General features: G+C 41.1%; 40 protein-coding genes and 1 pseudogene (1 of these 41 running past the window's edge). 23 read left to right on the top strand and 18 right to left on the bottom strand.

Annotated features, from left to right (window positions below):
• The 4 genes from ABJF11_RS06050 to ABJF11_RS06035 all read left to right on the top strand — a co-directional run.
• On the top strand, nt 1-202 hold the final stretch of the coding sequence (locus ABJF11_RS06050) for a PAS domain S-box protein (RefSeq protein ID WP_348118782.1). It extends 2,132 nt beyond the left edge of the window; only the last 202 of its 2,334 coding nucleotides appear in the window; the start codon falls outside the window, past its left edge; its stop codon occupies nt 200-202.
• A 57-nt stretch (nt 203-259) separates the two neighbouring features.
• Nucleotides 260-658, top strand: coding sequence for a response regulator (locus ABJF11_RS06045; protein ID WP_348118780.1), 399 nt, complete (start codon nt 260-262; stop codon nt 656-658).
• A gap of 135 nt (nt 659-793) precedes the next feature.
• Nucleotides 794-1,705, top strand: coding sequence for an ABC transporter ATP-binding protein (locus ABJF11_RS06040; protein ID WP_348118779.1), 912 nt, complete (start codon nt 794-796; stop codon nt 1,703-1,705).
• A 26-nt stretch (nt 1,706-1,731) separates the two neighbouring features.
• Nucleotides 1,732-5,358: a M1 family aminopeptidase gene (locus tag ABJF11_RS06035; protein ID WP_348118777.1), complete on the top strand. Its 3,627-nt coding sequence runs from the start codon at nt 1,732-1,734 to the stop codon at nt 5,356-5,358.
• Nucleotides 5,359-5,405: 47 nt separating this feature from the next.
• Here ABJF11_RS06035 and ABJF11_RS06030 read toward each other — a convergent pair whose 3' ends face one another.
• The 4 genes from ABJF11_RS06030 to ABJF11_RS06015 form a co-directional block, all read right to left on the bottom strand.
• Entirely contained in the window at nt 5,406-6,434 is a 1,029-nt protein-coding gene (locus ABJF11_RS06030) for a nucleoid-associated protein (protein WP_348118776.1), read from the bottom strand.
• 63 nt (nt 6,435-6,497) lie between these two features.
• Nucleotides 6,498-7,544, bottom strand: coding sequence for a dTDP-glucose 4,6-dehydratase (gene rfbB / locus ABJF11_RS06025; protein ID WP_348118775.1), 1,047 nt, complete (start codon nt 7,542-7,544; stop codon nt 6,498-6,500).
• A gap of 4 nt (nt 7,545-7,548) precedes the next feature.
• Nucleotides 7,549-8,562, bottom strand: a complete 1,014-nt coding sequence (gene galE, locus ABJF11_RS06020) for a UDP-glucose 4-epimerase GalE (RefSeq protein WP_348118774.1) — start codon at nt 8,560-8,562, stop codon at nt 7,549-7,551.
• A gap of 100 nt (nt 8,563-8,662) precedes the next feature.
• On the bottom strand, nt 8,663-9,979 hold the full coding sequence (locus ABJF11_RS06015; RefSeq protein WP_348118773.1) for a UDP-glucose/GDP-mannose dehydrogenase family protein: 1,317 nt from the start codon (nt 9,977-9,979) through the stop codon (nt 8,663-8,665).
• Nucleotides 9,980-10,203: 224 nt separating this feature from the next.
• On the opposite strand from ABJF11_RS06015, the gene ABJF11_RS06010 reads away from it, so the two are divergent.
• From ABJF11_RS06010 to ABJF11_RS05990, 5 genes and pseudogenes are all read left to right on the top strand, one after another.
• On the top strand, nt 10,204-11,367 hold the full coding sequence (locus ABJF11_RS06010; protein WP_348118772.1) for an acyl-CoA dehydrogenase: 1,164 nt from the start codon (nt 10,204-10,206) through the stop codon (nt 11,365-11,367).
• Nucleotides 11,368-11,454: 87 nt separating this feature from the next.
• Nucleotides 11,455-11,649 carry a 30S ribosomal protein S21 gene (gene rpsU, locus ABJF11_RS06005; protein ID WP_348118771.1) on the top strand — a complete coding sequence of 65 codons (195 nt, stop codon included), beginning with the start codon at nt 11,455-11,457 and terminating at the stop codon, nt 11,647-11,649.
• A 62-nt stretch (nt 11,650-11,711) separates the two neighbouring features.
• Nucleotides 11,712-12,587 (top strand): tyrosine-type recombinase/integrase, encoded by an 876-nt coding sequence (locus ABJF11_RS06000; protein WP_348118770.1) that lies wholly within the window; start codon nt 11,712-11,714, stop codon nt 12,585-12,587.
• Nucleotides 12,588-12,616: 29 nt separating this feature from the next.
• Complete coding sequence (gene raiA, locus ABJF11_RS05995; RefSeq protein WP_348118769.1) at nt 12,617-12,916, top strand: ribosome-associated translation inhibitor RaiA; 300 nt, start codon at nt 12,617-12,619, stop codon at nt 12,914-12,916.
• A gap of 303 nt (nt 12,917-13,219) precedes the next feature.
• A pseudogene (locus tag ABJF11_RS05990) lies at nt 13,220-13,390 on the top strand (DnaJ domain-containing protein); the annotation flags it as partial.
• 820 nt (nt 13,391-14,210) lie between these two features.
• On the opposite strand, the gene ABJF11_RS05985 reads toward ABJF11_RS05990, so the two are convergent.
• The 3 genes from ABJF11_RS05985 to ABJF11_RS05975 all read right to left on the bottom strand — a co-directional run bounded on the left by ABJF11_RS05985 (nt 14,211) and on the right by ABJF11_RS05975 (nt 16,188).
• Nucleotides 14,211-14,660: a hypothetical protein gene (locus ABJF11_RS05985; RefSeq protein WP_348118768.1), complete on the bottom strand. Its 450-nt coding sequence runs from the start codon at nt 14,658-14,660 to the stop codon at nt 14,211-14,213.
• A 3-nt stretch (nt 14,661-14,663) separates the two neighbouring features.
• Complete coding sequence (locus ABJF11_RS05980) at nt 14,664-15,272, bottom strand: DinB family protein (protein ID WP_348118766.1); 609 nt, start codon at nt 15,270-15,272, stop codon at nt 14,664-14,666.
• Nucleotides 15,273-15,378: 106 nt separating this feature from the next.
• Entirely contained in the window at nt 15,379-16,188 is an 810-nt protein-coding gene (locus ABJF11_RS05975; protein ID WP_348118765.1) for a LytTR family transcriptional regulator DNA-binding domain-containing protein, read from the bottom strand.
• Nucleotides 16,189-16,303: 115 nt separating this feature from the next.
• Here ABJF11_RS05975 and ABJF11_RS05970 point away from each other — a divergent pair, with 115 nt between their 5' ends.
• On the top strand, nt 16,304-16,645 hold the full coding sequence (locus tag ABJF11_RS05970; RefSeq protein WP_348118764.1) for a helix-turn-helix transcriptional regulator: 342 nt from the start codon (nt 16,304-16,306) through the stop codon (nt 16,643-16,645).
• Nucleotides 16,635-19,241: an ABC transporter permease gene (locus ABJF11_RS05965; RefSeq protein WP_348118763.1), complete on the top strand. Its 2,607-nt coding sequence runs from the start codon at nt 16,635-16,637 to the stop codon at nt 19,239-19,241. Before ABJF11_RS05970 ends, ABJF11_RS05965 begins: the two co-directional genes overlap by 11 nt.
• A 54-nt stretch (nt 19,242-19,295) precedes the next feature.
• Here ABJF11_RS05965 and ABJF11_RS05960 read toward each other — a convergent pair whose 3' ends face one another.
• Nucleotides 19,296-20,048, bottom strand: coding sequence for an MBL fold metallo-hydrolase (locus ABJF11_RS05960; protein WP_348118761.1), 753 nt, complete (start codon nt 20,046-20,048; stop codon nt 19,296-19,298).
• Between the two features lie 79 nt (nt 20,049-20,127).
• Between ABJF11_RS05960 and ABJF11_RS05955 the strand changes: the two genes are divergently transcribed.
• Nucleotides 20,128-20,610: a DinB family protein gene (locus ABJF11_RS05955; protein WP_348118759.1), complete on the top strand. Its 483-nt coding sequence runs from the start codon at nt 20,128-20,130 to the stop codon at nt 20,608-20,610.
• Here ABJF11_RS05955 and ABJF11_RS05950 read toward each other — a convergent pair.
• Nucleotides 20,592-21,659 (bottom strand): PA0069 family radical SAM protein, encoded by a 1,068-nt coding sequence (locus tag ABJF11_RS05950; RefSeq protein ID WP_348118758.1) that lies wholly within the window; start codon nt 21,657-21,659, stop codon nt 20,592-20,594. The genes ABJF11_RS05955 and ABJF11_RS05950 overlap by 19 nt on opposite strands.
• A gap of 88 nt (nt 21,660-21,747) precedes the next feature.
• Complete coding sequence (rmuC, locus tag ABJF11_RS05945) at nt 21,748-23,085, bottom strand: DNA recombination protein RmuC (protein WP_348118757.1); 1,338 nt, start codon at nt 23,083-23,085, stop codon at nt 21,748-21,750.
• Nucleotides 23,086-23,185: 100 nt separating this feature from the next.
• Between rmuC and ABJF11_RS05940 the strand changes: the two genes are divergently transcribed.
• A complete protein-coding gene (locus tag ABJF11_RS05940; RefSeq protein WP_348118756.1) occupies nt 23,186-24,127 on the top strand; it encodes a glycosyltransferase family 61 protein in 942 nt (313 codons plus the stop codon).
• Complete coding sequence (locus ABJF11_RS05935; RefSeq protein ID WP_348118754.1) at nt 24,117-24,971, top strand: capsular polysaccharide synthesis protein; 855 nt, start codon at nt 24,117-24,119, stop codon at nt 24,969-24,971. Before ABJF11_RS05940 ends, ABJF11_RS05935 begins: the two co-directional genes overlap by 11 nt.
• On the opposite strand, the gene ABJF11_RS05930 is transcribed toward ABJF11_RS05935, so the two are convergent.
• Nucleotides 24,972-25,709 carry a glycosyltransferase family A protein gene (locus ABJF11_RS05930; protein ID WP_348118752.1) on the bottom strand — a complete coding sequence of 246 codons (738 nt, stop codon included), beginning with the start codon at nt 25,707-25,709 and terminating at the stop codon, nt 24,972-24,974. It abuts the gene before it with no gap.
• 70 nt (nt 25,710-25,779) lie between these two features.
• Between ABJF11_RS05930 and ABJF11_RS05925 the strand changes: the two genes are divergently transcribed.
• From ABJF11_RS05925 to ABJF11_RS05915, 3 genes are read left to right on the top strand one after another with little or no spacing between them, the layout of a single operon-like run.
• On the top strand, nt 25,780-26,667 hold the full coding sequence (locus ABJF11_RS05925; protein WP_348118751.1) for a sulfotransferase: 888 nt from the start codon (nt 25,780-25,782) through the stop codon (nt 26,665-26,667).
• Between the two features lie 2 nt (nt 26,668-26,669).
• The gene (locus ABJF11_RS05920) at nt 26,670-27,581 is read left to right on the top strand and encodes a sterol desaturase family protein (RefSeq protein WP_348118749.1); all 912 of its coding nucleotides are present in this window, start codon (nt 26,670-26,672) and stop codon (nt 27,579-27,581) included.
• 4 nt (nt 27,582-27,585) lie between these two features.
• Entirely contained in the window at nt 27,586-28,476 is an 891-nt protein-coding gene (locus tag ABJF11_RS05915) for a sterol desaturase family protein (protein WP_348118748.1), read from the top strand.
• Here ABJF11_RS05915 and ABJF11_RS05910 read toward each other — a convergent pair.
• The 7 genes from ABJF11_RS05910 to ABJF11_RS05880 all read right to left on the bottom strand — a co-directional run bounded on the left by ABJF11_RS05910 (nt 28,465) and on the right by ABJF11_RS05880 (nt 35,198).
• Complete coding sequence (locus tag ABJF11_RS05910; protein ID WP_348118747.1) at nt 28,465-29,148, bottom strand: glycosyltransferase; 684 nt, start codon at nt 29,146-29,148, stop codon at nt 28,465-28,467. The genes ABJF11_RS05915 and ABJF11_RS05910 overlap by 12 nt on opposite strands.
• The gene (locus ABJF11_RS05905; protein ID WP_348118746.1) at nt 29,145-30,176 is read right to left on the bottom strand and encodes a hypothetical protein; all 1,032 of its coding nucleotides are present in this window, start codon (nt 30,174-30,176) and stop codon (nt 29,145-29,147) included. Before ABJF11_RS05905 ends, ABJF11_RS05910 begins: the two co-directional genes overlap by 4 nt.
• Nucleotides 30,177-31,349 (bottom strand): nucleotidyltransferase family protein, encoded by a 1,173-nt coding sequence (locus tag ABJF11_RS05900; RefSeq protein ID WP_348118745.1) that lies wholly within the window; start codon nt 31,347-31,349, stop codon nt 30,177-30,179. It abuts the gene before it with no gap.
• Nucleotides 31,342-33,030: an ABC transporter ATP-binding protein gene (locus tag ABJF11_RS05895; RefSeq protein WP_348118744.1), complete on the bottom strand. Its 1,689-nt coding sequence runs from the start codon at nt 33,028-33,030 to the stop codon at nt 31,342-31,344. Before ABJF11_RS05895 ends, ABJF11_RS05900 begins: the two co-directional genes overlap by 8 nt.
• Nucleotides 33,014-33,697 carry a glycosyltransferase family A protein gene (locus ABJF11_RS05890; protein ID WP_348118743.1) on the bottom strand — a complete coding sequence of 228 codons (684 nt, stop codon included), beginning with the start codon at nt 33,695-33,697 and terminating at the stop codon, nt 33,014-33,016. The genes ABJF11_RS05895 and ABJF11_RS05890 overlap by 17 nt, the downstream gene beginning before the upstream one ends.
• On the bottom strand, nt 33,687-34,136 hold the full coding sequence (locus ABJF11_RS05885; RefSeq protein ID WP_348118742.1) for a PqqD family protein: 450 nt from the start codon (nt 34,134-34,136) through the stop codon (nt 33,687-33,689). The genes ABJF11_RS05890 and ABJF11_RS05885 overlap by 11 nt, the downstream gene beginning before the upstream one ends.
• 111 nt (nt 34,137-34,247) lie before the next feature.
• The gene (locus tag ABJF11_RS05880) at nt 34,248-35,198 is read right to left on the bottom strand and encodes a hypothetical protein (RefSeq protein ID WP_348118740.1); all 951 of its coding nucleotides are present in this window, start codon (nt 35,196-35,198) and stop codon (nt 34,248-34,250) included.
• A gap of 373 nt (nt 35,199-35,571) precedes the next feature.
• On the opposite strand from ABJF11_RS05880, the gene ABJF11_RS05875 reads away from it, so the two are divergent.
• The 6 genes from ABJF11_RS05875 to ABJF11_RS05850 all read left to right on the top strand — a co-directional run bounded on the left by ABJF11_RS05875 (nt 35,572) and on the right by ABJF11_RS05850 (nt 57,465).
• Nucleotides 35,572-38,055: a response regulator gene (locus tag ABJF11_RS05875; RefSeq protein WP_348118739.1), complete on the top strand. Its 2,484-nt coding sequence runs from the start codon at nt 35,572-35,574 to the stop codon at nt 38,053-38,055.
• 68 nt (nt 38,056-38,123) lie between these two features.
• Complete coding sequence (locus tag ABJF11_RS05870) at nt 38,124-39,677, top strand: LuxR C-terminal-related transcriptional regulator (protein WP_348118737.1); 1,554 nt, start codon at nt 38,124-38,126, stop codon at nt 39,675-39,677.
• Nucleotides 39,643-41,292 carry a tetratricopeptide repeat protein gene (locus tag ABJF11_RS05865; RefSeq protein WP_348118736.1) on the top strand — a complete coding sequence of 550 codons (1,650 nt, stop codon included), beginning with the start codon at nt 39,643-39,645 and terminating at the stop codon, nt 41,290-41,292. The genes ABJF11_RS05870 and ABJF11_RS05865 overlap by 35 nt, the downstream gene beginning before the upstream one ends.
• 81 nt (nt 41,293-41,373) lie before the next feature.
• Nucleotides 41,374-42,927, top strand: coding sequence for a tetratricopeptide repeat protein (locus tag ABJF11_RS05860; RefSeq protein WP_348118735.1), 1,554 nt, complete (start codon nt 41,374-41,376; stop codon nt 42,925-42,927).
• 119 nt (nt 42,928-43,046) lie between these two features.
• On the top strand, nt 43,047-48,242 hold the full coding sequence (locus tag ABJF11_RS05855) for a T9SS type A sorting domain-containing protein (RefSeq protein WP_348118733.1): 5,196 nt from the start codon (nt 43,047-43,049) through the stop codon (nt 48,240-48,242).
• A 274-nt stretch (nt 48,243-48,516) separates the two neighbouring features.
• The gene (locus ABJF11_RS05850) at nt 48,517-57,465 is read left to right on the top strand and encodes an Ig-like domain-containing protein (RefSeq protein ID WP_348118732.1); all 8,949 of its coding nucleotides are present in this window, start codon (nt 48,517-48,519) and stop codon (nt 57,463-57,465) included.
• The last annotated feature ends 206 nt before the right edge of the window (nt 57,466-57,671 follow it).

The following is a 57,671-nucleotide window of genomic DNA, read 5'->3' as shown; positions in this document are numbered from 1 at the left end:
GGATAATGGAATGGGTATAGACCTGGATAAGTTTGGTGATAAAATATTCGGTTTGAGAAAAACCTTTCATAATCATCCCGATTCTCGTGGAGTGGGCTTGTTTATTACCAAATCACAAGTGGAATCCATGGGAGGAACGATTAGAGTTGAGAGTGAAATAGGGAAAGGATCAAATTTTATTATTAATTTTGGTGAAGTATAGCCCATCAGCTATTCAACCAGCTAACAAGTAGCGCTTGATTTTTAGGAATTATTGTAAATGAGCGAGAAAAAGAAAATTGCGGTAATTGACGATGATGAAGTTTTCCAACTTATCATTAAGAAGCAAATCGAGATGAAGAATATCGAATGTGATATTCTGAATTTTTATAATGGACAGGAAGCGATCGATTTTTTTAGAAGTCTTGAGGAAGGCAAAGGAAATGGTAGCGTGCCTGATTTGGTTATGCTGGATGTCAATATGCCTGTAAAGGACGGCTGGGGTTTTCTCGAAGACTATGCACACATTTCTAAAGAGGTCAAAGGAAAAGTAAGCCTATATATGGTGACTTCCTCTGTCATCCAATCTGACATAGACCGCGCAGACAGCAACGAAGATATCGTTGGTTTTGTAAGTAAGCCACTCACAAACGAAAAGCTCGAAGAAATCTTCTCTTAAAGTAAATTCTTAAATTCATTTTGTAAGGAATTACCCCTTTTGGATACTTATCAGTGTTCGGTTAAATTTCTGTGCCCAGCCCAGAAGAGCTACCGTTAATCAATCATACATTTATTGAAAACCAATTGTTGACTTATGAAACTTGAAATTAAAAACCTGTCCAAAACCTATGCAAATGGTGTCCAGGCACTCAAAAATGTTAATCTTGAAATTGAAACCGGAATGTTTGGACTTCTCGGTCCGAACGGGGCTGGTAAATCAAGTTTGATGAGAACGTTGGCCACTTTGCAAGAACCAGATACAGGATCAATCATGTTTGGTGATATAGATGTGCTTACACAAAAAGATGAAGTACGAAAAATCCTCGGCTATTTGCCACAGGAATTTGGGGTTTACCCAAAAATATCTGCTGAAGTGCTACTGGACCATCTGGCTGTTCTCAAAGGAGTGACCAACCGATCTGAACGTAAGGAATTAGTATCTTCTTTGCTCCACAAAACGAATCTATATGATGCCAGGAAAAAGAACTTAGGTGGCTTCTCAGGTGGTATGAAGCAACGTTTTGGAATTGCACAAGCCTTACTATGTGATCCAAAGCTGATCATCGTAGATGAGCCCACTGCTGGACTTGATCCTGCCGAACGAAACAGGTTTCATAATTTACTAAGCGAATTAGGAGAAAACACAGTCGTGATTTTGTCAACTCATATAGTCGATGATGTCAAGGAGCTATGTACCGATATGGCGATAATAAATAAAGGTGAGGTGCTTTTAAAAGGAAACCCAATGGAATCCATTGAGACCCTAAAAGGAAAGATTTGGAAGAAGGTCGTTGAGAAAGCTGAGCTTGATGATTACAAGGCAAACTATAAAGTGGTGTCAGAAAAACTGATTTCGGGAAAACCTATAATTCATGTTTTTGCCGATGATCTACCTGACAGCTCTTTTGAATCAGTATCCGCAGATCTCGAAGACGTTTACTTTGCTCAAATATTTAGTTCTGAGCAAACTGAGAACTCCGTTGAGCAAGAAGTTGAAGCAGTTTAATTATTCGAATTATAAAATATTAAGATATGTTTTTTGAAATATTCAAATTCGAAATTAAGTATAGGTCGAAGCGACCAGCCACTTATATCTATTTTGGAATACTTTTTTTGATGGGCTTCCTCGCCATGACGACAGATATTGTCAGGGTGGGTGGTGCGAATGCCATGGTTAAAGAGAATGCTCCAGCGGTACTGGCTGCTATGACGATGAATATGTTTTTAATCGTCATGTTCATTGCTTCAGCTGTAATGGGCGTAGCCGTGCTGAGAGATTTTGAGCACAGCACTGAGTCGCTGATTTTTAGCAATCCAATTAAAAAACGAGATTATCTTTTCGGCCGATTTGCCGGGTCATTAGTTGTTTTGATACTTATAGCCAGCGGGGTCAGTATTGGCTTTATGGTAGGTGAATTTTGGCCTGGCCTGGGAGGTACTTGGTGGCCAGGCAGAGACGCTGAAAAACTATTGCCATTTAATGCCTGGAATTATTGGCAGCCATTTTTCACGGTTGTTGTTCCCAACCTATTTTTCACAGGAGTATTATTCTTTGCTAGTGGTGCGTTGAGTAGAAATATGCTGGCCGTATACACCCAGGGAATTGGTTTTTTTGTCATTTATAGAATCGCAAACAATTTCACAGGAGACCTTGATAATAAATTTATGGCCGCCATTGTAGATCCGATGGCATCAAGTACGGTGAGATACATGACTCAGTACTGGACAGTTGCCGAACAAAATACATTGTTGCTCCCTATGGAAGGCGCATTCTTGTGGAATCGGATACTGTGGATATCCTTAGGTATAATTGGTTTAGCGGCTACCTATTATGGGTTTAGTTTTAATGTGGTTCGTACGCCTTGGTTTACAAGAAGGAAGAAGGAGTTGGTAGAGAAGAAAACAAAAAATGTCACGGTTGATATACCAAAAGTTTCTCGTTCATTCTCATTTGGAGCGGTATTGATGCAGCTATTTAAGCAAACCATTTTCTATTTTAAAATAGTTACTAAAGAAGTAACTTTTTTAGGCATCGTGCTTAGCGGCCTCGCATTAATATTCATCAGTTCTACTAATATGAACAGATTGTATGGCGCCAATACTTATGCAAGCACTTACGCTGTTTTAGAATTGATTGGTGGTTCATTCGGTATATTTCTAGTCATTATTGTGGTGTTTTTCTCTGGAGAATTGATATGGAAAGAGAGAGCAGTCAAAATGGATTTAATATACGATTCTATGCCTGTCACCGACGCCATGAATTTATTGAGTAAGTTTTTTGGGATGTTACTGGTCTACAGTGCTCTGATCGTGATATTGATTTTTTCGGGTGTGATTGTTCAGACCGCCAAAGGCTACTACAATTATGAAATAGGGCTTTATTTCTCTTTTTTATTTTCTAACACATTCTCTTTTCTGGCCTTATTTACCATGCTGTCCTTTTTTATTCATGTAATGGTGAACAATAAATTTCTCGGTCATGCTATGATCATTTTGTTTTTTATTACGACAGGTATTTTATCCTCCCTTGGGTTGGAGCATAGCATGTTTCAATTTGGCTCGGCAGATCTCGGTACTTATTCAGACATGAATGGATACGGCCATTATATCACCTCCTTTTCTTGGTTGGATTTGTATTGGTTCGGATTTGCTTGTTTGCTAATGGCGGCAGCCATCTTTTTTGCTGTGCGAGGATCAGAGTCCTTGCTAAGCACAAGATTTAAAATTGGAAGACTCAGATTGACTAAACCCGTGGTAACGTTTATTCTTGGGTCGTTTATGATTTTTGGTTTGTCAGGCTGTTATATTTATTATAATACTAACATCTTGAATGAATATAGTACGAGCGATGAGCAAGATGAGCAGCAGGCTGCCTATGAAAAACAGCTAAAAAAATATGTAACGCTCGTTCAGCCAAAAATTGTAGATATCAGTTTGAAGGTGGATGTTTATCCTGAAACAAGAGACTTTCTTGCCGAAGGAAAATATCTAATAACCAATAAGTCAGATGAAACTATTTCTGATATTCATATACAAGCTGGAGCTGATCAAAGCCTGAAGATTAAAGCGTTGGAATTTGAAGGCGGTGCCGAAGTGAAGGAATCCTTTGATAAATTTAAGTACACTATCTACAGCCTAAATAGTCCGATGAATCCGGGAGACTCTATTTGGATGAATTGGACTGTTGAATTCAAAACGGTAGGATTTGTAGAGAGTGGATCCAATACCAGTGTGGTATACAACGGTACATTTTTCAATAATTTCATGTTTCCATCCTTTGGATACAATGAACGCTATGAGCTAACAGAAATTGACAAGCGAAAAGAGCAGGATTTACCCGAAAAGGAGAAAATGCTTGAAAGAGATGATCCACGAGGGAGGTCGATGTCATTGCTCACAGATGATGCTGATCGAGTCAATTTCGAAATTGTAATGAGTACCTCTCCGGATCAAATAGCTATAGCTCCAGGCTATCTTCAGGATCAATGGTTAGAGGGCGGGCGAAAATATTTCCACTATAAAATGGATAAGCCCATATTGCCATTCTTTTCAATGATCTCGGCACGCTATGATGTAAAAAAGGATGTCTGGGTGAGTGCAGAAGGGGATTCTGTAGATTTGGAAATCTACTATCATCAAGGGCATGAGTACAATTTGGATCGTATGATGAATGCCATGAAGAAGTCTTTTGACTATTTCAGTCGTCACTATAGCCCTTATCAGTACTCTCAAATGAGAATTATGGAGTTTCCCAGGTATTCTAATTTTGCACAGTCATTTGCCAATACCGTCCCGTTTTCTGAAGGCATAGGGTTTAATCTAAAGATAGAAGAAGATGATGTGGATATGGCCTATTATGTTACTTCTCATGAATTGGCTCACCAGTGGTGGGCACATCAAGTGACAGAGGCCAGAGTACAAGGCAATGCCATGCTTTCAGAAACTATGTCGCAGTATTCCGCACTCATGGTTATGAAACAGGAATATCCACCGGAGATGATGCAGAAGTTTTTGAAACATGAGCTTGACCGATATCTACGTGGACGAAAATCAGAGACCTTGCAAGAACGGCCTCTGGAATTGGTAGAGGGTCAAGGTTATATTCACTACAGAAAAGGCTCATTAGTGATGTACGCTTTCCAGGATTATATTTCAGAGGATAGTGTTAATTCTGCGCTCAAAAGATTCATAAATGATTATGCATATCAAGAGAATCCTTATGTCACATCTGATATGCTCATCAGTTATTTTCGCGAGGTGACTCCCGACAGTCTTCAATATATAATCGACGACATGTTTGAAAACATAACCTTGTTCGAAAATAAAGCTAAAAATGTGACCTTCAAAAAATTGGCGGATGATCGATTCGAATTGAATTTAACTTATGAAGCTAAAAAAATCAGAGCAGACAGCTTAGGCAATACTTCCGAAATCGATATGCAAGACTGGGTAGATATAGGTGTATTTGGAAAACCCACCGAAGGAGAAAAGGATAGACTAATCTATCTTAAAAAGCATAAAATACAAGCTGGCGAAAACACGATAAAACTCCTATTGGATGAAGAGCCTATCAAGGCTGGAATAGATCCGATCAACAAATTGATAGATCGGAATCCAAACGATAATGTGAAGTCGGCAAATGAACAGGCTGAGAGCTAGAACTATATTAAGAAAGAATAAAAAAGGGAGCAGAAATGTTCCTTTTTTTATTCTTCACTTTCAAAATATAGTGTATAAAAGTTTTGTCGCCTGTTTTCATCGAATCCCCTTTCAATATTTTGGCGATTGCCATGTACATATACATGGAAGTTTTTGTCCAGTTTTATTACGGACCGAATGAATCGCTTCGTGTTTTTGACTGCGGGTTTTGAAATATTGAAGGTGTCCAGGTCCATTTCTGGCTGCTCTTCCTGCTTCTTCTCTCTGAAGTTCTCGAAATGCTCGATCAATTCAGGAGCCTGGAGCACCGCCTCCTGATAATCAGAGCTATCGAAGTGATCCTTGGATTTCATATAGTCGATCGATTCATTGACAAAAGCAATTTTGTCTGTTTTTGTTTGCCCAGCAAAAGCTTCTTGGGCAAACTCCTGTAGGTTGTTAATTACATTTTGAGTTTTGAAATACTCATCGTTGAATGGTTCGACGTTGAGAAAGTCATTTTGCCAGTATTGGGCATTGCCAGATTTGTTGGTTTTATCTACCAATAGGCATTGATAGCCTGTTTCTTGATCTGTATTAAAAACAATTAGTCCCTTATCCAGTTTGTTGATACTGATGCCTTCTTCACTGGTAATGTCAAAGACGCCAGCGTGACCCATGATCTTGATGTAGGTATCCTTATTTTCTACTTTGAAGATGCCAACAGCGTCGGTAATTTCATCGCCTACTACACAGTCTTCAAAGTAGGTGACCATTACATCTCCATCCTTAATATTTTGATTTCTGGAGTTGGCATACAAATGTTTGGAGATTTCGACAGACTTTTCGTGCAATTTTCCGGGAGCATCAAATATCTCACTAACAAAGCTGAAAATCTCATTGTATTCGAGTGAGGTCTCGTGTCCAAATCGGTAACGCTCCTCTGCTCTGAAGGCTTTGAAGAAAAATTTTACCAACAATTGATTGAGATCCTCGTCCTCTACGGTTATGGCCTGATTTGAAGACACCAGGCCATCATCTTCAGTAATTTTATGAATAGCTAGTGACTTGAGTACAACTTCCGATGAAATCTCCATAGGTAACAAATTGATTCAAATAAACACCAAATTAGAAACTATTGTAAGCCAATACCAAACGAGCTATTTAAAATTGCTATTATTTATTCTGTAGGCACCTGATTTAATGTGGTCAAGCCATTCTTGATTCTCAAGGTACCAGTCAACAGTCTTTTCGAGACCTTCTTCAAATTGAAGTGACGGTTGCCAATCGAGTGTTTCAGAAATCTTGGTTGAGTCGATCGCATATCGAATGTCGTGCCCCGCACGATCTTTCACATAAGTGATTAATGCCTCATTTGTGCCGGGTTGCCGGTCAAGTTTTCTGTCCATGATTTTGCAAAGCAAAACGACCAAATCAAGATTTTTCCATTCATTAAATCCACCTATATTGTAAGTTTCACCTTTTTTACCTCTATGAAATATGGCGTCAATGGCTGTAATATGATCATGCACAAAGAGCCAATCTCTTACGTTCTCTCCCTTGCCGTAAATAGGTAGCGGCTTATGGTCAATGATATTTTGAATACAAAGAGGGATCAGCTTCTCTGGAAATTGATTAGGGCCATAGTTGTTAGAGCAATTAGAGACTACAACTGGCAGCTTGTAGGTATTGCTATAGGCTCTCACAAAATGATCTGAGCTAGCTTTAGAGGCTGAGTAAGGTGATTTCGGATCGTAGGCAGTCGTCTCGTAAAAAAAATCTCCTTCTGCCAATGAGCCATAAACTTCATCGGTAGAGATATGATAAAAAAGCTTGTCATCAAGGTAATCACCCCAAAATTCTTTGCATATGTTAAGCAGGTTCACCGTCCCGATTATATTTGTATGCACAAAAGCTAGTGGATCCTCAATCGACCTGTCCACATGCGATTCTGCTGCCAGGTGAATAACACTATCAAAATGATAGGTTTCAAATAAGGATCGAACCATTGCCTCATCACAGATATCGCCTTTTACAAAAGTGTAATTACTAGCTCCCTCAACTGATTCGAGGTTTTCCAAATTTCCGGCATAGGTCAGATTGTCAAGATTGACTATTTGATAATCAGGAAATTTATCTACAAAATACTTCACGGCATGTGAGCCAATAAACCCTGCACCACCAGTAAAAAGTATTTTTTTGTCCATAATACTATTTAGCTAAAGTCTTTTGCCAGTTCCAGGCATCTAAAAGAGATTTCTCCAAGCTGATTTCAGCTTCCCAGCCTAGAAGGCTCCGAGATTTTTTGGAATCAGCATATACAGCTTCCACATCGCCTGAGCGTCTTGCTCCAATTTCGTAATTCAGTTTTTGTTCACTGACCTCTTCAAAGGTACTGATGAGTTCCAATACAGTGTTTCCATGACCAGTTCCAATATTAACGGCCTCACAGGTGCCTTCGTTTTTCTGAAGCAGGAAGTCCAAAGCTTTGATATGAGCTTTAGCCAGATCAGTCACGTGAATAAAGTCTCTGACGCAGCTTCCGTCTTTTGTTTGGTAGTCACTGCCGAACACAGTCAAACTTTCTCTCAATCCAGCTGCCGTCTGAGTGATGTATGGGACAAGATTGCTAGGCACTCCAAGTGGTAGCTCTCCAATCAATGAAGATTCATGCGCCCCAATCGGATTGAAATATCTAAGTAAAATAGACTTATAGTCTTTGTTAGCGCGGACTAGGTCCTGAATAATTTTTTCGCAAATGATTTTGGTAGTTCCGTATGGAGATTCTGCTGTTTTGATTTGAGCTGATTCATCTACCGGCAGTTGATCTGGAGTTCCATATACAGTGCAAGACGATGAAAAGACCAGATTGGAACAGTTATTCTCTTGCGCTACCTTTAGGACTGTGACTAACCCTCCAATATTATTGTCGTAGTATTTCAAAGGTTGTTGAACCGACTCACCTACCGCCTTGTGCGCGGCAAAGTGAATTATTCCACTGATACTATTCTCCTTAAAAATAGTTCTGAGCAAATTCTCATCACGACAATCTCCTTGATAGAATACTATAGAACGATCAACGATTTTTTCAATTCGATCTTTAATCCAAATCTCAGAGTTGTCAAGATTGTCAATTACAATTGGATTGAATCCAGAGTGGATTAGTTCTACACAAGTATGGGAGCCAATAAAGCCAAGTCCACCGGTAACGAGTATGTTTTTCATCTGTTTATCTTAGAATGTTAGTGGTCAGATGAAACTCTGTAAGAATTTCAATCATTCCATGTTAAATTTTGAAATGACTGAAATTCCCTGTTTGTTTCATTTATTTGTCGCCTACAGTAGCACGACCTATACTGTGATAAGTATACCCCAGCTCAGCCATTGTGTCGGTATTGTAAAGATTTCGTCCATCAAAAATCAACTTGTTTTTGAGAGTCGAACCTAGCTTGTTAAAGTCAGGCGTTCTAAATACCGGCCATTCAGTCATTATCAATAGGGCGTCAGCTCCCTCGGCGGCATCATATTCGTCATTACAAAATTGAATTTGATCTCCAAATATTTCTTTTACGTTCTCCATGGCTTCCGGATCATAGGTTTTTATGGTGGCACCGGCAGCCAATAATTCTTTGATGTTGAGCAAAGATGGCGCTTCCCTGATATCATCTGTATACGGTTTGAACGCTAATCCCCACACAGCAAAAGTTTTGCCCGTGAGATCCCCATGATAAAATGATTTGATCCTTTCGATCAATTTCATTTTTTGAGACTCATTTTTGTTCATTACGGCATCAAGAATCTCAAAATCATAATTAACCTCTTTTGCTGATTTTGCCAGTGCTTGTACGTCTTTAGGAAAGCAGCTTCCACCGTACCCTATCCCTGCGAACAAAAACCTCTTGCCAATTCTTGAGTCGGTACCGACACCTTTTCGCACCATGTCTACATCTGCACCCACGAGCTCACACATATTGGCGATCTCGTTCATAAATGTAATTTTGGTAGCCAGAAATGAGTTGGCAGCATATTTTGTGAGCTCAGCTGATTTTTCATCCATTACTATGATTGGATTACCCTGTCTTACCAATGGAGAGTATAGGTCATCCATAATCTTCTTAGCGCGCTCAGAAGATGTGCCAATTACCACTCGATCAGGCTTCATAAAATCGTCTAGCGCTACTCCCTCTCTCAAAAACTCTGGATTAGAAACTACGTCGAAATCTACTTTGGCTCCTTTGCTAATATTGGCTGTTACCTTTTCTGCTGTGCCCACGGGTACAGTACTTTTGTCTACGATCACAGTATATTCTTCTAGAAGTGGACCGAGGTCATTGGCCACACCCAGGATATACTTCAAATCTGCCGAACCATCCTCTCCGGGAGGTGTGGGAAGTGCCAGGAAAATAATTTTTGCACCCTTGATTCCTTCAGCCAGATCAGTGGTGAAGTGCAATCTGCCTTGTTTGATATTACGGTCGAAGAGGAGATCCAAGCCAGGCTCATAAATGGGCATGATCTTGTTCTTCAACATTTCTACTTTCTTTTCATCAATGTCAATACAGGTGACCTGATTTCCTGTTTCTGCGAAACAAGTACCTGTTACTAATCCTACATATCCGGTTCCTACTACAGCAATTTTCATATTCTAGGTAAAAATTTAAGCCGCAAATCTAAGCTGATTGCTATTAATATCCATCGGCAAGAGCATAAAATAAGCGGAACTAAATAGACAGATTGACAAAGAAGAATTTGAATGCTTATTCTAACATTTTTAATTAATGCCAAAACATTATTTAAATCTAAGAGTATAATTAGCGAAAAAATATTTTAATATTGCTATTAACTATTGATAACCAACAAGATAAGATGAATAATATTAGCGAAAATACGCCAGAATTGATTGCAGAAAACTGCCAAATGATCAAAGAAATGCTTCGAGATTTCTGTGAAAAGGAGGTAAGACCTAATATAATGAAGTGGGATGAAAGCCAGGAGTTTCCTATTTCGTTATTCAAAAAACTAGGCGAATTAGGATTAATGGGTGTTTTGGTACCACATGAGTACGGAGGCGCAGGATTTGGTTATCATGAATATGTCACTGTAGTCTCGGAAATAGCTAAAGTGGATGGGTCAATCGGACTTTCAGTTGCTGCCCACAACTCACTATGTACTGGTCACATTATGCAATTTGGAAATGAAGAGCAGAAACAAAGATGGCTGCCCAAATTGGCAAGTGGTGAGTGGATCGGGGCCTGGGGTCTTACCGAGCCGAATACTGGTTCTGATGCAGGCAATATGAAAACTACTGCGGTAAAGGATGGAGATCACTGGGTAATCAATGGTACAAAAAACTTCATCACTCATGGAATCTCCGGTGACGTGGCTGTGGTGATGACCAGAACTGGAGAAGTAGGCGACTCGCATGGGATGTCAGCTTTTGTTGTGGAAAGAGGAACTCCTGGATTCACCGGTGGCAAGAAAGAAAATAAACTTGGAATGAGGGCTTCGGAAACCGCAGAAATGATTTTTGATGATTGCCGTGTCCCTGCAGAAAATTTGCTAGGAGAGGTAGGTGAAGGGTTTGTCCAGGCACTCAAAATTCTGGATGGCGGTAGAATTTCTATCGCGGCACTTGGACTTGGGATTGCGCAAGGGGCATTGGATGCAGCAGTGGCATATGCTCAGGAAAGGCAACAGTTTAATCAGTCAATTTCTAAATTTCAGGGGATCTCATTCAAAATCGCTGATATGGCCACACAGGTAATGGCATCTCGATTGCTGATCAAGGAAGCTGCAGAACTTAAAAACCAAGGAAAAAAGATAAACAGAGAGTCTGCCATGGCTAAACTACATTCGTCAGAAACTGCAGTAAGCGTAGCGAATGATGCTGTACAAATATTTGGTGGATACGGTTATGTAAAAGACTTCCCTGTAGAGAAATTCTATAGAGATTCAAAGCTTTGTACCATAGGCGAGGGCACTTCTGAAATACAAAAACTGGTGATCTCCCGAACCCTATTCGAAAAATAGAAGAAATTAATTAAGATAATTATGAAAACAGGTTGTGAATTAATGACAAGTGTCATAAATTTGCAGCCCGTTTAAAAATAGAAGATAATGTTGATTATTAACGTAAAAGAAAACGAATCGATTGATAGAGCTCTTAAGAGATTCAAAAAGAAGTTTGAAAAAACTGGTGTTTTGAAGCAATTGAGATCAAGAACTGCGTTCGAAAAGCCATCTGTGTCTAGAAGAACTCAATTGATAAAAGCGGCTTACAAGCAAAAAATGTACGCCAAAGAAAACTACTAGTTTAAGTAGTTTTTGTGCTTGGTTTTTTATAAGTTAGTATAGCCTTATCCAAGGTTGTACTAATGATAAAACCATTCCTCAAATACCTCCTGCAAGAAAAAAGATACAGCACTCATACCGTGAGTGCTTATGAAACTGATCTCCTTCAGTTTCAGGATTATCTGGAATGTATTGATTTGGATTTAACCCTCGAAGAGGCAAACCACAAAATGCTTCGCGCCTGGATGATATCCTTGATAGAGGCTAAAATTAATCCTAGATCCGTTAACAGAAAAATAGCTTCTTTACGGTCCTTTTATAAGTTTTTACTGAAAAGGGAAATAATCTCAGAGAGCCCCGCTACTAAATTACGCCCGCTAAAGACGGCAAAATCGCTTCCCGAATTTGTACTGAAAGATGAAATGGATAATCTTCTCGACCGAGTCGAATTTCCAGATACATTGGAGGGTATGAGAGATAAATTAATCATCGAACTTCTCTATGGTACCGGCATTCGGCTATCAGAATTGATAAATCTAAAATCATCGGACGTCGACTATTTTAATCAGAGCATTAAGGTTCTGGGCAAAAGGAATAAAGAGCGGATAATACCATTGACTATGGGCAACATACGGCTAATAGAAGCGTATGAAAAGTTAAAGGGACAGGATATAGCTGGAGCGGACTGGCTCCTGGTCACCGACAAGGGTAATAAATGCTATCCAATGATGATATACAGGATCGTACAAAAATATTTGGGATACATTTCTAAAGTGTACAAGAAGAGCCCTCACGTGCTGCGACACACTTACGCAACACATTTATTAAACAACGGTGCAGACCTCAATGCAGTTAAAGATCTTCTGGGTCATTCCAGTCTGGCTGCCACACAGGTATACACGCACAATTCTTTGGACAAACTGAAATCAGTTTTTGATCAGGCACATCCAAAGGCATAAATTATTTTTTAACATTTAAATTAAATCTTATGAAGTTACAGTTTCATTCCCTTCATTTTGACGTAGATCAAAAATTAGTTGATTTCATTCAAAAGAAAGTTGACAAGCTAGAAACATTCTATGATAGAGTCATAGACGGAGAGGTAATATTGAAAGTCGAGAAAGACGGCGCAAGGGATAATAAGATCGTAGAGATAAAATTGAATATTCCTGGTGCCCAGGTATTTTCGAAGGAGCAGGCGAAGTCATTTGAAGCTGGCGTAGATGAGGCTGTAGAAGGCCTAAGAAGGCAACTTAAAAAACGTAAGGAAAAAACACTGGCGCATTAGTCCGGTAGCGATATACAATTATTTCAAAAACCTGATTCATCGAACCAGGTTTTTTTTTTTAGCAAAGCTGAAGGGCAAAGGAATTATGATCCGTCCGGACAGAGAGATGAAAATTTATTATGTGCAGGATCAATTTGATTTGGCCAAAAAAGCAGGTCTATCTATCCATATTTCTAAAAACGTAGGGCATGGACATTCAATGCTCAACAGTGATCGAGTATAGGGAAGTACAGTGAATATCTGGCGGGCAGTGCTTAAATTCTTAGAGACTGTTTAGATGCTAATATTGTCTAATTTTGGTTAATGAATAATCAATATCTGGAAGTGCTAAACCTAGCACCTGGAGCTACTGAAATAGAGATTAAGAAAGCCTATCGAAGACTTTCCAAGCAATATCACCCGGATGTAAGTCGGAATGAAAACGCTCGTGAAAAATTTATTGAGATCAATGAAGCCTATCGATTTCTAACTGATGTAGGACCAAGGCCTGAACCAATGGTAGCTTCAGCTCCTGCTTATGATTATAACGCTCAGGATCACGCCTATGATGATTGGAGAAGGAAAGCTAAGCTCTTTGCAAAGCGTCGTGCTCAGGAGGCGGTCAGAAGACAAAACATAATGATCAAGTCCATCTTGAAAGCGTTCGACCTGGTTTTGATCCTAATAGTTTCCTTTAATATAGTTCTGGTCATAGATAGTCACATGACCCTCGTGGCCTATAACGATCTCTCCAGCAATCAACCGATCATGAAGAGATCCAGCTCATACTATGATATTTTGCGGGTCAACAATCATACGCTCTATCTAAGAGCAGGGGATTTGGAAGACGTTGAGAAAATTGGTACTTACGAACATGCGACCGTATATGCAACACCACTTTTTGACAAACCAATGTATCTGGATTTGGTAATCAGAGGAAAGAACTATCGATTTAAACAATATGCAGGGGTGTATGGCTTCTTCTCTTTTTTTATTAAAGCGATATTACTGCTTGCGGTATTGTACAAAGCATTTTTCCGCTCACTCGATGTACAACTTACCCTGACGATTTTATTCGCCTTTCTTTCCATTTTTCAATTGTACATTTTCCTAAAATATTGACACCAGTCAATTTGCAAATCAAACCAAGAGAGATCAAGTGTTTTAGATTGGTCTATATGTCCTTGTTTATGAGCTAGTTACATGCATAAACAAACAATGTTTTTTGGGTTAATCCTATAGGCTTTAATAAAATAAAAACTGGCCGCATAAGCTGCGACCAGTAAACTCAAAAACCAACGGCGTCCATTTATAACTAAGGATCAATTTTGACCTGCCAGCCGTCATACAGATCGTCTTTTTTACCATCTTCGTCCCAGTCAAGCAAGGATACAAATCTTAATTGATGGTCTATATAGTATATTTTATAGCTGTTGTTGTAGTTGGCTGAGCGCAAAATCAACGAATCATTGGTTAACTGCCATTGACCTTTTTCTGTACCCAGGAGTTGGCCATCAAGCCCGTTGTATTTCGACTCAAAGGTCCCGTCAGGGAAGTATGTGGTCTCTATTGGCTTCATTTTCAAAACCTTTTCCCACTCTCCGGCTTTTGCAATCAACCATTTGATAGAATCCTCATTTTTAAATGAGTTCATTTTTACCCTTAGTTCTGTGTTTTTCCAGGTACCAAGAAGGAGCTTTTGATCTATCTGATGACTGCTGCAGCTTAATAGGCCACAGGTCATCAGCATTAATACCAATCTCATTTTTTATTTTGGATAGTTGGCGGAGGACTGTACCTCTACGATCTGTCCGGTATGCCTTTCCGCATGAGCGCTCATAATTAATGTCCACTGATAAGCCGAAACCAACCCTAATGGACTCTTGCCATAGTAGGCGGTTAAATCCACATCGGTTGTTTTCAAATACTCTTGAGTAGCCTTTCGTGCTGCTGAATACTGCTTAATGAAGTCTTGAGGAGTTTTCAAGATGCCAGAGGGTTCGAACTGCTCACCAGTTTTAACCCTTTTGTCGGGACTCCTGTCTTTTATGCGTAGGATCAGTTCTTCGTTGGTGATACCTTCTCCGTCTGCCAATTGTCTATTGGCCTCATCAGTCACGATTTGATTTTGAATCCTTCCCAAAATTCCTTTTTCGGCGATGAGCATGTGTTCACAGATTTCAGCAATCGTCCATGCCTCATCATTTGGTCGGTAGTTCCATTGCTTTGGAGATAGATTTTCCACAGCGCTTATGGCTAGCGACATTGACGTGTCAATATACTTGGTAGAGAATTTGATTTCTTTCTTTGATAAAGAGGTGTCAGTGCCAGCACTCGCAAGTATGAGTGCAAGCATCAATAGTGAAATTGTTTTCATAATATTATTTTTTTGTTTCTGCGGATAGTTACGACCTGATACAATCTGGGAAGGAGTAGATCGGTAAAATCAAAACCAGTGGTGGGAGTTTTATGGATGAATGGTCTTATTGTGCCATCCATTTTTTGAAGTCTACACTTCGATATCTGCTGATCATGGCAGCTTCTGGGATCTCAGGAGCAGTTGGTGAGAGCTTTACCCGCAATTTTTGGTTTACCTCTTTCATGACCGTATCTACAGCGCTAAGCTTGATCAGATATTGGCGATTAATTTGAAAAAAGGAATCCATAGGATAGCGCTCTTTTACCTCATTGAGAGAATTGAATTGGGTAAGTAGCTTTCTCCCGCTTTGGCACACAAGGTAGACCATGCCAGATTGAGAGTAGAGGTAGGCGATGTCATTTTCGTCGATCATTTGTGTTGTTCTACCGCTAGTGATTTTCCAAACCGGTGGGGCCTTTGTCGCAGTCGTTTGCACTTGATGGTGTAGGTAGAGATCGCGAGTGATGAAATAGAGAGTCTCCAGTAGGATGATGAGCTCGGCCATCAGCAGGGCGCTGAGAAATCGAGTGATGGGTGTGATACTGTCAAAAACAAAGTAGTTGATGCTATAGACCAAAAACCCGAAGACCACACCCGTCAGTATGCCGGATACAATCAGCTGACGAAAAATATCTTTCCGACTAAATGAGTGGATTGTAAAACGTTTTTTAAGTTGACTGTAGCAGATAAAATTTGCCTCACAGCAAACAGCACAGATCAGAAGGACCGCAGAAAAAATCATCCAGGGAAATTGATAACCTGCCTCAAAAGGTAGCTTTCGGTAAGAGACCAAGTGCGTGAGGGTCAAAGCCAATACTGGAAGAATCAAGTAGCGTAGGGTTCTGGTATTGGTTCTGAATAGTTTTGGGAGCATCGTGCTAAGCTTACGAATAAATGCCGCTGAGGGTTAATTTATGATTTACTTTCATTTTGCAGAACTAATAAATTTGATCTTCGTATATTACCTCTGCAAAGTAAAAGTATATAGAATGAAACGTACCTCTATTGGAGAATTTGAAGAAACAGTTTTGTTGATGGTGCTTATCCTGCAAGAGGATGCTTATATGATCAGCTTGCAAAGAGAACTCAAGGACAAAGCTAATCGAAGCATTAGTATGGGGGCATTGCACACCACACTTTCCAGATTGGAAAAAAAATCTCTTTTGACCTCGGAAATGGGCGAGCCTACGAATGAAAGAGGAGGGCGAAGAAAGCGAATATATCAGGTGACTGCTGCTGGCAAGATTGAATTGAGCACTATCAAGGAGATGCGTCAGTCACTCTGGGATAGGGTACCAGAATTTTCATTAAAGATGGGCAATGCCTACTGAAAGCGACAAAATACCAAAGTGGATCTTATTCCTGATTCATAGCTTATGCCGTGAGGAACTTCATGAAGAGATTGAGGGCAACCTGATTGAGTACAAAGAGGGATTGAAGAAGAACTCCATGAGTTCTAACATGAAATTTATCTATCAGGCTTTAACCTATTTAAGGCTGTCTACTATCAAAGCAAAAAGTCATAACTCAAAATATTTTATTATGTTCAATTTTAATCTTACTCAAACCATCCGCAGCTTGTGGATGCATAAATCAACTACGTTTTTAAACGTCGGGGGATATGCACTTGGAATGCTGTGTGTATTGCTGCTATACTTTTATGTAAAGGGCGAAACTTCTTATGATAAATTTCACACCAATGGGGACTCTATCTATAGAGTGATCCGAGTCAGTGAAATGAACGGCGAGAAATATAAAATTGGGGTAACCTCTGGTCCGTTTGCCCCTCATCTGAGTATGGAATTTCCATCTGAGATTAAGCGCACGATGAGAGTGCTTAACGAGGAAGGCTTGATGGAATATGAAAACAAAACTTTTCAAGAAGATCGAATTTTCTTTGCGGATAAAGACTTTTTCAATTTCTTCTCTTTTCCTCTTTTGGTAGGTGATCCAAATACTGTTCTTGAGCAGCCCAATTCGATTGTCCTAACCAAGAAGTCGGCCCTGAAATATTTTGGGGCGGAAGACCCAATTGGAAAAACTTTGATCGCCGACAGGACTTACAAGTTTATTGTTACAGGTATTGTAGACGATTACCCTATGCAATCGCATTTGGAATTTGACTTTGTAGCTGCTTTAGAGTTGTATGAAACTGCAGGACTACTGGACAGGTGGTGGGGCAACATGCTGGCCACCTATCTTGAGATAGAAAGTCCGGTGCTGGCCGAATCTGTGCAGGAAAAATTTCCCTGGTTCATCGATAAGTATTTTGGAAAGGATTTTGAGAAGTCAGGCAAGAGAGTGGACATTACATTGGAGTCCTTCAATGACATTTATTTCAATAGTGACATCCGATATGATTGGGTCAAGCACGGAAACAAGCAAGCCGTGATTCTGCTGGCTGTTGTTGCGATAGCGATCTTATTTATAGCTTGCTTCAACTATCTCAATCTGTCGATTGCGCTGACCTTTAAACGGGCCAGAGAATTTGGTATGCGCAAAGTATTGGGTGGTAATCGCAGCCGGTTGATTTTTCAATTTTTGGGTGAGTCTACATTGGTCGCCGCTGTTTCCATTGGCATAGCAATAGGGCTTACAGAATTATTGCTACCATCATTTAATGCCTACTTTGAGCTGACTGTGGTGACTTCCTGGCTTGATAAGGAAGTGATCATGTTTTTCGCCAGCTTGCTGCTACTCACTGTTGTATTGTCAGGATTGTATCCGGCCTTAATATTGTCCTCTTTCAAGCCTCTGGCAGTGCTCAAAGGACAAACTACCATTAAACGAAACAATCTACTGATCAGAAAGGGACTTGTCATTGCTCAATTTGTAATTTCCATATTTATGATCATTGCTACGTTGATGATTGGCGAACAACTTGACTATCTCAACAACAAAAGCCTGGGTTTTGACAGAGAAGCGATTTTGATGGTGGATTTAGAGAATAAAGAAATTAGACAGAATAGAGACAACTTTAAAGAAAGGCTATTGCAAGACCCGAGAATCTTAAGTATGACAACGGCTTCGGGGCAGCCGGGTGGATTTCATGACGCTACTACTGTAAATTTTGTGGGCGATTTAGAATCGAGCCGAATGCGAACTGCGTTCGTAGATTTGGATTATCTGAAGACCTTTGGAATCAAGTTGTTGGCCGGTCGCGACTTCTCCGATCAGTATAGACTAAACGACGCTGAAGCCTGTCTCATCAACAAAAAAGCGGTTAAGGAGCTAGGCCTTTCGCTAGACGAAGCTATAGGCACCAAATTTACTATTCCCATGTGGGATACACTGGTCCACGAGATTGTAGGCGTGACCGATGACTATCATTTTCTGACCTTAAAGGAGAACATAGAGCCTTTGATGATTGTGCCAGGTCAGTATCATCGCTTGGCAGCCATCAGACTTGAATCATCAAAAATGATTGAAGCATTGAGAGTTATAGAAGAAGTTTATGCTGAGCTTGCTCCAAATTATCCAATCAGTTATGAATTTTTGGACGAATCACTGGCGCGACTATACGAAGAAGAACAGAAGCAAGGCAAGATTTTTCAAGCATTTTCCGGCATTTCCATTTTTCTTGCTTGCCTTGGTATTTTTGGTCTGGTGTCATTTGTGGTGGAGCGCCGTAGAAAAGAATTTGGGATTAGAAAAGCACTCGGTGCTGACATTGGATCCCTGCTCCGCATCATTTCCAAAGAATTTATACTCATGATCGGTGTAGCCAGTATGATTGCTGTACCCTTGTCCTGGTATGCCATCCAACATTGGCTGGAGAACTTTGCCTATCGTATAGAGCTGGTAGATTTTTGGATAATTTTCCTAATTGGAGCTCTGCTGGCTTTATTCTTAGCGCTGCTCACAATACTTGTCCGGTCGCTAAATACTGCACGTGCAAATCCTACCGAAAGCCTGAGATATGAATGACTAGCACCTGTAAAACGTCAAAGAAATGACGTTTCATAATTGATAGCCTGGTGTTTACTGTTCGGGATACCAATCTCTCAGTATGACCTCAATCTGATCGGAGCTTACATTAATCAGCCGCTTGAAGTTTTGTACATCACTGAATCCGTTCTTGCCGCGGTAGTGAAAAGGGTAGACCACCTTTGGCTTGAATTCCAATACGGCATCGGCTGCTGATTCTACCGTCATCGTGTAGGGCATATTCATGCATACAAATGCAATGTCGATTTTTTGTAATGCTAGCATTTCTGGGATGTCTTCGGTGTCGCCAGAAATATAGATCCGTTTACCGGAAATGGTTAGAACATATCCGTTTCCTCTGCCTTTGGGGTGTCTGGAGTCTGCGGTCTCTGGAAGATTATACATAGGAATGGCCTCAACCTTAATCTGACCTATGGTCATGTTCGCGCCATTAGCAAGCGTGGCCACTTGCGTGAATTCTGATGATAGCTTTTCTTTTACAGCCTCTGGGGCCACGATTTGAGTGGTTTGAAGTTGGAGGGCTTGCAGCGTCTCCAGATTCATATGATCGCCATGAATATCTGTGATGAGCACCAGAGATGGTTTAGCTATACCTTTGAAGGCTTCTGCACCCCCGTAAGGATCTACATAGACCATTTGATCCTGATATTCTATCGCCATTGTGGCATGCTTTATTGGATAGATTTTGATAACTCCAGCGCTGGTTTGGATCACTTCAGGAGAGATTTGAGCTGTTGCGCTCCAGACGGTTAGTAAAAAGACAAGAAAAAATGAGTACGATTTCATAGACGATTGAATTTATCATTCTAAGTTAGCTTTTTTAGCGACCCAATACAATCTGGTATTGAGCATAAATACGATGATCATGACTATAGATCAATTGATTGGCAAGTTTGAGGAATTGTATAAAGGAAACCCATGGCATGGTGCCTCCATGCTAGACTTGTTGGGCAGCGTCCCGTCCGAGCATTTCAATAAAGCAGTAGAACCTACGAGCAAATCTGTTGCTCATCTCATCGAGCATCTGCTGGCCTGGAGGCAATTTGCCGTGAAAAAAATGAAAGGGGATCGAGATTTTGATATTGAGCTTAGTAGTGTGATGGATTGGCCTTTGCCTAATCCGGTTGGAGACGTGAAAGCATATTATTTGGCTGAACTGGAAAAATCGCAAGCTGATATATTGATGCTGCTAAGGTCGAAAAGCGATGAATGGCTTATGGAACCTACGCCGAACAAGAAATATAACAATGCTTTTCTTATGCAAGGCATTCTGGAGCACGACCTTTATCATTCCGGTCAGATAGGAATTTTTAATGCTTTACTGAAGGCTCAGAATAATTCCAACTGATTTTCGTCGATTGACCTTCTGAAGAGTTTCATGTCAAATGGGTGCTTCTCGAGACCCAGGTTAAACTTCCTTTTGGCTACGGCAAACATTTGATGTATTTGATTGGAAAGTTCACCTTCACCTCGCATCCTGAGTTTAAAACGGCTGTCGTTTAGCGTGCCTCCATGCAAGTCTTTGATTTGATTGAGTACTTTGTCCACGCGATCTGGAAAATTCTTTTCTAACCAATCTGTAAAAATCTCTGGAATGATTCCATTGAGGCGAATGATGGTATAGGCCAGATCTGTAGCCCCGTTTTCCGCTACTTTTTCAGCCAATTTCATGATTTCCATGTTGTTGATCGAGGGTATGATCGGTGCCATCATCACCATGGTCGGAACCCCTGCCTCTGTCAGTGTTCGAATGGCATTGAGCCTGATGCCTACGGCGCTGGTTCGAGGCTCCAAAATGGTTCTGGTTTTCTCTTTTAGTGAAGTGAGAGAAATCACTACTTTCACTAATTTCATTTGAGCCATTTCACTCAGGATGTCCAGATCACGAAGTATCATGGCGTTTTTTGTGATTATCCCAACAGGGTGGCGGTATTTGAGGCAAATTTCCAGGAGCGCACGGGTGATTTTCATCTTTCTTTCAATCGGTTGATAGCAATCTGTATTGCCAGAGAGCATGATTGGAGAGGGTCTCCATGACTTGGATTTGAACTGTGCACGGAGGAGGTCAGGCGCATTAGGTTTAATCAAGATTTTTGTTTCGAAATCAGTACCTGCACTATAGCCCCAGTATTCATGTGTATTTCGCGCATAACAATAAATGCAACCGTGTTCGCACCCTTGATAGGGATTCATGGAATAGGAAAAACCCAGGTCGGGGCTTGTTACCTTGTTGACAATAGTCTTGGGATGTACAGTGATGTATGAAGTCTTTGGCTTCTTTTGTTTCTCTCCACTCTGATGCAGATGCTGTAGGAAGGATAAGTCTTTTTCGTTGGTGTGTTCGAAAAACCGATTGTCGGGGTTGACCTGAGCGCCCCTGCCTTTTATATACTCCATGAAGAAATTGAAAATTAAAGCCTGAAAACGAGCCTACTAAATTACTAAAAATTTTAGTAATTTATCCTCATTTCTTCAAGGAAATCTGCTAATCTTCTTCGGATCTATCAAGCAGCTTTTGGTCCATGTTTTTAGTGGCCTTTGCTCCGAGCTTTTTCATCTTCTCGGCTCTATTTATCAGATTGCCTTTGCCCTCGTAGAGCTTTTTGGCCGCCTCTACATATACCTTTTGTGTCAGGTCTAGTTGACGCCCAATTCCTTTTACATCTTCTGTAAAGGCCACAAATTTATCATAAAGATTGCCGCCTTCTTTGGCAATTTCTATGGCATTTCGGTTCTGATACTCCTGTTTCCAAATGCTGGCAATTGTGCGTAATGTGGCGATCAGTGTGGCAGGGCTCACAATCACAATATTTTTGCTATAGGCGTCATTGAACAACTCACCATCCTTTTGAACCGCTAATGAGAATGCAGGCTCAATGGGAATAAATAGCAAGACAAAATCCAGTCCTTCTACACCATATAGACTCTGGTAGTTTTTATCGCTTAGTCCTTTGATATGAGCTCGTAGCGAAATCAAATGTGCTTTGATTTGCTTCTCTTTTTCTTCTTTGTCATCGGTGTTGGCAAATCTCTCATAGGCGTTTAAGGAGACCTTGGAATCGACGATGATACTTTTGTCGTCCGGTAGTTTTACGACCACATCAGGCTGGTATCTGTTGCCGTCTTCGTCTGCCAGAGACTGCTGGACAAAGTATTCTCTTTGTTTTTCCAGACCAGATTTTTCAAGAATACTTTCTAGTATAAATTCTCCCCAGTTGCCTTGGGCTTTGGTATCACCTTTTAGCGCATTCACTAAATTCTCAGCTTCCTTGGTGATTTTCTGATTGAGTTCCTTAAATCCTGCTATTTGCTCTTTGAGTGCTGAGTTGCGTGCTATATTTTCTTTGTTGGTTTCGTCTACTTTTTTCTCAAAAGCTACAATCTTTTCACCCAACGGCTTTAGAAGTTGATCTACTTGTTCTTTGTTGTGAGTGGTGAACTTCTTGCTATTCTCTTCGAGTATTTCGTTCGCCATATTTTTAAACTCAGCGGAGAATTTTTCACGAATTTCATTGAGTTCTTCTTTCTGGGTACGAAGGTTTTCCTGAAGGTTTTTATAATCGGACTCAAGGCGAGTATGCTGATTGTTGAGTTGAATAATTCGTTCCCTCTCAGCCTTGAGCTCTTCATTCATTTCTTTGAGATTTTCAGTAAGCGAAGCAGATCTCTCTAGCTCCATTTTAAGCTGAATTTCCATCTCCTTGCTTTTCAACTGATCTTCAGGATTAAGGCCATTTTGAAATCTTGCCTTAGCCACAAACCAAGCAGCACCAGCTCCTAGAATCAATCCAGTAATCAAATAGACAAAATGATAAACTTCCATAAAACAAATCTAGTAAGCTAGAATGTAATGTTAATGATTAGTTTAGTTTTAGTTTTGCAAGAAACGTCAACAAAGATTTCGGAAATGACCAATATCGTATATGAGAACCGAGATTAGTTCATTGGTAAAAAGCGTAAATTGGAAAATAAAGCAGGTCAAGAAAATTGTTTATTATAAGAGACAGGCTACTGCTGCTTTTGAGAAAAATCAACAGCTAATTGCCGAATCACTACGTCATTCCAATGAAATAAATCTTATCCCAGTGCCCCCAGTAGGAGGTGACGGAACATTGGACAATTACTTTCATTTTATATTCGATTTTTTGCTTCCTCTTTTTCTAATTATTGAGAGATCACCTAAGGTCAGAATTGGGATTCCTTTTGTTAATTTGGGATATCAAAAAAAATATTTAGCCAAGCTTTTTTCGGATCAGGTATTTGACTCCTCACAAAATTCCGGAAAACTGGAATCAATTGAAATGCATGGGATGAATTCTTTACTCGTTCGTTCTTCACTGTCACAATTAAGCTCATTTAAATCCTATGTGGTGAATACGCTAGGAATTAAATTGGCTGCTTCTGCAAAAAAAGTGATAGTAATAGAAAGGGCAGCACCACGAGAAAAAATGAGGCTTCCCAATGTACCGCTGTCAGATACAGGTTCATTTAAAAGAAATATTGTAAATCATGAGACCTTTCGGGCCTTCTTGTCGGAAAACCTCAAAAAAGAATTTGAGTTTGTAAATGTCAAATTGGAGTATTGTTCCCTGGAGGAGCAGGTTCAACTCTTTGATCAATCCATTTTAACTATTGGCCAGCACGGAGCAGGTCTTGCCAATTTGATCTGGATGCGAGCATCTTCAAATGTTTTAGAATTGAGAAATGATCTACTTAGACGCCATTATTTGAATTTAAGTAAATATATCGGTTTGAATTACAGCCATTATCATCAATTTGGCTCCCACATCACATTGAGTAAAAATAATTTAAACCAAATGATACGTCACAACAGCGACGTGCAACAATTTTTTAATGTTAAATAAAACAATTTATACATTTTGGGAGCCAAAGGACAAGATCATGCCCTATTTGGAGCTATGCATGAAGAGCTGGAAGCCTTATATCAAAGGTTTTGAACATGTCATGATTGATTATTCCAACCTCTTTGATTATATCCCTGTAGGGAGTCTTGATATTGATAAAATCAAACACGTTCAACTCTCCATACAAAAGGATGCGATTCAAGCAGCGGTTTTCAAATACAACGGAGGGGTTTTTTTGGATGCTGATATGATTATCACTGGAGATCTCAATCCCTTCTTTGGGCTATTGGATAAATACGATGCGGTCAATTTTTCTACTCATTTGGCCTTTATGATGGTTAAGCCAGGTACTCAGCTGGTTGATGAGTGGTACGCGGAGGTGGTTCGCAGGATTGACAATTTGCCACCGAATTCTCCTGTCGATTGGGATTACTTTGGAAATCAAATCGTAAATAGTAAGCTCAAGAATAAGAAATATAATGCGCTTATTATTGACAAGTATAAATCTGCCTTTACACCTGAAATCAACTATTTTGTGAACAAAGGAGATCCTGAAGCGATGTACAAAAATTTTTGGTTTTCAGATAAAATCGGCACAGAGGAGGTCTTTTATAAAAACCAGTCAATCATTGCCTTGCACAATTCCTGGACACCTTCGGCGTATCAAGCGTTGGACATGGAAGCGATTCTGGCACATCCCAGCTTACTTTCAAGAACTCTGGTTGAGACCAGCAGGGGATTGGACGTATCGATGTATCGACGGACCAGTATTTTTCAGCTAGCAGCTATTCAATTCCACCGGGTAGTAAAGGCAATCCAAAAAAGAATTCTTAGCAGATTCTAGTCAATTACTTTTTCGCCTAAGCGCGTGCTGAAAGAAATCCGGCATCTGAAAAGAGTCTAATTTTTTTCGACGATCCATACTTTTTTTTATAGCCCGAATAAAAAATGAATTTTGCTCGGCAAGAGGGATGTTCGTCATATTGGTCTCATGCCTGCGATGAAGCAAGGTGACCTGGTCAAGAAAAGCGTATTTGAGTCCTTGCTCTACAATTTTGAACCAGTGGTCTACATCTTCAGAATACTTTAGCTCTTCATCCAACAAGCCTATCTCTTCGAATACCTGTCGCTTATACAAACTGGCACCCAGGTGAAAGTTGAGCATAGTTTTTTTCTCTTGGTCTTCATACATTTCTGTATACATATGATCGCTGTGCGTGCCCATGCATTGTATTCTACCGGATATCAGATCGAGCTCCGGATGAGCGGTCAGATACTCCATTTGCAACTTGAGTTTGTTTGGTGGGTAGAGATCATCAGCATCAAGAAATCCGACAAAAGTGCTATTGGTCGCCAGCACTCCCATGTTTCGTGCCGCGGCCGGACCTGCGTTTGCCTGTTGGATCAAGGTGACTTGATCATATGATCGAGCTACACTTGGGCTATCGTCGGTCGAACCGTCGTCTACGACTACGATTTGAACATGATCTATTTTTTGATCAAGGACACTCTGTATGGCCTTACCTAAATGTTCGGCTCCGTTATAGCAGGGGATTACTATGCTAATGGATGAATCTGTCATTATCTTTGCTGAATATCAAAAGCGAATTTACATCTAGCGAGTTTAATACTCCGAGGGATTGTCAGTAAAAATGAAGCAGCCTGATTTTTTGTGTATAGGACTCCCTAAGTCAGGCACCACCTGGCTATACCACCATCTTCGAAATCATGAGCAAGTATGGTTGCCACCGGTAAAGGAGATTGCTTATCTGCAGGGTTTTGATACCCGTACCTATTCAACCAGGAGATTCATCACACATAAAAAATATGTGATTAAGAAAAAGATGTCTGCCTTGATGAGGAGACTGAGGGGATCAACATCGAAAAGCAACGAATATGACGCTCTCTCATGGTATCTACGATATGCACTCCTACCCGAGAGCAAGAAATGGTACCAAAACCTTTTCCCAGATGTTTCGGGTAAAATGAGAGGAGACATCAGCCCACAGTATCATGTACTAGAAGAGGCTGAAATTCAGAAAATAAAATCGATCAATCCGGAAATGAAGGTGGTGTTGATTTTGCGCGATCCGGTGGATAGACTCTGGTCACAAGCCAAAATGAAAATGTCCTCCAGAGGTACTTCCATCATGTCAAGTGCCAGCGAAGAAGATTGGACGCACTTGTTGGAACAAGGCATGCAAGAGTGTCCGGCATATGTGGATATTCTGGATAGGTGGCGGCTACATTTTCCTGATCATGTACATATTGCATATTATGATCAGCTGGCCGAAGACCCTCAGCGGTTCTTTACCAATATCCTTGAATTTCTAGGCCTGACCGTTTCCAGCAAGGAGAAGGACACGCTGAAGAAGAAGGTCTGGCAAGGTGTAGAATTTGATATATCGTCGAAACTAGAAAGGTATCTGATTGAAAAAAATCTGCCTATGGTGAAACAGTTTAATGCACAAATGGGTAACCGTTTTGTGAATGACTGGATCAAAAAATATGAACAGAACCTGACCAGAACCAAGGATTGAGCATGGATTTAATTATAGCTATAGGTGGTAGAGTCATGGATTTTGTAATAAAGTTCATGAGCCATTATTGGCAATTCTATAAAGACTCGTACCCTTTATTAATTTTCTATTTCTCTCTTCCAGTGTTGTTTTTTCTTATTGAAATATTGCTATATGGGTGGGAGCAATCATCACTTAAGAAAATCCTAAAGCCGAATGGATCTGAATTAAATGACATTGTAGGATTTATTTTCGTACAGACTCGAATTAATGAAATACTGGGTTATGGATTACTTTTAGGAGTGGCTTTGTACATTCCTAAAGGCGTTAGATCTGTTTTCGGTTATAATTTGATACAGAATATATCAAGCCCATGGATTCAAGCATTGATAGCCTTTTTTGTAATTGATTTTCTGGCGTATTGGATACATCGTCTGGAACATTGGTACCGACCGTTTTGGGAAATGCACAAATATCATCACGCCTCTACCTCGTTCAATTTTTTATCCGCTCATCGTACTCATCCGATTTCCAACGTGTCATTGAAAAGAATAATTCAGGCTATTCCAATAGCAATCATGGGGACTCCTGTAGTGTCCTACTTATTTGTATTAATTGCCAAGCGTGTGCTGGTTTTGCTGCAACATTCTGAGCTTCATTGGGATTTTGGCTGGGTAGGCCGATATATTATCCTTTCGCCTGCTGCTCATAGGGTACATCATGCAGTGGATGAAAAGTACTATAACAAGAATTTTGGTTTCATTCTTATCATTTGGGATCGTATTTTTGGCACTTGGTCAGAGCCAGATCTGTCATCAAAACCTGTAATAGGGTTGGTTGATAATCAGCTCAATCATCCCAACTATTTTGTAAATATTTTTCATTCATCAAAGATAGCATTACAGCATTTGATAGGTCGAACAAAAAATAACTAGCGCAATGGTTTCAGAGGTAATGTCTGCTATCGAAGAATTTTTGTTGAAGTTTTGGAATCACTACCTGGAGTTTTATACCAATTCTTATGAATGGATTCTGCTGTCTGTGTCTATTCCCTTTACGATCATTCTACTCGAAATCCTGCTATCAGGTTGGCAGAAGTCCTCTTTGCGCAGATTATTGCATCCGAATGGCTCAGCCCTAAATGACTGGATTTGTTTTATTCTGGTTCAGTCAAGGATACACGAAATTTTTGGTTATGGCTTACTATTAGGCATTGCTTGGTACATTCCCAAGCAGATAAAAGTGCTTCTGGGTTATGACCTGATTAGGTCCATACCTTACCCCTTTGTTCAAGTAATCATTGCCTTTATTATAGTAGATTTTTTGGATTATTGGGCCCATAGATTTGAGCACAGATCGTCAGCGCTTTGGGAGATGCACAAGTTTCATCATTCACCCACAGAATTCAATATTATATCTGCTAAGCGTGTTCACCCTATCCTGGATGTATCCTTCAAGCGTCTTATCTATGCAGTTCCATTTGCAATTTTTGGTAGTCCGGTGATTACCTTTATTGGTTTCATCTATCTCAGAGCTATCATGAGCTCTATTCAGCATTCTGAATTCAAGTGGAACCTGGGCTGGGTGGGGAAATATGTTTTAATCTCTCCTATGGCCCATAGAATTCACCATAGTGTTCAGGAGGAGCATTTTGACAAGAATCTAGGTACTATCCTCGTTTGGTGGGACAAACTTTTTGGGACCTGGTTTGAGCCTGACTCAGGACAGCATCCTGAAATTGGAGTCGAAGATAATAGACTCAATCACCCAAATTACTTTGTCAACATTTACAGGTCTACTCATTCAGCTTTCAGAAAGCTATTTGCCTAGTTTTTTTCTTTGAATGGACCTAAACGCAGCCTTGAGTATAATTTGATTGATATTTCCGTCATTCAGATGAGCATTTGAATCATGAATTCTTTTGTGCACAAGTACTTTGGCGATATGGTTGTATCGGAGGTCATGGTCAATGCATCTAAAAAACCAATCGGTATCCTCGCCTACGCTTAGCTCGGAGTCATAAGTGCCGATTCTGTCGTAGACTTTTTTATCCACCATTAAGCTTTCCATCATAAAACCCTTTACTGGTTTGTCCAGCAACTCGGTTCTGAAGCCTTGGGGCACTTCTGCACCCGGCTCTACAAAATATCCCACATCCGTAATGCTGTACTCTAATTCCGGGTCAGATTCGAAAGATTCTACTTGTAGCTTGAGCTTATTGAGATCCCATTCGTCGTCATGTGACAGAAAACAGATTAATGAACCTTTGGCTGAGGCAATACCAAAATTGTAGGCATTGGCAATTCCCTTATTGGGTTGTACGAGTACGCTTACAGATTCGTAATGAGCCGCGATATCAAGGGTCTTATCCGTAGACCCGCCATCAATAAGTAAAACCTCTAAATTTTTGTAAGATTGATTTATTATTGAATCAAGCGCCTTTGCAAGATACTTTTCTCCATTTTTTACGATTACGATTACACTTACTAGTGGTGATTTCATGATTCAAGATATTTATATATAATTTCTGGATTACGCTCGAATTCTGTGCTGAGCTCGAGAAAATATATAGGCGTCTTTTTTACAAGCGAAGACACCTTGCTGAAAGTTCTTTCTCGATTTCCTTTGAGCAGCGAAATTGTAGAGGGGGCTAGTGCCATGAGGGCATTGCTTGAGTCGGTTTTCACCAGCCGTCCTGATTTGGATCCGGTAATTTTGGGTAGAAAAATGGCATCGATGTTGAATTCATTGGTCAACTTGTCAGGCATGATCTGATTAATGAAAATTTGATATTTTTCATCGTCGACCTTAAAATCTTTTTTGTATCCTTCTAGAAATTTAAATCGACTGAGATTATCAAATTCTACCTTAGCTACATTGTATAAGCTATAGGCATCCTTTCCTGATTCGCAGTCTACCAGCATAAAATCGTCTCCCAGGTACTTCAACTCGCTATGATTGAGACAAGATAGACAGGTTGAAGATTTGCCTGAGCCGCCTTTACCTGTGAGCATGACCCCATTTTGCCCTAAGGCAATACCACCACTATGTACTGGTTGTATTCCGGTAGGTTCGAAATACCAGTCTACTATACTTCTCAGCGGAAAGCTCCTCATCCATTGAGGAAGGTCACTTATGGAGCGGATCCATATATACGCCTTTTGCTCTATACGATTATACATTCTGAGTACTCCGCACCAGGATTCGAAGGTGAGAATCAATTCTTCATCTCTATATATCTCGCCATGAGGATGCACCTTATTCCAATCCCAACATGGGGCTGGTAGATTGAGACCAGTGGTTTTCCCCTCCATCACATATACATCCAGGTCATGATTCGTGGAGGAGGGTAGCATCAAATGTGACAGAGCTGGAGAATAGAATTCGTCCGTTTTGCTGTCAAGATAGTGAGCTTTGAAAGTGTGTTTCGCAAATGAAAGGTTAAATGATTTACCAGTTGAGAGTTTTAACCCATCGTCGTATACCGATTGCAATTCACGGTAAAACGACAAGATCAGATCTTTATTCATTTACAATTTTTTATAGGGGTGTTTTACTATTCCAATCATCTGACCGATGACCTGAAATGCAGCATCTAACAAATTTTTACTACCCCAATTGGCTCTATAGTTATTTAAAAAGATCCATATTTCTTTGAAAATATTAGAGTTGTTGTAGTACAGTTTGAACTGATAGTGCCTCATCAGTATGTGTGACAATGATCCTGGCTCATGCTTTTTAACAAGCAGATTAAAGAATTTCCTTTCTGCGGACGAAACCTGGAATGTTTGGAGTTCTTGTAGTACCTCTTCTGGTATATTAGCTTTAAACTCATCCTTCAAATATTGGAATCCGCAGGATAGCCTTAGGGTATACTTTCTTTTCTTCGCAAATTTCAGAAGAAGAGGCCAGTCTATTTCTGTTTGCTTCAGAATGATTAGCGAATCACAAATCCATCTGAAGGAGGGAACCTCGTTCCACTGCATACCGTGGATGAGCGTGTGAATTAGCTGATGGGTAGGGCTCAGGGTGTATGCTGTATGATTGCCTACTTTAAAATCGATTAAACCAGACCATATTTCTTCTTCATCTGATTCCTGAAACGAATCTTTGAATGTTCGCCAGTGCAAATCAAGCTCGTCATCCTTGAAGTTGACAAGACACCGTGATCTGACAATCAATTTTTTGTAGTCTACCGACTTTTCTGAGAATTTATCTTTCCATCCGGCAGTTGATAGCTTGTCCCATGCAGAAGTGAGGTCTTTTTCACGAATAACGATATCCAAATCAGACATCGGTCTGATTCCGTCAAAACTATAGTAGAGTTTTGCCAGAGGGACTCCTTTTACAAAGAAATGCTGGATGTTATTTTCTGTCAGCACATCAATTACTTTTCCGACCTGAAAGAAGATGATTTGATTTTTAGACCAAACATAACGGTTGTAGCCTTTGATGGACTTGATGATAGGCTCTGCTGTCAGAGTCTCTGATAGATTATAATGCAATAGAGGCAACAACCGCTGCGAACCATGGTCGATTTGATCGAAAACTAAAGCCAGCAATTGTTCGCCACTTTTTTGGGTACTCAGATTAAGGGAAGACTTCCAAGCATGGAAATGTTCTTCTGCCTCAACACCTGACAGCGTACAGGCTTTGAGTAAACTCAGTTGTGCTTTGCTAGGCCAAAATTTAGAATTAGTCATCTTTCAAGTCCACTTTCTGCATAGAACCTTCTTGTAGCTCATATACTTCATCTGCAAGTTGCAAAAAATCTTTATTATGTGTGATAATTAATATGGAAGGATTGAACCACAGATTTTTCAAATTATGATAAAGTGCTTTTAATGACGCCGCATCAAGATGGTTGGTAGGTTCATCCAAAATCAAAAGTTTGGGTTGTGACATGAGCGCTCTTGCGATCGCAATTTTTTGCTTTTCGCCTCCTGATAAATTCAATCCACCTGAAAGCATAGTATCTATCCCATTGGGCAGTTGTTCTATCACAGGAGCCAAAGTAGATAGTTTCAAAATTTCATCAAACCTGTTTTCTTCTAGCTCTTCGCTGTGCCCATAGAAAATATTTTCTTTTATTGTGATATCTGAAATCACGTTTGGTTCTTGGAATATCAGTCCGATTTGTTTTCTCCAGTGCTGAATCGATATTGAGGAAAGTGCAGTTTCGCCGATAAGAATTTGACCAGACTCCGGCCTATAGAAACCCATGATTAATTTGACAAGTGTACTTTTTCCTATTCCGTTGGATCCTATAACGGCATAGGTCTTGCCTCTGTCTATCCTGAAATTGAGGCCGTGGAAGAGTGGTTTGTCCGGCGCATAGCCAAAATTTATATCTCGTAGCTGGATCGCATCATCAAAGTGTATTTGATCCCCATCGGTATTCTCCCTCTGCAGGTCAAATTTTTCCAACAGATTGAGTATAGGTTCAAGCGACTCCTTTCCAGAAAGAATTTCTGGTATGGACTGCGTGAGGTTAAACATAAGTCTTCTGAGGAGGTAGAGCACAAAATAAAACGACATCAAAGTACCGAAAGACATTTGCTCATTGATGACGAAATAGCATCCCAGTACAAGAATCATCAAGCTTATGCATGAAATGATGATATCCTGGAGCGATTTAAAGAGTGAGTGTTGCCATGCCATGGCAATACTTGAGCGTTTTAAATCTTCTAAATTATTATGTTTTACCACTTCTTCTTCCGCTTCATGTCCACTGCTTTTTATCAAATCAAAAAATCTAATGATAAAATGAGTATTGCCACTAAAAATCGAAAAATTGCTATTTGAGGCTCTAGTATTCTGGCCAATTTTTTTGCTCAGCAATTTCATTACAAGATAAAGAAATGGCCCCAGCATGGTCAGCACAAGCGTGAGTCTCCAATCCAGGTAGAACAAAATACCCAATAGACAAACTGATGAGATCAAGGAAGGAAGAAAACTCGCCACAAAGGCATTACTCATCCTGTCTATTCTCTCACTGTCATTTACGACTCGAGAGTGTAACTCATCTTTAGGGAAGGATTGAAAAACCGAATAATCAAGATATAGCAGTCCACTTAGCAGTTTCGTTCGAATCTCTTCAATGATTTGTTTAGTGATATTCAGAATCATTTTTCTTACCCATAGCCAAATAATTTGGTTCGTAATGATTAGGACCACTACCACAACCGCATTTTCTAAAATCAAATACAGGTCCTGTTTTATAAGGCCTACATCAAATATTTCTTTGACGAGAAATGTGCTGGGAATTAGTATAAATGATTGAACTATGGCTAAGGTCAGTGCAAAAAATATAGCCCCTTTTTTATCGCGATAATACGCAAAGTAGGTCTTCCACGAATCTTTTGAGTTACTTTTTTTGCGCATCAAGGTGCCTTTTCAATATTTGTGCAAAACTTGTTCTTTCGTCTTTATTTTGGAGGCTCATATTGGTGGTATGCAGACGTCTGTATGCCAAAATATGATCAATCATGTCAGTCTTGATATTTTTCCGTTGGGCTGATGCGAACCACTCAATAAAATCACCAATTTTAACTGTCGTATTGAAATTACCTACTCGCTCGAAAGATTCTTTAAGGATTAACATCGTGGTTTTACCCATGCCCTTCATTGGCTCAGCAGGACAATGTATTTTGCCAGCCTGATCAGCATTCAACTCAGGACTGATGAACTGTTTTACAAGTCCAAAGGAAGCCTCAAGATCTGAAATTTCCTTAAAACGGTTCATTTGATCTTCCAATTTACCTTCAGTCCAGAGGTCATCTGCATCGTTGAATGAGAGGAAAGTGCCCGTACTTTTAGAGATTCCAAAATTTAGCGCAGCACTCTGACCCTGATTTTCTTGATAGTAATATTGAACGGGAAATTTTTTAACCAAAAAAGCAGTGTTGTCGGTAGAGCCATCATCCACCACTATGATTTCTGTATTAGTATAGGTCTGACTGATTACGCTTTGTATACTTTCTTCTATATACTTCTCTCCATTATAAACTGGTATAATCACGCTTACCAGTGGAGAGTGACTAGTCTTCATTCTTTTTGGATTGGTTTTCTTCTGCGTCTTCTTCTTTTTGCATCGGCCAGCCTGTGGCGTCCACATCGTGAATCGGGTCCAGAAGTAGCAGATCCTGCATATCTGTAAACTTATTCAATGCCGGAGTCACGAACGCTTCGTGACGAAAAGTGACGTTGGCAGGTTTTGTAGCTGCACCTTCTTGCTCTATGAGTAGTCCTTCGGTCAGAAGTTCGTCAACCATTTTATCAAATTCCTCCGCGGCAGTGGATTCAAAATTATACTTTTCAGTAAAAATCTTATTTAGGGCCGGTCGATCGATCCCTTCTTTCAGGAACTTCCAGATATCGATTCCAGAGCCTGAATAGGAGTAATAATTTCCGTTTTCAAGATTAACGATGACTGCTTCGTCCTCAAAAAGCTCACTGCTTACTGTGGGTCTGTTTTCTATTAGCTTCATTGATTTACTTTTATTCTAGCCGGGGATTTTTGTCTATGATAAGTTGGAAAGCTAGAAATGATTCCCAATGTTAATTTATTCCAGTTTTTATTCCAATAAATAGAAGGTAAACTAGTCGTAAATGCGTTGTAGCCAGGCAAAAAGCTCCATGCTCCACGCTAAAGCGATGTGTAATATGACACCTCCCCATATCCGGCGAGAATAGAACGCAAGAATTCCAATCAGGTATCCGCCAAAAGCCGAACTGATAGCCTCTGTGATAGGCTTGCCAAAATGTAAAAACACGTAGGAGCCAACCATGGCCAGTACCGCATGCCCTCCTAATACTCGCACAAACCCGATGACCAGAAAACCTCGAAAAAACAGCTCAACATTGAGAAAATTGATTCCATAGACACTCTCATATAGTAGCATGGGTATCCATTCATCCAGCTCATGCTTTTCCGCAAATCTTACACCTCCACTAGTTAGGTACCTGGGATAATAATTGGTAAGGTCGGACATGAAGGAGGCAATTCCGATACCTATAACAACTATCACAAGTAAAATCAGGTAAGGTTTGAAATCAGTCTGGCGAAAGGTAAGCCCATACCAGTCGTAGTGCGCGTCTCTCTTCCTTTCATAGAAATAGTAGAAAATGACCAGAGGTAAAAAAAGCGTAAAAAAGGACTTGGCACGCCAAATTATCGACCTAACAAAGCGATAGTCGACCCTATCCAGATGCTCTATCCACGAATAGTGATAATAGAACGAGCGGCTGAAACCTAAAATCAGGAAGCCGAAAACAAAAAGCAACCAAAATTCTCGTGATCGAAACCAGATCGTATTGATTTTGAAAATGCTCAGCCCTACGCATGTCAGCAAAAATGGGAAAGCCATAAAGAGGCTCATGAACAACCAGTGAAGCCAGGTTCTGGAATATGAGTCAATTATCGAGTCTTCAAAATCATAGGCAAAGTTGAAATAGATACAGATAGAAATAAAGAGGCCTACTGATAGATATAGGCCGAGGTGGAAGTGCTCCTGAAGATACCTTTTGAGATAAGCCCAGATTTGATACATTTATTACGATTTATTAAAACTTATCTCCTTTTTTATACTTGGTGTCGGGAGCATGCGTTGCTCCAAATAGGTTGGAACATCAATGAGCGATATTTTTTCGATTTAACCTGGATTATGCATTAGGAATCGTGATGAAAGCATAAAGCGCAAAGAAAGAGGCACTTATATTGAAGAGGCATAGCACCGCTATGGTGATTCAATAAATATATGTTAAGTGTCTATTTCAAAGTGCTTTATGATTGGCATAGATTTTCTAATGCATATTTCAGGTTTAAATATAATTACAATATCATTGAATAGTGGAAGATTGATAGGATTGGGTTGATTAATAAAATGATTAACTTTTGGCAAGTTTTAGCAAAATGTATCTACTGTGAAAAACGCTAAGTTTTATTGGAGTCTGCTGATCCTTTTATGGGGGATTCAAGCATATGCCTCAAATGATCAGGTAGTACATCCGCAGTACTTTCTCAATGACTCCTTATCTCTCAATGACCACCTGGGTATATATATAGACCCGACCGGTGAGTTGACTATCTCAGATATTCTATTGAGAAACCCACCTTTTCTTCCTCAAACAGGTCCACTGACCAAGGATAAAGTATACTGGGGAAAGCTGACAGTTGAAAACAATCAGGATTACATCAAGCTCTATCTCCTGTATGTCGGGAAAAACGATTACATCGATTGCTACTATGTAGAAAATGATTCTCTGGTTCAGCATGAGCAAAGTGGATATCTCCGTGCAGAAGAGGTGAAATCAGTACCGAAGGGTAGCTATTATGTGCCGTTGCTGATGAGTGCCAACACTAAACAAGATCTGTATATCCGTATACAGGAGATCATACACAACGACCCGGAATTTGACTTACACTTTACCAGTGGATCAGATTGGGTATATAAAATCCTGGACACACATTTCGTAGACTTTATTTTTCAGGGCCTATTCTGGATCATCATGCTCTACAATCTCTTCATGTTTGGGTCTACCCGAAGCAAAATCTATTTGTATTATGGGGCCTATCTGTTTTGTACAGCCATCAACTATTTGTTTCTAACTGATATACTTCGCGAGTATTTCCTCAACCATACGCCGTGGCTTACCATCTATTTTATTCCTACATCGATCCTGGTCGCTGGAGCCTATTGGGTTTTTATCAATGATTTTATAAGTGTCAAAAAACACTTTACAGTATACCACAAATGGACCACTATCACTGCTTGGTCAAATTTTTCGCTATTTGTGATCTGCCTTGCAATCATACACTTCACGAAAGAAATTTATCTGGTAACTAATGTGCTGCGTGCAGCTGTACTTGTAAATGTCTTGTTGGTAATAGGTCTGATCTATAGAATCTATGATTCTAAATATGAGATGGTGAAGTACTTTATTTATGGTACCGCCGCCATGATCATCATGGCGCTCATAGACCTTATACTATGGGACCCTTCCAGCTCACAAGCCAATTTTGTGAAATATGGTCTGCTTGCGGAGATTGTGGTTTTCTCTCTGGGACTCGCACAGCGTAAGAAGATTCAGGAAAAAGAACGGCGCAAGGCACTAAACAAGCAGATAGATCAACTAAGAGTAAACGAAAGTCTGGCGCAATGGCAGAAGGAAGAGTTGGAAAAAATCATTGATCACAGGACGACGAAGATCAAGAAAAAGAATAAAAAATTGAAAAGGGCAATCAAAAAAGCAGAGACTGCTGCCCGGGTTAAGTCAGATTTTCTATCGGTGATGAGCCATGAGATCCGGACTCCTATGAACGCCGTCATAGGAACCATACACCTGCTGCTGGATGAAAACCCCAAGAAAACTCAACTGGAGCACTTGAAGACCTTAAAGTTTTCGTCAGAAAATCTACTCATACTTATCAACGATATCCTTGACTATAGTAAGGTAGAATCAGGCAACGTGGAGCTCGAACATATTGATTTTCATTTGAGAGAACTGACCAAAGGGTTGGGAAATACCTATGAGCAGCAAGCAGCGGAGAATGGAGTAAACTTTAACATACTGATCGATCACAACATCCCCTCTATGTTGAAAGGAGATCCTGCCAGACTTACTCAGATACTCAACAATCTAATCAGCAATGCTTTTAAATTTACCCCTAAAGGGGAAATAAAGCTCCTCATACATCTTTTGGCAAAAGGCAACGGGCGTGTAAAACTTGAGTTTGCTGTGGAAGATACGGGTATTGGCATATCTAAAGATAAGCTGAAACTCATTTTCGAAAGCTTCACTCAGGCTCATGCGGATACCACTCGGAAGTACGGGGGAACGGGCCTTGGGCTTGCCATTACTAAAAAACTGATCAAACTTTTTGATAGTCAAATCTTTGTAAAGAGCAAGGTAAAACGAGGGTCGAAATTCTACTTCTCCCTATATATGGAAGAAGCGGGCCATGCCAACGCCGCAGTAGTGGTAGACGATGTCATGATGAAAGAAAAAGTCAGGGACAAGAGAGTACTTGTCGTAGATGACAATGAAATAAACCTCATGATGGCTAAAAAATTCCTCGACAAATGGGGGCTAATTAGTGATGTGGTAACTTCTGGAAAACTGGCACTGGAGCAGGTGTTTAATGCCGACTATGATCTGATTCTTATGGATTTGCAAATGCCAGAAATGGACGGCTATGAGGTCACGTCCACCATCCGATCATTGGATAATCTGGAGCTAAAAAACATTCCTATCGTCGCAGTTTCGGCAGATACCTATGAAAATGTAAAGTTGAAAATTGCCGAAGTTGGGATGAATGATTTTCTGTCCAAACCATTTAATCCGATTGAATTGTTGACCATAGTGTATGAGTATACCAGAGGTCAGTCGGAGACATCGAACGTATAAGCAGCAGTGGAAAAATATTTTATCTTCATAACGCATATTTACACCGCTTTTGAATTCTAATATTTAGCATGAAACCATTTTCCACCCTGGTACTTTATTTATTTTTTGCTGTTTGGCAAAACCACCTTTTGGCTCAAGCCAATTTTGTCATTTCTCCTGACGATACGCTCTATGCTGCTAGCCTAAAAAAGATAGAACGCAATCGTAATCCATACAAGGTGATGGAGGTACTCAGTCAGATTGGCAATATTGAAGATTGCAAAAACGATAGCCTTCGAGCTGACTTGTACTATTTCTATGGATCTGCTTTTGGTCAACTCGGAAAATTTGATTCGTCACATTATTTTCTATCAAGGGCTCTTGTCATATCTAGTACTCGCAACCTTCCTGTCAATCATGTAGGTACTTTGATCGCCCAAGGCAACGTGTATTGGGGGATGCAATTTTATCATTTGGCATTGGAAAAATATCAGGCTGCGTTGGAGCTGACTGAGAAAAATGACGGTGAAGAATTTTACACCTTCCATGTCATGATCCTGGGCAATATCGGCGGCATATATGCACAGCTGGGTGAGCACGACAAGGCGTTGGACTACGTGATCAGGAGCAACCGGATAGGCGTGAAAACCAACAATCTCAGACCACGGAGCCATCTAAAAATAGGACGCTATCTACTAGATGTGAATAGGCCAAGTGAAGCACTTGATAGTCTGCATCAATCCATAAAACTTATCCAGTTGCACAATGATTCGGTGGCGTTGGCACATTGCTATGAATATATGAGTACGGCTCATTTGAAACTATCTAATTATGACTCAGCAGAGTACTATTTGCTCCTCTCAGAAAAGGTAGGCTTACTTCTCAATTACAATCTTGATCAATTGCCCATAAACAAAGGAAATCTGGCACTAAAAAAAGGATCTGTAGCACAAGCCAAAGCACATTATTTACTGGGATTGGAGCAATATCTGGAACAGGGAAAATTGGAGGAGCAGGCAGAGACCTATATGCTGCTAAGTCAGCTGGCCAAACAGACCCAGGCCGATGCATTGGCACTTAGCTACTATGAGCAATACAAGCAATTGACCGATTCCATCAATTCAAAAGAGAGATCCATTAGAGTACATGAGCTTCAGACCAAATTTGATGTAAAAAAGAAAGAAGATCAGATTGCAAGACTGACTATGAAACAAGAACTATCGGAAGCTCAATTGTCGGAGGCCCGATGGCAAATTATTATGGTTTCTTCTGGCGCCGCCTTTGTAGTCATCTTGGCTGTAGTATTTTTCATTTTTTATAAAAAGAAACAGCGTGCCGATCAAATGGCCCAGCATCTTCAGTATGAAGCTCTACAAAAAAGATATCTTGAACTAGTAAATGGACCTACGACTTTCGATCTGCATCTACAGCTGGATGAGTTGAATCAGCGCCTGGTCAATCCACTGACCGAAAGGGAGTACGAAGTGCTACAGCTGAGCCTGACAGGAATGACCAATAAGCAAATAGCAGACAAAATTTTTGTATCTGTAAGTACAATTAAATTTCATTTGGGGAATGTCTATAATAAATTTGGTGTGAATAATAAAAATGAAGCACTGGAATATGTGGTCAAGACCTCTTAGTTTTTTTACTTTATTTATGGCTCTGGTGAGTTTTCCAGCCAGTGGCCAGTCATCCATAGAGGAGGCTTATGCCAATAAGCAGTACGATGAGGTCATTCGACAAACGGATTCACTATTACTGATTTCTTCAAAATTTGAAACGGCTCGACTGTACCAGTTACGAGCCGATGCCTGGTACTATCTGGGAGAGCTCGAGTTGTCCCTAGAAAACTATTTTCAAGCCATTCACGCAGGAGAACAGTCAGAGATCAGGAACGATTTATTATTAGTAGAATGCTACAGTCACGCTGGGTTTTGCTATCGAGAAATGGGCTTGTATCAGAAGGCCTTTCCTCATTATGAGCAGTCGCTCTCAATTGCCAAAAGTATCAATGACTCAGTAGAAAGCGCCCAGCAGTACTACAACCTTGGTACTCTCTATCAATACCTTGGTGATTTTGAAAATGCGATTAAGTTGTTGGACAGTGCCTATCAAATGGATCTGGCTTTAAAAGATACTGTGGCCTTGGGTTTTGATTTGGGTTTTTTGAGTGAGCTCAAGTTTCAGATAGGAGATCTGGATAATGCCCTTTATTATGCAAAAGAATCTTTGGTTTTGCTTCCTCCCGGCGGAGGTAATGCCAACTCCCATGCCAATAGAGTAAAGCAGGTAGGAAGTATTTTTCTTGAGCGTGGCATGCTCGATAGCGCATCATTTTATTTAGAAGCAGCAGAAAAAGAATATGTAGAAATAAAGGATCAATGGCGTCTGGCTAGTTGCTGGCTTGAATTGGCGAAGCTAAAAACAAAGGAGAGACAATATAGCAAAGCGGTAGATTTTGCCGAGCGAGCCAACGCATTCTATACTAAAAAAGGCGACAGTCAATATCTGATTCTTTCCAACAATGTGCTGGCCATGACTTACAGTGAAATGATGATGCTGGATAAGGCACAAGAGCTTTTGATTGAAAATCAGCACAAATGCGAGCAACTTGGGAATATCAAAAACCTCAGAGACAATTATAAGCTTCAATCCGAATTGTTCGCTAAAATAGGCGATCATAAGGCCGCAGAAGAAGTGAAATTGAAGTTGCAGGAACTTGAGAATTCTTTGAACGAATTCACAAACAAAGAGCAACTAAATAGGCTCGCACTGCAAGTAAAATTTGATAAACTTGAGCAGGAGAATCAGATCTTGATCCAGAGTAACCAATCTACACATCAAAGACTTGAAGACAAAAGTAGCAAACTGGTTTGGTTGACCACAGGAGGTCTTGCCCTATTCATTGTATTGATCGCAAGCTTTTATCTGGTACGAAAAAATCTACGTGAGAAAAATAAAAGGTTAGAAAATGATCTCCTCGACCTTAGAGAACACATCAAGGTATTGCTAGAAGGAGATGCATCTAATTTGCAGGTAGATTTAAGCGAAATCAACGAATGCCTCTCCGCACCATTGACAGATCGGGAGTTTGAGATACTAGGTCATGCCATAGGGGATTTGAATAATTCTGAAATTGCTGAAAAAGTCTTTGTCTCTGTAAACACCGTCAAATACCATCTCAAAAACATCTACGATAAGCTGGGTGTTTCCAATCGAAAGCAAGCCTTGGGCTACGTGTTAAGGAAAAAATAAATATACGTCACATAATAATTCAACAAAGCTTTCAATTAATATGCTTAGTTTCATCTATCGATTGAAACAGACAAGATATTAATGACGTCAATTTTTAAGCACATCTACCTGATCTTCGGCCTATTCTTTTTAGCAACACCATCACTTGCTCAGTCTGACTCTGGAAGAAATTGGCTGGTGGATTTGGAAAAAGTCGAGCAAGGACAGAATCCATCCGAAAATTTAGAAATCCTCACTCGATTGAAATCCTCACTCGATGAAAAAAATGATACGCTTCAGGTCAGATTTTACCTTCAGCTAGGGATCAGCTACGGCCAACTCGGTCAGGCCGATTCTTCGGTTTATTACCTGGAAAAATGTCAGCAATTGGCAAAAGCTGCTGGTGATCAAGTACGGTTGATGAGATCCTATAGCTCCTTAGGGATCTTGCATAGAATACAGGGGAAACACGAAGCCTCTTTAAACTATTTTCAGCAAGCGCTGGCCATCGCAGAGGAGGGAAGAGGACGTGCCTTCGAGCTGGCAGAGGCTGAAATATTAGGAAACACCGGAGGAATATTTTATCAGTTGAAAGATTACACTTCTGCCAAGACCTATACCAGAAGAGCACTGGACAAGGCAATTTTAATAGGAGATACCTCTGAGATTGCCTATGACTATCTCCGGCTGGCTATAGTCTATCAAGCCATGGATAGTCTGGACGTAAGCCTTAGCTACAATCAAAAGGCGAGCGTGTTTATGGAAATCTTACAAGACACGACCACGCTGATCTACATAGAAAATACACTGGGCAATATCTACAAAAAGAAGAATCAATTGGACCTGGCACTCCAGCACAACGAAAAAGCTGCTATGCTGGCAGAAGCCCTCGGTGATGCAGCAAATCGAGCACATACCCTCTTGGGTCTCGCCGAAATCTATTTGGAGCAAGGCAAATTGGCCACCGCAGAAAAAAGGATACAGGAATCATTGACTATTTCTCTGAATCAAAATTTTCCCATTCATTCTAAAAACGCCCGCTATTTATTATTTCAAATAGCTGAAAGGAAGGCATTGCCCGCGGAGGCTCTTCGAGAGTATAAAGTGTATGTGACCATCAACGATTCGTTGAATGCTGCCGAAACCAGAGAGAGAATAGCCGAATTGGAGACTAAGTATGAAACGGAAAAAAAGGAAGTGGTAATAGAAAAACTGAAACTTGAAAACCAACTGCAAGTAGCCAATTTGGCTAGTAGTAGAAACGCACAAGTAGCCATAGTAGTCGGGAGTGTGCTGACTATTTTGTTACTGATCGTTTTTTTTATCCTTAAGTACAAAAAACAAAAAGCGGAGCGAGAAGCACAAGAATTGCAAATCGATGCACTCAAAAAAAGATTTATGGAATTGCACTCCAGCCCATCAGATTTGGCCGTATCACTAGATTTTGAAGAGTTGAATGGCAAGCTTCACAATCCACTCACAGAAAGGGAATTCGAAGCGCTTAAGCTGAGTCTGGAAGGGAAGACAAATCCTGAAATATCTGAGCTTTTGTTTGTATCAGTGAGTACAATCAAATTTCATCTACGCAACACCTATTCAAAAATGGGAGTTTCCAACCGAAAAGAGGCATTCCAATACATGCTCAAAACTAGCTGATAATCAGCGATTTGCTAAAAACTACCCGACTGGGTAGCGAAGAACTAACCCATTGGGTCAGGTAGAATCTTTAGCATTTCAGCGTATTTCGATGGCATAAAAGCAAAAAACTTTATGCCATGAAAAAATTACTATCATTGATATTTATCCTGTCCATCGGATGGTTTGCACAAGCGCAAAATGTCAATATTCCAAACGCCAATTTCAAAGCCGCCTTAATCGTACATACTCCGGTAATCGACACCAATGATGATGATGAAATTCAAATCGTCGAAGCCGAAGCATTCAGTGGCACACTAGATGTCTCGTCAAAAGCAATCACGGATATGACCGGTGTTGAAGCCTTTATTAATATCAGCACGCTGAATATAGGCCTGAACAGCAACCTCACCAGTATCGATGTAAGTCAGAATACCGAACTTATCTATTTATATGCCGAACAGTGTAATCTTGGCTCCATAGATGTAACCGACCTACCAAAACTAGAACGGCTATATCTCTCACAGAACTCAATCACCAGCATAGATGTCAGCAGCAACCCTAGCTTGCAGTATTTCAATATCTATTTGAATGGCCTCACCTCGCTAGATTTAAGTAGTAACGAGGATCTTATTTCACTACGCGCATACAGCAATAGTATTACATCCCTGACCTTACCGGCCCAAGCGCTAAACTTATTTTCCTTGAACGTTGGAAGCAATTCATTGACCTCCTTAGATATCAGTATGTTTCCAAGCTTGTCAAGACTGTATGTCTTCAATAACAGTTTATCGTCATTAAATGCAAACATTGGAAGCCAGCTTTTTGACTTAAACGTAGTCAGCAATCCGAGTCTCGCCTGCGTCTCAGTCCATGATGCGGACAACCCGGCTTCCAGTCAGCTGACCGCTGATCCAGGTATTACTTTTGAAAATGATTGTGATGATCCTTCAGTAAAGTTTCCCGATTCCAACTTCGAAGCAGCTCTGCTTGCCATCACGCCGAGTATTGATACCAATGCTAACGGTAAAATCGAGAATTCAGAAGCCATTGCTCAGACTGGTTCGTTAGATGTTAGCAACAGCGGAATACTTTCACTGGTAGGTATCGACGCATTTGTGAATCTATCCGGACTAAATGTTAGCAACAACCAAATTAAGACACTAGACCTTAGTGCCAATGCTTCCTTGACTTCTGTCAACGTCTCTAACAATGCTTTTACAGTTTTAAAAGTCGACAATGGAGCCAACACCTCCATCTCGTCTTTCGATGCAAGTAGCAATGATGATTTGAGTTGTATTACCGTAGACAATCCCACCTATTCACAATCCAACTGGACAAACATTCCAGCCGGTACTGGGTTTAGCACCGATTGTATTGTAGACATTCCAAATACCGCATTCAAAACAGCGCTTATCAGCCATTCGCCAGACATAGATCTCAATGATGACGGGGAGGTTCAGGTGAGTGAGGCATTTGCATTCACCGATGACCTGAGCGTAGGAAACAATTCTTCAATTACTGACCTGAAAGGGATAGAAGCATTTGTCAATATTACCTACTTATTTGCTGGCAACAACGACCTTCAGTCCATTGATGTGACACAAAACATAGCCCTCGATGAATTAAGGCTCTTCAACAATAATGATTTACCCGAAGTAAACATGTCTACACTTAGCAATCTTGAGATTTCCTACATTACCAGCCTTTCCCTCACAGCAGTAGATGTATCTAACAACCCTAAACTAACTACGCTTTATATCGGAGGAAATGATATTTCAACTGTCGACCTTTCGAATAATCCGAACCTCACATTTTTCAGTGCAGGCAACAACGAATTGACCACCGTAGATTTCAGCAACAATCCGGATCTTGATGAAATTTACCTTCTCAATAATGAACTAATTTCATTGGATCTATCTCCTGTGACAAGCTACAGCACAGTCAATCTGACTAATAATATGAACCTTCTATGCGTCAAAGTACACAGCATAGCCTATGCAACGTCCAGAGTGACAACTAATTTTAATACGTATTTGTCCGAGGAAGAATGCCCTCCTGCCATGCCCGATGCCAAACTCCGTGAGGCGCTTTTAGCCCATGATCCCGTCATCGATACAGACGACGATGGTATCCTTCAGTTGGATGAAATCACCGCGTACAATGGCACTCTTTTTCTAGGAAGCAAACTGATTACAGATTTAACCGGACTAGAAAGTTTTGAAAATATCATCGGTCTTGAAGTATATAGCAACGCCATCAATCAAATCACGGTAAACACATTTACTGACCTGGAGTATCTGAACGTTTCAGCCCTATTTAGCGGAGGCATATCTGAGCTCGACCTCAGTGCAAACACCGCCTTAGAAAATCTGAATGTTACAGCCTCCGGATTGAGTTCTATTGATTTATCCAGCAATCCTAATCTTGAAACCCTGGAATGTAACTACAATTCATGGAGCGTACTAGACCTCTCGGACAATCCATTACTTACCAGCCTTTCGGCAACGAATAATAGCTTCGTAAGTATTGATTTGACCAGCAATGTCAATCTGGTCACACTCGACCTGAGCAGCAATCCCCTCACTTCAGTTAATCTTAGTCAGAATACTGCATTGGAAGATTTGGAACTTCAAATGACCAGCCTATCAAGCGTAGACCTATCCGCAAATACAGCCCTAATGAGATTATTGATAGCGGATTCTCAAGGCGAATTATTAACCACTCTTGACTTGAGTCAAAATACTGCACTTGAATATGTGAATTTGAGGAATAATGGTCATACTTCCATCACCTTTGGCAATAGCCCCTCTATCACCGAACTGGTGGTTTCGGCAAACTCACTATCATCGGTCGATCTCTCACCACTGACGGGCTTGTTAGAACTAAATGTCAATGGAAATCAGCTCACATCTCTAGACTTAAGCAATCAAGAAAACCTGATCGAGCTAAATGCTGCTGCTAACAATTTGGCTGCCCTTGACCTGACTGAGAGTCCGGACCTTCTCTACGCTTATTTGTATGAAAATCAATTGGCTTCAATTAATCTAAGTGGAAATCCGCTGCTAGAAGAGACCTATTTGTATGACAATCTTCTCACAAGTGTTGATTTTAGTAACAACCCACAATTGAATTCGGTCGATATCTATGAAAATCAAATCACATTTCTTGATTTTAGTGAAAACGGCCTGATCGAATCTGTGTATGCGTATGACAATGACTTATATGGATTCAATATGGCAAATGGAAATAATGGAATCATTGGGGATTTGGATCTTGAGAATAACCCAAATCTGATCTGTGTGACCGTAGATGATGTTACCTATGCCACTGCCAATTTTACAGATGTAGACTCTGGAGTTGGTTTTAGTATCGACTGTGGCAATTATGAGACAGACATTCTAACGTTCGTACATTCTGCCCAGACCGCACCGGCCACTATTGATTATGATAATTACACCATCGTATTACAAGTCGAAGCAGGTACGAATATCGGTTCATTGACTCCTACCGTTTCGCTATCAAGTGAGGCCACTTATTCCCCTCAGGGAGTACAGGATTTCAGTTCGGTAGTGACTTACAGATCAACAGCAGGAGATGGCAGAGAACAAGATTGGGACGTCACCGTCACAGAAGCGCTCGCAGACCCAACAGACATTTTGCTATCCGAAACAAGTATCGATGAAAATCTCACATCGAATTCGGTAGTGGGAGATCTCGCGTCGGAGGACGCCAGTTTTTCAGATAGTTTCACCTATACCTTTACCTCAGGAGCAGGAGATGATGATAATGCACTATTCGATATCAATATAGATGAGCTTCTACTCATACCTTCTGCTGATTTCGAAACTAAAAGCAGCTACAACATTCGTCTCCAAACCAACGACGGAAACGGCGGCCTGTTTGAAAAAACGTTGACCATTACCATCAACGATGTAAACGAGGCACCAACAGATATTCAACTTTCTAACCAGTCCATTGATGAGAGTAATCCTGTAGGCACTTTAATTGGCATTCTTTCCACAGAAGATGTAGACACTGGAGATACACACACTTACACGGTGTCAGATGGATGTAGTGTCTGCCGTACCCAAGAGTCGTCTAATTTTACTATTGTAGGAGATGAGCTAAGAAGTAAAGTCGCCTTTGATTTTGAAACCACGACTAATTATTCGATAGACATTACTACCACAGATGCAGGAGGCAATACCTGGACCGATAGTTTTAGTATTACTATAAATGACCTACCAGCCTCGGTCACGGCCATTACCCTAGATGCTTCAACAGTTACTGAAAATGAGCCTGCAGCCACTTTGGTAGGTATCTTTTCTACTTCTGGCGAAGATTTGTCTGGCAGCTTCACCTACGACTTCGTTGCTGGAGAGGGAGATGATGACAATGGTTCGTTTTCCATCTCTGGAGATGAACTAAGTGCAAAAGAAAGCTTTAATTACGAATTGAAAAACAGCTATTCTATTCTGGTGATGACCGACGATGGCAATGGACATGCGTTGATTCAGCAGCTGACCATATCCATAGAAGATCTATCCGAGTCTACCGATGCCAATATTCTCACATTTGTGCTTGCAGAGCAGACAGGTGAGGCTGTCATCAATACGTCGACTCATACGGTAAGTATAGAAGTAGCTAACGGTACAGACTTGACTAACCTAACACCAGAAATCACAATTTCAGCAGGTGCTAGTATCACCCCTGAAGGTGTTGAGGACTTTAGTAGCGCGGTCACTTATGTCATCACAGCAGAAGAACCTACGAGCTCAGAAGAATGGCAGGTATCCGTCACAGCGGCACGAAGCAATGCGACAGATATTTTGACTTTTGTACTGACCGAGCAAACCAGCGAGGCCACTATAGATGCGACCAATCATACCGTGACTATTGAGGTGACAAACGGAACGGATGTAACCAACCTTGTGCCAGCGATCACTTTATCAACCGGTGCAACTATGACACCTGAAGGTGCTCAGGATTTCTCATCAGAAGTTATATATACAGTAATGGCAGAAGATGGCGTGACCACCGAAGATTGGGGAGTATCAGTCACTCAGGAAGCGCAGACGATCACCAGTATCAACGATCCTATTTCCTTGTGGAAAGTATATCCAAATCCTGCCACAGAATGGATAAAAATAGAAGGTGCGAAGTCAGGACAAGTACAAGTTCGGTTGCTCAATATAGATGGGAAAATAGTACTTGACCAAAAGATTAGTCTTGCGGATCGAATAAATGTAACTCAATTGCAATCAGGTTTGTATATGCTGCAAGCCATCCATGATGATATCACCACAACAACGAAAATTCTTATCCATAGATAAGCTAGGCATAAAGGTTTAGGATAAGTATTAGGGCAGCTTCGGCTGCCCTTTATTTGTTATAACTGATTTTGTATTTTCTGCTTTCGAAATCAAAAAGCCAACAAAACATACAACCCTGCTGTTTTTTCATAAAACAAAAAATGCCACTCAGGAGCATTAATCGCTGTTTTTGACAAAACTACCCACTTGGGTAGGTAATAAACTAGACCCTGGGTATAGGTAAACTACCATAGTGAAAAACGAAATTCGGCATAGAAACTTAAACTTTTATGCCATGAATTCTAATTCTACATTTAAAAATCCTCTAGTCGAAAAACTCAAACTTCACTGGTTGTATATAGACAAGGTACTTCTGGGAATCCTGCTATTCTTCATATGCCTGGTCTTGACCTTCGCAACACATGCCAATCCAGCCGACACAGATCCACCGACCATAGTATCTATGTCGCCAGGCAACTACGCGACCAGCGTAGATCCTAACATAGGATCACTGACACTTACACTGAGTGAGCCAATTTTTGCCAATGGTGATTTATTAGATACCTATGATCATTTAAACCTAAGGTATCTTTCAGGAGGTGTCATTCAGTCATTTGAAATAGACGAATCCGACATTACTATTTCTGGCTCAACGATTACGCTAAATAATGTAGCCCCACTTTCTTACGGTCAGACCTACTATATTCAAAACTATACAGGTGCACAGGGCTTAGTAAAAGATGCCGCTGGAAACAAGCTCGCAGACTTTAATAATAGTACCACCTGGAGATTTACTACTAGATCTTCGGACCTCTATATAGTGTCTACTTCACCATCAGATGATGCTGGATTCATAGACCCAAGACCCAATGAAGACTTTTCTATTACGTTTAATCAACCCGTTTTTAAGGGGACACTTACGTGGTGGGTTCAAATTAGAGATGGCAGCAATACAGACATCCAGGGATTTTCTACCGGCGTACCTAGCCATATGGAGATTTCAGGAAATACAATCACCTTCAAAAGAGGCTCGACGACATTGCCGTATGGCGAGGACCTTCATATCTATATTCCGAGTCAGGCCTTCAAAGATGGCAACAATAGAAATTTTGAAGGAATCGCCTATGGAGACCACGAAACCTGGAATTTTACCACCAAAACAGAAGTCGATGCACCGGTGGTGTCTAGCCTGGTACCCGCCAACAACGAAGAAGGTGTAGACCCAAATCTAAATCAGGTGAGCATCAGATTTAACGAATCTGCATCCGTCGAGGCCAACGACTATATTAGACTTTATCAAATCACAAAATCTGGCCAAACCTTGATCGACCAGACTGATCCCCGAGATGCCATACTCAACAAAGGGTTATATACTATCCCCTTCGATGGGCACGGCGGATTGGTGTCAGGCGCACAATATTATGTCAGTATTGGCAACAATATATTTCACGACAATCAAGAAAACTACTTTGCAGGCACCAACGCAGATTCCTGGACCTTCCAGGTGAATAGAGCACCGACCAATATTTCGTTGTCCAGCAGTAGCGTGGAAGAAGAACAAGCCGCTGGAGCAATGGTGGGTACCATTTCTGGTGTGGATTCTGATGATGGCGATGATCTTTCATTTGCACTCGTAAGCGGCACTGGAAGTACTGACAATACCTCGTTTACTTTAGTTGGCAATCAACTCCAGACTACGACAGTTTTCGATTACGAAACCGCCACTTCAAAAAGCATACGACTGAGAGTGACAGACAATGTCGGAGCTACCTATGAGCGAGCATTTACGATTCAGATCATAGATGTAGATGATACACCTCCGATCATCACAGCGATCTCTCCAGTTGACGGAGCTACAGGAGTTGAGCGTTCGCCCGTCATCACATTTACCTTCGATGAAGATGTACAATTGACTGATGCCACCACCTCTACATTTTATCTTCGAAGAGTCTCAAATGGTAGCTCAGTGATGAGTTGGCAAGTGCCGCAAGGGGGATCCAATGAAAATCTCTCCATAGTTGACAATCAAATGATTTTCAATGTGGTGGCCATACTTGAATACAATACGGAATATTATTTTGACGGGCCAGCTATAGCAGACCTAAATGACAACGAAGGCAATCCATTTTTAGGAAATAGTTTCACAACACGTGCAGCATATACGGGTAAAGATATTTTGACATTTAGCGCCGATGGACAGATTGGCAATGCTACAATTGATACACCGAGCCGTACGATCACGGCGACTATGGATGCCTCAGCAAGCTTTAATGTGGAAACTACCGCCACCTATTCGCAGGGAGCATCTTCCTCGCTGACGAACAATAGCCCACATTATTTCGAGTCTGGAGTAGGCAAAGTGTTTTTGGTAGTACCAGAAAGTGGGAGCGTGGGAAGTTGGACCATTACCCTTACCTGGCAACCTATGTCTGGTACCTATACGATCGGTGATGCTGGTGATTTTGCATCAGTACAGACCGCTTTCAATCAGCTGCAAGCTTTGGGTATCAGTGGAGACGTGGTATTCGAAGTGCTGGATGGACATACCGATGTGCTGACCGCCTATATCGTCAATCCAGATCCAACCTACAACGTGACCATTCGCCCGGAAGCGGGAGCGACCAGTGTTGACTTTATCCCTACAGAACATTCTAATATCTGGTGGGCTACGGTGGATGTAGATAATATAATCATCGATGGTGCAGATCCAAGCAGCGGCAACCGTGTCTTTCATTTTCATAATCAGAATACAAACTTCAATAATATTACTGCCATCTCGCTGACTAGAAGTGATGATATAACCATCAAAAATTGCAAATTCACCATCTCCAGAGGATATGGGATTCGTACCTCGACACTTAGTGGAGGGTCTTCTAATCTTTTGATTGATAACTGCGAGTTTGAAGTCGATGCACTTGACAATAGTCAAAACACATATGGAATATCAGTAGAGTGGAATGGTGCGACAGGTGTATTGGTTAGCAACAACAGCATGTATAAAAAGACAGGGAGCCCCGATCCACAACTTTTTAATGGAATTGTTGCCTTTAATAGCCTCTCAGCCTTCAACAATTCTATTTCTATGGCCGCTTCCTTTTTTACAGGTATCTCTCTCAGTTCTAAAGAAAATAATGAGGTTGTCTATAACACCGTACATCTGTATGGAGATAACACCGGATTATATGAAGCAAGCCAGGTCAAAGGACTTGCTTTGATCAACAATTCTGGTACGCTCAAAGTACAGAACAACCTGATCAACATAGAGCGTAGCTACACCGCAGCGACCACCAAAGCAGCCGTTACCTTTTACAGCGGCTATAGCAATCAGACCATCTCTCACAACAACCTAAGTGTGACTGACGACGGAGTAAGCACCTGGGAATATGTCACCAACGGCAGTTTTGGCCATTATCAGTTAGAATCGGAAGTGTTGAACTATATGCCCAACACGACGTTCAGTACACCACAGTTTACAAACGCAGGCACAGGAGATCTTTCACTGGCCGGTGCGTCACGAGAAGATGATGACCTGAGGGGTATTCCCGTAGATGGCATTTCCACAGACATTTTGGGAACCAACAGAAGTGCTTTTATTCCGTCCAAAGGTGCTTATGAGGTAGCCAATACCAAGACCGATTTTGTTACCTTCTCCATACCAGAGCAGTACTACGAACCAGTGATAAACAAGGTAAATCACACCGTACTTGTAGAAGTGACACCTGGCACCCCATTTACTGCCTTGGTACCAACCTTTACACTTTCACCTGGAGCCACCGTCAATCCAGCCAGTGGTGATGAGCAGGACTTTACAGATCCTGTCAACTATTTTGTGAGCTCTGAAAATGAAGCAGCTGGTCAAAACTGGATGGTGACAGTGGCAGAAGCCGATACTCCACCGATGGCCACTTCTTATTCCCCATCTCAGGGAGAAACAGGAGTGTTAGTCAACGATAATGTCAGCATTGCATTCAACGAACCTACCTTACTTGGCACAGGTTTTATTAGCCTACATGATGGCACATCCATTGTTGAGACGGTAGACGTCACCTCCATGCAAGCCAATCATTCTTCGGCTACTTTCAATAGTACCTTGAGCGTCACCTTCTCCAATTTGCTACCTGAGACCAACTATGCCATTCTAGTCGATGAAGGCGTAGTAGAGGATCCTGCCGGCAATAAATACGAAGGAATCGACGATTTGGCCGTCTGGACCTTCACTACTATGGATGATGAGAGTGATCCACCGGTTTGGTACTACGAATATCCAGAATCAGGTTCAATAGATGTATCGGTTACCGATATCGAAAGCGATGGCATCTTTTTCGAATTCAATGAAAATATTTTGTTGGGCACCGGAAATATTGAAATTAGAAACTCAGCAACAGATGAACTGATCAAGTCGATTGACATCAATGATGAAAATAATGAATTAGGCGAAGAAGGGGTCGATCTCTATGGAGTAGGTTTTCTCCCGACTGCCACGCAAATGTATGTGCTGGTTTGCAACACTTGTATCACAGATATACTTGGCAATCCATATGCAGGCAATAGTCCGGGAGATTGGACCTTCACAACAGCAGGGCCTCGCATCACAGGATTGTCTCCAGCAGATGGTGCAATAGAAGTGAATCCGACCGACGACCTGGTAGTGACCTTCAACGAAAACGTTCAGTATTCTGGAGAGTCAGGCTATGTTAGGATTTTTAAAAATGATGATAGCATAGTTGAAACAATCAACCTGAATATCGCCAAAGCCACATTCGCTGACAATACTCTGACAATTAATCCTGATACGGAGTTGGACGGTAGCGCCTCCTACTACGTCCAAATCACCGATAGTGGAATCAATGGAGTAAGCTCCGGAATTGATTTCGGAGGAATCTCCGACCAAGATTCATGGACCTTTACCACGCTGGATAACATTTCTCCAACCCTTGTATCTTTTGATCCCACGATTGATCAAGTGAAGGTGGCTAACAATTCAGCCCTCGTGCTGACCCTAAGCGAGGACATGCAACTGACTAATTATCCAAACGATGAGATCAGAATTAGAAATCTCAGCAACCCAGGCACCATCTATAAAACCATTGACCCATCTTCAGGAGATGTTACCATAGATGGAAACGTGATCACCATAACACCTAGCAGTGGGATACTCTCTACGCAGCAAGAAGTCGAAGTGTATGTAGGCTGGAGTACGACTCCATTCGAAGATTTGGCGGGCAATGATCTCAATGAATTGTTTGACACCAGCTACAAATTCACGGTGGACAACGCGCCACCTTCGATACAAAGTATAGCACCTGAAAATGATGCATCAGACATCGCTGTCAACTTATCGCAGCTGAGCCTGGTGCTCTCAGAGACTGTAAACTCCGGTGTAGCTGGAAAATTTGAATTGCTCAACGCTGCGGACGAAGTGATAAAAGAATTTGTGATGGGGACATCTGATGTAGTTGTGAGTGGAAACACCATTACTTTAAACAATGTACCATTACTGTCTAATCTCAGTACCTATTGGGTCAGAAACAACAACACAGGAGCCAATGCGATCCAAGATGTGGCTAGCAACCCATTGGGCAATTGGACAGATGATACCACATGGGAATTTACCACTGCAGAGGCACCAGATGAAGAGTCTCCTATCCTTAGCGGTTTTAGTACCTCAGGAGCAGTTGCACTTGATGCCAATCTCGAGATCAACTACAACGAACCGGTACAAATCAACAGTGGATCATATTTTCTACGCGACGGTTCGGGTCAACTGGTACAAGCCCTCGCAGTAGATGGTCCTAACGTCAGCATTAGTGGAAATACTGTCGTGCTGAATCCTTCCAACAATCTGATTTATCATACAGATTATACGATAGAGGCGGCTTCTGGTGTAGTCATCGATTTGTCGGGTAACCCTGCCCCAGCCATTGGATCAGGAGATTGGAGTTTTTCTGCTGAGGGTATAATATCAGCACTGAGCCCAGCTGACGAGGCAAATGATGTGAGCCCGTTTGATGATTTAGAGATTACCTTTTCAAAAGGCGTTGAGCTGCAAAGCGGAGGGATTTTCCGAATATTCAGAAAATCTGACGATCAGCAGCTGGGAGTCAACTGGAGCTTCAATGGAGCCACGATAGATGGAAATACAGTGTCATATGACATCCCAATGGATCTAGATCCGGGAGTAGAAGTTTATATCAACATCAATGGAGGTATAGAGGATGATGAGGGCAATCCTGTCGACATTACGGATAACGAAACATGGAATTTCACTCCAGTGAAACAGAATCAAACCGTAACTCTGAACCCAATAGATTCAAAAACTTATGGCGACCAACCATTTCTGTTCGAAGTGGCAACAGCTACCTCTGGGCTTGGAATTGACTATACCAGTTCTGATCCAACCGTAGCTACTGTATCAGCCAATCAGATTACGATAGTAGGAGCAGGCACTACGACGATCACTGCTACTCAGGCTGGAAATACCTACTACAATTCGGCCTCCGCGACTCAGGATTTTACCGTTGACAAAGCATCACAGACGATAAGTTTTGCTGGTCCGGCGTCCAAAACCTATGGAGACGATTCTTTCACGCTCAGTGCGACAGTAAGTCCGTCTGGTGATGAAGTGCAGTTTGCAATAGAAAGCGGAACTGCCGTAAGCCTGAATGAAGATCAGGTTGTCATCATTGGGACTGGTGAGGTAACTATCCGTGCTTTTGTAGCCGAATCTGACAACTATTTGGCACCTACATCAGTGGACAGAGATTTTACGGTCGCCAAGAAAACGCTGACGGCCACCGCAGACAATCAATCCAAAACATACGGAGAAGACAATCCAGCATTGACCATCTCCTACGATGGGTTTGTATATGATGAGACCATAGCGGTAATAGAAACTTTGCCAACTACCTCCACAACAGCTGCTGCGCTTTCGGGGGTAGGCATTTATGAAATCGATGTGCTTGGCGGTTCGGACGACAACTATACGATAGCACTGATTGAAGGTGAATTAGAAATCACCAGGAAAACACTTATCGCTTCAGCTGATGACAAATCGAGAGAATATGGCGACGAAAACCCTGCTTTTTCATTGTCTTTTGACGGCTTCATCGATGGAGAAAACTCAAGTGACCTTACCGGACCACTACCGACCAGAAGTACATTGGCCGATGAAGAGAGTACGGTAGGAGAATATACAATATCCGTTTCTGGTGGATCAGATGACAACTATGAGTATCAGTATGAAGATGGAATATTGACTATAACTAAAGCCGAGCTGACTGTATATGCTGTCAGTACCATCAAAAACTATGGAGATGACAATCCTACATTGAGCATTGAGTACGAAGGATTCAAAAACGAAGAATCAGATGCGGATCTTGATATCATTCCTCAGGTAAGTACCGACGTTACAAAGTATAGTCCTGCGGGCAATCACCCTATAGAAGTAAGCGGAGGAGCATCCAACAATTATTCCTTTGACTATATCAATGGAGTATTAGCGATAGGTAAAATAGACTTGTCTGCTATAGTTGATGATCAGAGCAGAGCATACGGAGAGGCCAATCCCGAATTCACCATTTCGTATAGCGGATTCATAGCAGGTGAAGATGAAAACAATCTCGATGTGCTCCCACAAGCTGTCTCTAGTGCAGATGAGGACTCTGATGTAGGCAGCTATGCGATCACAATCGAAGAGCTCGAGGATACCAACTATGAAATATCTGTCACTGCGGGTACACTTACTATTGAGAAGGCTGATCAAAACATAAGCCTGACTGACATTACAGATAAGGTGAAGAATGCGGATCCGTTCACGGTGGAGGCTAGTGTAGATTCTGAATCTGAATTGAGCTACAATATACTATCTGGGCCTGCAACTATTCTTGGCAACACTATAACTCTCACAGGTGGGCTAGGTACGGTGACTGTAGAAGTAAGTGCTTTGGCTAGTACCAACTATAATGCTGCCGCGGAGCAGGTCACCTTCGAGGTCAACGACAAACAGCTACAAACTATCAGCTTCTCCTTGTCAGATCAGGTTTATGGCAACGAGAGTGTTTTGAATGGCTCGGCGTCAAGTAGCCTTGAAGTGAGTTATGAAATCGTTTCTGGGCCACTGGCGTTAGAAAACGGCACACTGACATTTACCGGTGTGGGGCTGGCAGAAGTCAAAGCGCTACAAGCGGGAGACGACACATACAACGAGGCTGAACCTGTCACTGTAGAATTTACGGTCGATAAGGCTGTCCTTACCGTGTCCGCTGATGACAAGAGTATCACCTATGGCTCCGAATTGCCTGAGCTGACTTATAACTATAGTGGGTTTGTCTATGAAGAGTCTGCTGATGATCTGACCTCCGAACCAACAGTCAGCACCGAAGCTACAGATACCAGCGATGCGGGTGTCTACACACTCACGATAGAAGGAGGGTCTGCTGACAACTACTCTTTTGATTTGGTGGATGGTGAGCTTACTATAATGAAGGCGGATCCAGTCTTGACCCTTGAGACGATTGATAATAAATCTTTTGATGCTGAACCATTCACTGTAGCAGCAGACATTGATTCTGATCAATCGCTTGCCTATACGATTACTGGTCCGGCCAGTATTTCTGAGACTGGCTTGATTACTTTGGATGGCGATGCCGGCGAGGTGGAGGTCACCGTTTCTGCAGCGTCCAACACCAATTACAACGCAGCCTCGGAATCAGTATCATTCTTTGTCCTCGCCGAAGAAATGCAGGATCAGACGATTACTCTTGGCACTATTGAAAATAAGCTGACAACAGATTCCTCATTTGAGGTAGAGGTAAGCGCCAGCTCAGGGCTGGAAGTGGAAATCACTGTGACAGGCCCAGCTACGGTTTCTGGTCAGACGATTACGCTGGATGGTTCTACGGGTATCGTGACAGTATTTGCCAATCAAAGCGGCAATGAGGCATTCAATGCCGCAGAAGAAGTGAGTACCAGTTTTGAAGTGACCGAGCCAGAAGTACTAGCTGTAGGTCCCACTCAGGTGGAAATCAGATTATTTCCAAACCCTGCCACGGATTGGCTCAATGTAGCTGGATTTGAAGGAATGGCCAGACTTCAATTGATCAATACCAATGGTAGGGTAGTAGTGGATCAAATGATGAGAGCTGCTGATCCGGTCAATATTACGCATGTTCGACCAGGTTTGTATTTGGTGCAAACCATTCAAGAAGATATTACCACAACAACAAAGGTCCTTATCCAGAGATAAGCTTGGCATAAAGGTTTAGGATAAGATTAAGGAGCAGCTTCGGCTGCTCTTTTTTGTTTATTAAACCTGGATTATGCATTAGGAATCGTGATGAAAGCTATAAAGCGCAAAGAAAGAGGCACTTATATTGAAGAGGCATAGCACCGCTATGGTGATTCAATAAATATATGTTAAGTGTCTATTTCAAAGTGCTTTATGATTGGAAT

Source organism: Reichenbachiella sp. (genome assembly GCF_039941815.1).
Classification (GTDB): domain Bacteria; phylum Bacteroidota; class Bacteroidia; order Cytophagales; family Cyclobacteriaceae; genus Reichenbachiella.
This window is presented reverse-complemented; position numbering and strand designations above follow the sequence as displayed.

Bases quoted from the DNA above. Each gene is read 5' to 3' on its own strand.
- ABJF11_RS06045 (WP_348118780.1), top strand. From the start codon at position 260: ATGAGCGAGAAAAAGAAAATTGCGGTAATTGACGATGATGAAGTTTTC.
- ABJF11_RS06040 (WP_348118779.1), top strand. From the start codon at position 794: ATGAAACTTGAAATTAAAAACCTGTCCAAAACCTATGCAAATGGTGTC.
- ABJF11_RS06035 (WP_348118777.1), top strand. From the start codon at position 1,732: ATGTTTTTTGAAATATTCAAATTCGAAATTAAGTATAGGTCGAAGCGA.
- ABJF11_RS06030 (WP_348118776.1), bottom strand. From the start codon at position 6,434: ATGGAGATTTCATCGGAAGTTGTACTCAAGTCACTAGCTATTCATAAA.
- rfbB (WP_348118775.1), bottom strand. From the start codon at position 7,544: ATGGACAAAAAAATACTTTTTACTGGTGGTGCAGGGTTTATTGGCTCA.
- galE (WP_348118774.1), bottom strand. From the start codon at position 8,562: ATGAAAAACATACTCGTTACCGGTGGACTTGGCTTTATTGGCTCCCAT.
- ABJF11_RS06015 (WP_348118773.1), bottom strand. From the start codon at position 9,979: ATGAAAATTGCTGTAGTAGGAACCGGATATGTAGGATTAGTAACAGGT.
- ABJF11_RS06010 (WP_348118772.1), top strand. From the start codon at position 10,204: ATGAATAATATTAGCGAAAATACGCCAGAATTGATTGCAGAAAACTGC.
- rpsU (WP_348118771.1), top strand. From the start codon at position 11,455: ATGTTGATTATTAACGTAAAAGAAAACGAATCGATTGATAGAGCTCTT.
- ABJF11_RS06000 (WP_348118770.1), top strand. From the start codon at position 11,712: ATGATAAAACCATTCCTCAAATACCTCCTGCAAGAAAAAAGATACAGC.
- raiA (WP_348118769.1), top strand. From the start codon at position 12,617: ATGAAGTTACAGTTTCATTCCCTTCATTTTGACGTAGATCAAAAATTA.
- ABJF11_RS05985 (WP_348118768.1), bottom strand. From the start codon at position 14,660: ATGAGATTGGTATTAATGCTGATGACCTGTGGCCTATTAAGCTGCAGC.
- ABJF11_RS05980 (WP_348118766.1), bottom strand. From the start codon at position 15,272: ATGAAAACAATTTCACTATTGATGCTTGCACTCATACTTGCGAGTGCT.
- ABJF11_RS05975 (WP_348118765.1), bottom strand. From the start codon at position 16,188: ATGCTCCCAAAACTATTCAGAACCAATACCAGAACCCTACGCTACTTG.
- ABJF11_RS05970 (WP_348118764.1), top strand. From the start codon at position 16,304: ATGAAACGTACCTCTATTGGAGAATTTGAAGAAACAGTTTTGTTGATG.
- ABJF11_RS05965 (WP_348118763.1), top strand. From the start codon at position 16,635: ATGCCTACTGAAAGCGACAAAATACCAAAGTGGATCTTATTCCTGATT.
- ABJF11_RS05960 (WP_348118761.1), bottom strand. From the start codon at position 20,048: ATGAAATCGTACTCATTTTTTCTTGTCTTTTTACTAACCGTCTGGAGC.
- ABJF11_RS05955 (WP_348118759.1), top strand. From the start codon at position 20,128: ATGACTATAGATCAATTGATTGGCAAGTTTGAGGAATTGTATAAAGGA.
- ABJF11_RS05950 (WP_348118758.1), bottom strand. From the start codon at position 21,659: ATGGAGTATATAAAAGGCAGGGGCGCTCAGGTCAACCCCGACAATCGG.
- rmuC (WP_348118757.1), bottom strand. From the start codon at position 23,085: ATGGAAGTTTATCATTTTGTCTATTTGATTACTGGATTGATTCTAGGA.
- ABJF11_RS05940 (WP_348118756.1), top strand. From the start codon at position 23,186: ATGAGAACCGAGATTAGTTCATTGGTAAAAAGCGTAAATTGGAAAATA.
- ABJF11_RS05935 (WP_348118754.1), top strand. From the start codon at position 24,117: ATGTTAAATAAAACAATTTATACATTTTGGGAGCCAAAGGACAAGATC.
- ABJF11_RS05930 (WP_348118752.1), bottom strand. From the start codon at position 25,709: ATGACAGATTCATCCATTAGCATAGTAATCCCCTGCTATAACGGAGCC.
- ABJF11_RS05925 (WP_348118751.1), top strand. From the start codon at position 25,780: ATGAAGCAGCCTGATTTTTTGTGTATAGGACTCCCTAAGTCAGGCACC.
- ABJF11_RS05920 (WP_348118749.1), top strand. From the start codon at position 26,670: ATGGATTTAATTATAGCTATAGGTGGTAGAGTCATGGATTTTGTAATA.
- ABJF11_RS05915 (WP_348118748.1), top strand. From the start codon at position 27,586: ATGGTTTCAGAGGTAATGTCTGCTATCGAAGAATTTTTGTTGAAGTTT.
- ABJF11_RS05910 (WP_348118747.1), bottom strand. From the start codon at position 29,148: ATGAAATCACCACTAGTAAGTGTAATCGTAATCGTAAAAAATGGAGAA.
- ABJF11_RS05905 (WP_348118746.1), bottom strand. From the start codon at position 30,176: ATGAATAAAGATCTGATCTTGTCGTTTTACCGTGAATTGCAATCGGTA.
- ABJF11_RS05900 (WP_348118745.1), bottom strand. From the start codon at position 31,349: ATGACTAATTCTAAATTTTGGCCTAGCAAAGCACAACTGAGTTTACTC.
- ABJF11_RS05895 (WP_348118744.1), bottom strand. From the start codon at position 33,030: ATGCGCAAAAAAAGTAACTCAAAAGATTCGTGGAAGACCTACTTTGCG.
- ABJF11_RS05890 (WP_348118743.1), bottom strand. From the start codon at position 33,697: ATGAAGACTAGTCACTCTCCACTGGTAAGCGTGATTATACCAGTTTAT.
- ABJF11_RS05885 (WP_348118742.1), bottom strand. From the start codon at position 34,136: ATGAAGCTAATAGAAAACAGACCCACAGTAAGCAGTGAGCTTTTTGAG.
- ABJF11_RS05880 (WP_348118740.1), bottom strand. From the start codon at position 35,198: ATGTATCAAATCTGGGCTTATCTCAAAAGGTATCTTCAGGAGCACTTC.
- ABJF11_RS05870 (WP_348118737.1), top strand. From the start codon at position 38,124: ATGAAACCATTTTCCACCCTGGTACTTTATTTATTTTTTGCTGTTTGG.
- ABJF11_RS05865 (WP_348118736.1), top strand. From the start codon at position 39,643: ATGAAGCACTGGAATATGTGGTCAAGACCTCTTAGTTTTTTTACTTTA.
- ABJF11_RS05860 (WP_348118735.1), top strand. From the start codon at position 41,374: ATGACGTCAATTTTTAAGCACATCTACCTGATCTTCGGCCTATTCTTT.
- ABJF11_RS05855 (WP_348118733.1), top strand. From the start codon at position 43,047: ATGAAAAAATTACTATCATTGATATTTATCCTGTCCATCGGATGGTTT.
- ABJF11_RS05850 (WP_348118732.1), top strand. From the start codon at position 48,517: ATGAATTCTAATTCTACATTTAAAAATCCTCTAGTCGAAAAACTCAAA.